Origin of the sequence: Vibrio sp. CCB-PB317 (assembly GCF_022808245.1) — a bacterium.
GTDB classification, from domain to species: domain Bacteria; phylum Pseudomonadota; class Gammaproteobacteria; order Enterobacterales; family Vibrionaceae; genus Vibrio; species Vibrio diabolicus.
The window spans coordinates 749,730-807,400 of record NZ_JALGNU010000003.1; the positions used below are offsets into that span (position 1 = coordinate 749,730).

A 57,671-nucleotide genomic window follows, 5' to 3' on the forward strand; every position below is an offset into this window, starting at 1 on the left:
GTCGAAGAAGAAGTGCTCAGAATCTTTCATTACTGGCGTCGCACCAGAAACCGCAGATTTAGGATTGATCAGTTCTGTTGGGCTGTAAGTCTCGCCACAGTTGTCACAGTTGTCACCGTACTGGTCTTCTGACTTACATTTTGGACACGTACCTTTTACGAAACGGTCCGGTAGGAACATCTCTTTTTCTGGGTCGAACAACTGAGAAATTGTGCGGCTAGAGATAAAGCCGTTTTTCTTCAGCTCAAGATAAATGTGTGACGCTAGCTCACGGTTCTCATCTGAGTGTGTGCTGTGGTAGTTATCAAAGCTGATATCAAAGCCAGCAAAGTCTTTCTGGTGCTCTTCGCTAACTGCGGCAATCATTTCTTCAGGAGTAATACCCATCTGTTGCGCTTTAAGCATGATTGGCGTGCCGTGAGCATCGTCAGCACAGATGAAGTTTACAGTGTTGCCGCGTAGGCGTTGGTAACGAACCCAAATGTCCGCTTGGATATGCTCAAGCATATGACCAAGGTGGATCGAACCGTTAGCGTACGGAAGGGCACAAGTTACCAGCATTTTCCTTGACGGAAAGTTTCTTGGATCGTTTGCCATACTTAATATTCGCTTTTCTTGATAGGTATAAATAAATTTTGATGGATAATACTACCCCATGAACTCACTAACTCCAAGGTGTCAAACTGCGGAATGCCTTAGTTTTTTTGGGGTTCTGGTTGAGGCAGGACGGTGTTAGCATGACATCTAAAAGGAGGACTTATGCATCAGTTCACTTCAAAACAAGATTTTTGTCACTGGTTTAACCAATTCCAGCATCCACAGTTGGTGGAAAATTGGGCAGATATTCATGGCGCAATTTCGATTACGGCACAAGGTTCTGTTGAGATAACGTTGCCATTCGCAAGTAATGAGCTTCAAACCATATTGCATGACTGGATTAAACAGCAACAAACCGCAAATAAAGTGGCTGAATTCCCATTCAATATTCGCCTTGGAGTTAAAGCATTAGAAACTCAAGTGGCCAATCCGGTTAAAGGTGTTAAGAACATCATTGCCGTTAGTTCTGCGAAAGGTGGGGTCGGTAAATCAACGACTGCGGTTAACTTAGCGTTGGCGATTGCTCAATCTGGGGCGAAAGTGGGATTGTTGGATGCGGATATTTATGGCCCGTCTGTACCTATGATGTTGGGGCAAGAAGATGCAAAACCAGAAGTTCGTGATGGCAAGTGGATGGAGCCCATTTTTGCTCACGGCATCTATACTCATTCTATCGGCTATCTAGTGGACAAATCAGAAGCGGCAATATGGCGCGGGCCAATGGCTTCAAAAGCGTTGTCGCAGTTATTAACGGAGACAGACTGGCCAGATTTAGATTATTTGGTGATTGATATGCCGCCAGGCACGGGTGATATACAGTTGACGTTGTCACAACAGATTCCGGTGACAGGTAGTGTGTTAGTCACTACACCGCAAGACCTAGCCCTTGCCGATGCAAGGAAGGGAGCGGCAATGTTTAACAAAGTCCATGTCCCGGTTATTGGTGTTGTGGAAAACATGAGTTATCACATTTGTAGCCAATGTGGCGCGAAAGAGCATATTTTTGGCATGGGTGGTGCAGAAAAAATGTCGCAAGAGTTTGGCTTAGCACTGCTAGGACAAATTCCGCTTCATATCTCTATGCGAGAAGATATTGACGCTGGCGTGCCAACAGTAGCAAGGCGCCCAGAAAGTGAGCATGCAGGGTATTACAAGCAGCTTGCCGATCGCGTATGTAGCACGATGTTTTGGCAAGGCAAAGCAAAACCAGATGCGATTAGCTTTACAATGGTGAACTAAGTTTACTATGCCTGTTGGTTGATAATTGCACATTTTAACGTTTGCTCGGAGGTTAATCCTCTGAGTAGGCAGAAACTTATGACTAAACCCTAATTCCAGCTAGTAACTATGGGGTGAACTCCCTATAATCAGGCAGTTTATCTTTTTATGTGACTAGAAATCATCATCGGGTGCAAACTAATGTCTGATAATAATCAATGCGTCATCGTAGGTATTGCTGGCGCTTCTGCTTCTGGAAAAAGTCTGATCGCGAGCACTATTTATAATGAGCTTCGCGCGAAAGTAGGCGATCATCAAATCGGTGTCATCACGGAAGATTGCTACTACAACGACCAAAGCCACCTAAGCATGGAAGAGCGAGTAAAGACGAACTACGATCACCCGAGTGCGTTGGACCACGACCTACTGTGTGAGCACCTTGAAAAATTGGTACGTGGTGAAGCAGTAGAAGTACCTGAGTACAGCTACACTGAGCACACAAGAACAAGTAACACGACCACAATGACGCCTAAAAAGGTGATCATTCTAGAAGGCATCCTTCTTCTTACTGACCCTCGTCTTCGTGATTTGATGCACGCGACAGTATTTATGGATACACCGTTAGATATTTGCTTGCTTCGTCGTGTTAAGCGTGACGTGGAAGAACGAGGCCGAACTATGGAATCTGTTCTCAAGCAGTATCAACAAACAGTACGTCCGATGTTCATGCAGTTTATCGAACCTTCTAAGCAATATGCGGACATTATTGTTCCTCGCGGTGGTAAAAACCGTATCGCAATCGATGTATTAAAAGCTCACATTGCAAGACTTTTGAAAGCTTAAGCCTTTAGACGGCTATATCGCTTTATTTTTAAGAGAAGAAGTGGCACCTTAAGTGCCACTTCTTTTTTTGTTTTTAAATTAGTCAGTTGCAGGTTAAAACCAGACATTTTTCACGCTTTTGTGGAACTGTCAGCGGTAAATGGAGTCTGCGCTTATAATTGTAAAAACACTCGAGCAAGGAAAAACAAATGAAGAAACTGCTCTTAATTCTAGCAATACCGATTGTGGTCATTTTGGTCGCAATTTTAGCGTTAACCATCTTCGTCAATCCTAACCAGTTTAAGCCCCTTATTGTTGAGCAAGCGCAAAAGCAAACCGGTTTAGAACTAGTGATTGAAGGAGATATCAGTTGGCAATTTTTCCCATCGATCGGCTTTGAGTTGGGACATACAGAATTGCGAAACCCACAAGGCTTTAGTAAACCCAATTTATTCAAAGTTGATACCGTTGGTGTAGATATCTCTGTCATGCCACTTTTTAGTCAACAGCTTGAAATTGGAAACGTCACGCTTGATGGGGCTGAGTTCTATATCGAAACCAAGAAAGATGGCAGCAAGAATATTGATGCATTGACGAAAGCCCAAACACAACAAGCAGAGCAAGCGAGCGATACTGCGCCTACGCAAAATGGTGAAACGCAGCCTTCTGGCTCTGATTGGAGCATTAATCTTGCTGGTGTTACGGTTTCTAATGGCTCATTAGAAATGCAGGATAAGCAAGCCGGTAGTTACACCAAACTTTATGATATCTCATTAAACCTTTCCGAATTCGCTTTTGACAACTGGACAACGGCTGATTTTGGCGTGAAGGGCGAAATGAATGACCAAAAGTTCACAGCGAAAGGTCAGGCCGACTTTAAGCTAGAAAAAGGTTTGGCAAACTACGCGCTAAAGAACATCAACTTTGATGCGACATACTCTGACCCTGCCAATAAGATTGAATCGGCAACGATCGGTTTAGATACTTTTGAATTCGATAAAGTAAATAACCTGACTTATGCCATGAAAGGCGACGCTGGTGGTATGAAGTTAGATATGCAGGGTGCTGGTCAACTTAGCGTGGACAAGGCTATCAGCAAAGTGCAGTTGGATAAGTTAACTCTTAAATCGACTTTTGAGGGGGATGCTTTACCTCAGTCACCGATGAAAGTCGACATGGTGTCTGATCTGTCTTTCGACCTAACGAAAAACCACCTGAGTTTTGTCCTAGAGAAGTTAACAGCGAATGCTATCGCCTTAGATGGTAAGGCAGATGTGACACTTGGCGATATTCCTAAAGTACGATTTGCTCTCCACAGCCCAAATATCGATCTTGATGAATTCTTAGGATTAGATCAGCAAGATTCCGAAGGTAATAAGCCTGCTTCTGGTGGCGAGAGTGCTCCAGCTGGGTCTGAGGTTGAGCCTGATTTGTCTGCGTTGAAAACGTTAGATGTAAAGGGTGACATTACCATCGACAAATTCAAAGCGGCAAATGCGAAGATGGAAGCGGTAAAAACGAGCTTCACTGTAAATCGTGGCGTATTTGAGCTTACTTCATTTAGTTCGAAGCTGTACCAAGGCACAATCTCAGCGACAGCGAAGTTAGATGCACGCAAGTCACCAGCGACTTACAGTGTGAAAAAGTCAATCAAAGGCGTGAAAGTTCAACCGTTACTTATTGATGTCGCTGATAACGACAAGCTTGAAGGGACGGGTAACATTGATGTGAATGTTACCGGTAAGAGTCTAACGCCTACCGGTATCAAGAAGAATCTTTCTGGTACGGTTGTTATCAATTTTGCTGACGGTGCGGTAAATGGCATCAACGTTGCTCAATTGATTCGTGAAAACTACGCGAAATTTAAAGGGCAAAAAGTCGAAGGCACCAATGAAGTTAAGAAAACAGATTTTAGTGCGATGACGGCGACATTGAAGCTCAATAAAGGTGTCGTATCAACGGATAATATGCAAGCTCAGTCTCCATTGCTCCGTGTTCGTGGTAAAGGCACCGCAAACTACATCAATGAAACTGTTAACTTTACTATCAGCACATCAGTCGTAGGTAGCCTAGAAGGCCAAGGCGGCAAAGATATAGATGAGCTGAAAGATATCACGATTCCAATCAATGTGTCTGGTAAGTGGGCGGATCCTAAATTCAAGCTCGTATTTGATGATGTTCTGAAGCAGAAAGCTCAGAAAGAAATCGATCGTGGCGTAGAGAAGCTAACGGACAAGATCAAAGACGAAAAAACCAAAGAAGCAGTCGATGGTTTGATAAAGAATCTATTCAATTAGATTCGAGCCAAAGCAAAAAGGGTTGGCATTAGCCAACCCTTTTTTAATTCTGCTGGTGAGCTTTACCAGTCGACACCTTTCAGCGCTTTGACGCCTGACTCAAATGCATGCTTTACATTCTTCACTTCAGAAACGGTATCAGCCATTTCAATCAGAGTGCGATGAGCGCCACGACCAGTAATGACAACCGACTGCATTTTAGGGCGGTTGTTCAGCGCTTCAACGACCTCGTCTAAATCAATGTAGCCGTAGCTCACCATGTACGTCAGCTCGTCAAAAAGAACCACATCGATAGATTCATCTTTGAGCATGCGCTTACATTCTTGCCATACGCCTTGCGCTGCTTCGGTATCAGCGGCTTTGTTTTGAGTTTCCCATGTAAAGCCGGTCGCCATTACTTGGAATTCAACGCCGAGTTTCTCAAGTAGGTTGCGCTCACCATTATCCCAAGTACCTTTAATAAACTGCGCGACAGCACAATTCAAACCATGACCTACTGCGCGTGCTATCGTACCGAACCCTGATGTCGATTTACCTTTACCATTTCCGGTAATGATCAGTAGCAGACCTTTTTCCTCTTGAGCAGCAGCAATTTTTGCGTCTACCTGTTCTTTGACTTTTTGTTGGCGAGCCTTATGGCGTGCTTCTTTATTTTCTTCGATAGACATAATACTTCCTCAATTCCTTTTCGTGCTGTGCCCAAGCTAATTTGGGTTCATTGATTTATCTCGCTATGATAGACCAACATATCGTGAAGAAAAACCACCGATAATTCAGGGAATAAAATGAAGAAAATACTTGTTGTTTGTATGGGAAACATTTGTCGGTCACCAACCGGAGAAGCAGTGTTAAGAGCGAAAGCTCAAGAGTTGGGTATTGCCGTGGAGGTTGATTCGGCAGGTACGATTGGCTACCACGCAGGAAACCCACCGGATTCAAGGGCAATGGCCGCAGGAAAGCAGCGAGGTTACTCTTTTAAAGGAATGCGTGCGCGTCAAGTTACCATTGATGACTTTGAAAAGTTTGACCTGATATTAGCCGCAGATAAAGCAAATTTAGCCGATTTATTGGATATTTGTCCGTTGAAGTATCGACACAAAGTATCGTTATTTTTAAGTCATTCTGGGTCAGATTACGATGAAGTCCCAGACCCATATTACGGTGGAAAAGATGGCTTTGAACTGGTGCTTGATTTAATCGAAGAGGCATCAGACGCGATTTTGAAGAAGCTATAATCGCCGGGCTTGAAGACAATAGAAAAAGGGATGAGCTGAGCTCATCCCTTTTTATTCGTGTTAACCCGCTAGTATGTCGGTTGCGACTTTGTAGCTTGGGTCTTCCTTCACATTGATTTCAACCAAGCTGCCAGCTTTGTCCAAAAGTTTACGACAATCTGGACTTAGGTGGCGAAGGTGTAGTGTTTTACCTTGAGAGTTGTAACGCTCTGCTAGTGTTTCAATCGCTTCAATTGCGGAGTGATCCGTCACGCGAGAGTCTGCAAAATCGACAATCACATCTTTTGGATCTTCAGGCGCGTTAAACAACTCCAAGAAGTTAGCGGCAGAACCAAAGAAAATAGGACCGTGAATCTTGTACTCTTTTGAACCTTCCTCGTTTAAGCATGTGTCGGCATAGATGTGCTTAGCGTGTTGCCATGCAAACATTAATGCAGAAACAATAACACCAACCGCTACGGCAACGGCTAGGTCAGTAAGAACAGTAACAACGGTCACAAGAACAATAACGAAGAAGTCTTGCTTCGGTACGCGACGCGCTAGTTTAAATGTTGCCCATTCGAATGTACCAATTACAACCATGAACATCACACCAACCAGAGCAGCGAGTGGGATCATTTCAATTAACGAAGAAGCGAATAAGATAAACATCAATAGAGCGATAGCAGCAACGATACCAGATAGACGACCGCGACCACCTGAGTTTACGTTGATCATCGACTGACCAATCATTGCACAACCACCCATAGCACCAAACACAGAACAGGTCATGTTTGCCATACCTTGACCGATACATTCGCGGTTAGATTGACCACGAGTGTTCGTCATCTCATCTAAAACTGTCAGCGTTAGCAGAGATTCAATTAGACCAATGGCCGCTAGAATGATCGCGTATGGAAGAATGATTTGTAGAGTTTCTAGCGTAAATGGCACCGCCGGAATAGAGAAGGTCGGCAGTGAACCTGCGAGAGTTGCCGCTTCATCACCAGACATTGTACGCAAGAAGTCAACAACAGTGCGAGTTTCCAGATCCAAACCAACCACTAAAGCGGTCACCGTTACGATTGCAACAAGTGAAGAGGGTACAGCTGTTGTGATTTTTGGTAGAAAGTGAATGATTGCCATAGTTAGCGCAACCAAACCAAGCATTAGCAGCATTTGGTCTTGTGGTAGCCAAGTAAGCATGCCGTTGATATCTGGCGCTTTAAACTGACCCAACTGAGCTAGGAAGATAACAATAGCCAGACCGTTCACAAAACCAATCATCACAGGGTGAGGCACGATACGGATGAACTTACCCAATTTAAACATACCAGCGGCAATTTGAAGTATACCAGCGAGCATGATGGCTGCGAATAGGTACTGGACACCGTGAGTCGCGACAAGCGAAACCATTACGACTGCCATGGCACCTGTTGCACCAGAGATCATGCCAGGACGACCACCGAAAATGGAAGTAATAAGACCAACGATGAATGCAGCGTAAAGACCGACCATTGGGTCTACGCCAGCAACGAACGCAAATGCGACAGCTTCAGGAACCAATGCAAGCGCAACGGTTAAGCCTGATAGCACATCATTTTTTACGGAGTGCTTAGAAAATTGGGGAAATTCGAACATGTTTGTTTTTAAGTTCTCTTTGCAATGAGTTAAACCCGACACATATTCGTATTTGCACAAGCCACTGAGTGATTGATTTCTAATCAAACATTGCAGTGTAAACCGTAGTATTAAAAGAGCAGCATCAGAATGGTGTCGAAAACTTGAGTCGGCGCATGCTACCGAAAAGTGTGATTAAGTTCAAGAATGATACGAATAATGGCGTACAAATGTGATCACGAATTGGTATTTATATGAACAATTTATTGGGGAAATATGAAGATAAAAAAGGCTACCAGATGGTAGCCTTTAATTTATTTATGCCGTTAAGCTGTTGAACGTAATGATTTAGCCTAGTTAAAGTTAGGCTTTGTCATCTCTGCCGATGCGCGGTTTTTAGCCACTTGGCTACCCGCACCTTTAGCTTGGTAACGTTCGGTTTTGAACGGTGCCGCTGCAACAGTGATTTCGCGTAGCTCTTGAGGGCCAGGTGCTTTCGTCATCGGTGCGCTAGCGTTTAGCTTAGCCGCAACTTTAATGGCTTCGACTTTAGGCTCTGGTTTAGCTACTGGCGCTTCGGCTGCAACCTCTTTTGCCGCTTCAACCACAGGCTCTTCAGCAGGTGCCGTTTCTACAATGGCATCAACCGGTTCAGTCGCAGGAGTTTCAACGATAGGCTCTACCGAAGCTGTTTCTACTACTGCCGATTCAGTTTTTTCTGCGATTACTGCTTCCACAACAGGTGCTTCTACTACTGGAGCTTCCACTTTCGCTTCAACTGTTTCTTGAATCTTTGATTCAACAACTGGCGCTTCTGTTACAACAGGTTGCTCGCGGCGAATAATCACTTTACCCATAGCCATCTCTGGACAAGCAAAACCACCTTGCATTGTAGGTACTGCTGCTACTGTTTCTTCCTTAACTTGCTCTTCTTTCTTAGGTGCTGGTTTCGGAATATAGCGTGGCATTACTTTACCCATAGCCATCTCAGGAGAAGCTACACCACCTTTACGCAGGCGGAACGGGTTAGGACGGCGATCGCGACCACGGCGACGGCGCTGGCCGCTTGCACGCAGGTGACGTGGCGAACGACGGTTACGACGTTGCTTAGACTCTGCTTGCTTGTTGTCTTGTTGTGCTTCTACCGCTGCTTCTGTTGGCTTCTCAACTTTGGTTTCAACCGTTTCTTGAGTCTTAACCGCCGTTTCTTCTGCTTTCTTCTCAACCGCTTCTTGGTCTTTAACGCGTACAGACTTGTTCAGTTTGCGACGTTGGCGACGCTCCTTCACTTTTTCTGCTTTCGCGTTTTGTTGCTTTGGTTTGCTCTCTTCTGGTTTTGTTTCAGTTCGAGCTTCCGCCGCTAGCTGCAGGCCTTTTTCCGCTACTTTTGCATTTGCTTTTTGCTCTTGGGCTTTGTCTGCTTGTTGAGCTTTAGGCTTACGCTTTTGGTTGCGGTTTTGCTGTTTATTGGTTTGTTGTTGAGCTTCGTTTTGTTCATTCGCTTGCTCATCACGAGGCTTACGACGACGTCGGTTATCACGGTTATCACGGTTATCACGATTGTCGCGGTTCTCACGATTATCGCGTTGGTTGTTATTGCGACGACGATCATTGCGATCACGTTTGTTGCGTCGATTATCGCGATTTGGCTTTTTCTCTTCCTGAGGTTTCGGTTCTTCTTTTACTTCTTCAGAACCGCCGAATAGGAAACTACCAAGTGCTTTAAACAAACGGCTGAACAGTCCAGGTTTTTCTTCTTGTTCAACTTTCTGTTCTTTCTTCTTCGCCTCAGGGGCAGGTTTAGCTGCTGGTGCAGGTGCCGTTTGAGAAGGAGCCGCAAAGCCTTTAAGAACAGGTTCTTCGATTCGTTTAGGTTTTACGTCAACTTCCGCTGGCTCTTTACCTTCCGCTTCTTTCATTGCTTCCAGTTTTTTAGGAAGTAGGTAAGAAATCAGATCGAACTCTTCACCTTCACGAACACGGATAACTTCGAAGTGCGGCGTTTCCATGTCAGAGTTTGGAACAACCGTAATCTTCACTTCTTGAATGCGTTCGATATGGTTAACTGAACGACGTTTTTCGTTCAACAAGTAAGAAGCGATTGGCACAGGTACAACTGCGAGAACTTGCGCTGTATTGTCTTTCAGTGCTTCCTCTTCGATTAAACGAAGTACAGAAAGTGCTAGAGATTCGTTGTCGCGAACGACTCCAGTACCGCTACAGCGAGGACAGATGTGGTGGCTTGCTTCTGCTAGAGAAGGGCTTAAACGTTGACGTGACATCTCCAACAAACCAAAGCGAGAAATACGACCGATTTGTACACGAGCGCGATCAAGACGAACGGCTTCACGTAGACGGTTTTCTACTTCTCGTTGGTGGCGAACAGGTGTCATATCGATAAAGTCGATAACCACTAAGCCACCCAAGTCACGTAGACGTAACTGGCGAGCAATTTCGTCGGCTGCTTCTAGGTTCGTGTTTAGAGCTGTTTCTTCAATATCGCCGCCCTTGGTTGCACGAGCAGAGTTGATATCGATAGACGTTAGTGCTTCGGTTGGGTCAATAACAATAGAACCACCAGATGGCAGACGCACTTCACGTTGGAAAGCTGATTCAATTTGGCTTTCGATTTGGTAGTGGCTGAATAGTGGAACTTCGCCTTCATATTTCTTAACGCGGTTAAGGAAATCAGGGCGCACCAATTGAATGTGCTCTTTTGCACGTTCGTAGATGGTGTTGCTGTCAATTAAGATTTCGCCAATATCACGACGTAAATAGTCACGGATTGCACGAACGATAACGTTACTTTCTTGGTGGATTAAGAATGGAGCAGGGTTCGAGTCCGCTGCACCTTTGATTGCACCCCAGTGGTTAAGTAGTACATTCAAATCCCACTCAAGTTCTTCAGCACTCTTGCCAACGCCAGCAGTACGTACGATTAGGCCCATGCCCTGAGGCAGTTCCAAAGTACTTAATGCGGCTTTTAGTTGAGTACGCTCGTCACCTTCGATTCGACGAGAAATACCGCCTGCGCGAGGGTTGTTAGGCATCAGAACAAGGTAACTACCAGCAAGAGAAATGAAAGTAGTAAGAGCTGCGCCCTTGCTTCCACGTTCTTCTTTTTCCACTTGAACGATAACTTCTTGGCCTTCCGTTAGCACTTCTTTGATGCTTGGACGACCTTGGTAGGTGTAACCTTCAGGGAAATATTCGCGGGCAATTTCTTTGAGAGGGAGGAAACCGTGACGCTCGGCGCCGTAATCAACAAATGCGGCTTCTAAGCTTGGTTCGATACGTGTGATACGTCCTTTGTAGATATTCGCTTTTTTAGATTCATGACCTGGACTCTCGATATCAAGATCGAAAAGTCGCTGGCCATCAACCAGAGCGACACGCAACTCTTCTTTTTGAGTTGCGTTAATTAACATTCTTTTCATTGAAAATTCTCGTTGTCTTTTCTTTTATATCTTTCTTGTCGACTTGCCACTGTTTTTTCGCTCTTTCACGGTGCCTGATCCCATGGCTTGTATTTTGCAGCCTCCCGGCTGGAAGGGGATGCTCTCGGGCACTTCAGTCATCACAAGCCTCTTGCGGTTTCTGTTGGAAACGTAGACTTGTGACCCGCTATTTGGGCGGTAGGTACTCAACGTGAATATGCGAGGAGTAGGGTGGCAAGAGTGTTGAATTCGATGTGTCTCACGCCAATGCTGCACTCGACCTTCAACGATCTACTCACATTGCTTGAGGATAAATGATTGGTAATGAATAAAATGTAACCAAACCTTCCTTAGCAGCTGTGAACTATAGCAGTGCGCGTGGCTATCAGCAATCTGCTTTCACGCAAACGATAGAAAATTTGCCGTTAAACTCAAAATTTCTATTTTATAACTGGCTGTTTCATAAGCAATTGAGATGTGCAAACTGTTCAAGACAGAAAACAAATTGAGAACTTGATTGAGAGTTTTAATAATTTAAACAAAAGCTTGGCGAAATTTAGACCATTATGTGCCACCAAGTGTTTCTTTTACGATAAGAATAATGTGAAGTCGCACGAAATTGAGTTTACAATACGGCCCATGAACGAAATAAGAACAAAAGTCCAGTTCGTCGACATTGACGAAGATATGGCGGGTCAGCGCATTGATAATTTTTTGCGCAACCAATTAAAAGACATCCCTAAAAGCATGATTTACCGAATCGTGCGTAAGGGTGAAGTACGTGTAAATAAAAAGCGTATAAAAGCAGAGTACAAGTTAAAAGCAGGCGATCTCGTTCGTATTCCACCGGTGACAGTCGAGAAAAAAGATGACGATGTCGCGCCAAGTACGAAACTAAACAAAGTCGCAGAGTTGGAAGATATGATCATCTTCGAAGATGATCATATGTTAATTCTAAACAAACCATCTGGCACCGCTGTGCATGGTGGCAGTGGCTTAAAGTTTGGCGCTATTGAAGCGCTTAGAGCTCTGCGTCCTCAAGCTCGCTTTCTTGAACTTGTGCATCGTATTGACCGTGATACTTCAGGTATCTTGCTGGTTGCTAAGAAGCGTTCTGCACTTCGTCACTTGCAAGCCCAGTTTCGTGAAAAGACTGTGAAGAAGTTTTACTTAGCTCTTGTCATGGGACAATGGAAAAGCAGTTGTAAGGTTGTGAACGCGCCACTGCTTAAAAACGAAGTGAACAGTATTGTTCGTGTTAACCCTAATGGTAAGCCGTCTGAAACGCGTTTTAAGATTTTGGAAAAGTTTGAACAAGCAACATTGATTCAAGCGAGTCCGATTACTGGTCGAACTCACCAAATCCGAGTTCATACACAATACACGGGCCACCCAATCGCTTGGGATGATCGCTACGGTGACCGTCGCTTTGATGCTTACACAGGTCAAGTTGGTTTAGACCGTTTGTTCCTACACGCGGCAAACATCAAGTTCCAACACCCATCAAATGATGAGTGGATGGAAATCAACGCACCGATGGAACCGAAGCTAGAAAAAGTGTTGGCGGGTTTAAGAAACGCGTAACCATGTTTTCCTCGTGGACACGAAAAGGGAGCCTGTGGTTCCCTTTTATAGTATTTGGATCAAAGGACATCGAGTCCTTGAACATGCAACATATCAATCAAATCAATCAATGGTAGTCCGACAAGTGTGTTCGGGTCTTTCCCCACCAATTTGTTAAACAAACAAATTCCCATTCCTTCGCTTTTAAAGCTGCCTGCGCAGTAAAAAGGTTCTTCCCTGTCGACGTAGCGTTCGATTTGTTCAAGCGTCAAATCTCTAAAGTGTACTTCGAAAGAATCAAAGCCGACTTCTGTATGGTTTGTGACGGTGTTATGTACCGCAAGACCGGTATAGAAAGTGATGACTTTTCCACTTTGAGACAAAAGTTGATTTATTGCGTTGTCTCTATTTAAAGGTTTGCCAACGATTTCACCATTAATGACACAAACCTGGTCACTGCCGATAACTAAACTTGCTTTATCCGTCTGGCAAGATGTTGCTTTCTCTTGGGCCAATCTTTGCACCAGTTCAAGAGGCGTTTCCTGGTCAAACGGTGTTTCATCGCAATCAGGTGATAAACAAATGAACGGTAGTGAAAGCTTTTCAAGCAGTTGTTTACGAAAAGGGGAGGTTGAGGCTAAAACCAGTTGGTAATTTTTCATTTTGAATTACAATTCGTGGGAGCATTTCCGATAGGATAATCGATCAAAAATGATTCTGGCTAATGCTCTGTATGTTAAGCGTAAAAAAGTACAACTTTTTTGCCTTTTTCTTTGACTAATTTTGATTTGGAAGATAATATTCGCGCCCTATGCAAAAGGTAAAAATACCGCGAACGGTTGACCCAGCAAAAGCTGCACAGAAACGATTAGATTACGATGGCATCATCCAAGCTAGTCTTTTCAAGCGCTTAGCGGAAACAACTGAAGGCGTAAAACGCGACGCAGAAGTCTCATTGTCATTTGGGATGGATGAACAGCGACTCGTTGTTATCTCTGGTAAAGCTAACATCGAAGTCGATTTAGAGTGTCAGCGTTGTAATGAGGTATTCGCACATGAGTGCGAAGTTGAATTCCTTTCTACTCCTTACTACGGTGAGAAAACGGAACAGGAAGCACCAGAAATTTATGATTTGGTAGATCTAAATGAATATGGTGAATTAGACCTTATACAACTGGTTGAAGACGAGTTCATCTTAGCATTACCTCAAATTGCGATGCACGATGAAGCGGATTGTAGCGTTGATTCAAATAACATGGTTTTTGGTGAGATTCCTGAAGAAATTGAGGAAGAAAAACCGAATCCATTCGACGTTTTGAAAAGTCTGAAAAAGTAATAGGTGTGGTAACCGATTCTTCTTCAGGTTTTTAACCCAATAGTATAGGAGTAGGGTCAATGGCCGTACAGAAAAACCGTAAAACTCGTTCTAAGCGCGGTATGCGTCGTTCACACGATGCGCTAACTACAGCTGCTCTATCTGTAGACGCGACTTCTGGTGAAACTCACCTACGCCACAACGTAACTGCTGAAGGTTACTACCGTGGTCAAAAGGTTATCAACAAGTAAGGTTGAACCTTTGCAAAGTATTACCGTTGCACTTGATGCAATGGGCGGGGATTTCGGTCCACGCGTAACAGTGCCTGCCGCCGTGCAGGCACTGTCTCATTTCCCAGAGCTAAAAGTGATTCTTATAGGTGATCAATCTCTGATCACGTCTCAATTATCTCAACTCGGTACCTCGACCAGTTCCCGCTTGACTATTCTTCATAGTGAGAAAGTTATCTCGAACTCAGAAAAACCTTCATTGGCACTACGTAATAGCCAAAATAGTTCCATGCGTATGGCTATCGATTTGGTTTCTGAGCAGAAGGCGGATGCTTGTGTTAGTGGTGGCAACACCGGTGCATTAATGGCACTATCGCGTTTCATTCTTAAGTTACTTCCTGGTATTGAACGTCCTGCTTTAGTTTCAGCTTTACCGACGATTACTGGAAAGCGTACTTGGATGCTAGATCTAGGTGCGAATGTATCGTGCGATGCTGATAGTTTGTTCCAATTTGCTGTAATGGGCAGTGCACTAGCAGAAGAACACTTAGGTTGTCCTCCTCGCGTTGCTGTACTCAATATTGGCGCAGAAGAGATTAAAGGTAACGATTTAGTCAAACGTTGCGCAGAAATGCTTTCTCAGACCGACGCGATTAACTTTGTTGGTTATATTGAAGGTAATCAAATTTTGCATGATGTTGCAGACGTCATTGTATGTGATGGGTTTGTCGGCAACGTATGCTTAAAAGCCAGTGAGGGAACAGCTCAACTTTTTATCGAAAAAATTAAAACCAGTATGATGGCGTCAACGATAAAGGGTTGGATTGCTAGAAAGTTGTTTTCTCGGCTATTTAATGAACTAAAAACACTGAACCCCGACCAGTATAACGGCGCAAGTTTGCTAGGATTGCGCGGCATTGTCATAAAAAGCCATGGAAGTGCGGATGTATCTGCGATTGTCAATGCACTTGGCGAGGCAGTACACGAGGTCAAACGACAAGTACCAAGCCGTATTAGCGATCGTTTGGAAGCGGTTTTACTCGAGAGGCATTATTAGTCTTCATGTATAGCAAAATTTTAGGTACTGGCAGCTACCTGCCATCTCAGGTGCGTACAAACGCAGATCTAGAGAAAATGGTAGATACAAGTGATGAGTGGATCGTTGCTCGCACGGGTATTAAAGAGCGTCGAATTGCTGCAGAAAATGAGACTGTAGCGGACATGGCATTCTACGCAGCTGAAAACGCTATCGATATGGCGGGTATTGATAAAAACGATATCGACCTGATTATCGTAGCCACAACGAGCAGTAGCCATACTTTCCCTTCATCTGCGTGTCAGGTGCAGGCAAAGCTTGGCATTAAAGGTTGTCCAGCTTTTGACTTAGCCGCTGCTTGTTCTGGTTTTGTGTACGCATTATCCGTTGCAGACCAACATATTAAATCGGGTATGTGTAAAAACGTACTTGTTATTGGTTCAGATGCTTTGTCTAAAACGTGTGATCCGACAGACCGTTCAACCATTATCCTATTTGGTGATGGTGCTGGAGCCGTTGTCGTAGGCGCTAGCCAAGAGCCAGGTATTATTTCTACCCACATATACTCGGATGGTCAATTCGGTGAGCTACTAAGCCTACCTGTACCTGAGCGTGGTCAAGATGCTGACAAATGGCTTCATATGGCAGGTAACGAAGTATTCAAAGTCGCTGTCACTCAGTTATCGAAACTAGTAAAAGATACGCTTGAAGCCAACAACATGCATAAGTCTGAACTAGACTGGCTAGTACCGCATCAAGCGAACTATCGAATTATTTCGGCAACAGCGAAAAAGCTTTCAATGTCTTTAGACCAAGTCGTAGTGACATTAGACCGACACGGGAACACTTCTGCGGCGACAGTACCGTCTGCGCTGGATGAAGCTGTGCGCGATGGTCGCATTAAACGCGGGCAGACTTTATTGCTAGAGGCGTTTGGTGGCGGTTTCACTTGGGGCTCTGCTCTGGTGAAGTTCTAAGTTTCACGAGAATTCAAAATTTAAGGTGCACTTGGTGCATCTTATTTCTTTTTACTTTGCTTAAAGGAAAACAACATGAGCAAGTTTGCTATCGTATTTCCAGGTCAAGGTTCTCAAGCTGTAGGTATGCTTGCAGAACTAGGCGAACAATATGACGTAGTAAAACAAACATTTGCAGAAGCATCTGACGCACTAGGTTACGATCTATGGGCGCTTGTTCAAAATGGACCTGCAGAAGATTTAAACGAGACTTTCCGCACTCAACCAGCTTTGCTAGCTTCATCTGTTGCAATCTGGCGTGTATGGCAGGAGCTCGGTTTAGAGCAACCAGCAAACCTAGCCGGTCACAGCCTAGGTGAGTATTCAGCACTTGTATGTGCGGGTGTGATTGACTTTAAAGAAGCAATCAAGCTGGTTGAATTACGCGGTAAGCTAATGCAAGAGGCGGTACCAGCAGGTACTGGCGCTATGTACGCGATTATCGGTTTGGTTGATGATGCGATTGCAAAAGCGTGTGAAGACGCAGCGCAAGGTGAAGTGGTCTCTCCAGTAAACTTTAACTCGCCTGGTCAGGTAGTTATCGCGGGTAGCAAAGATGCAGTAGAGCGTGCGGGAGCACTATGTAAAGAAGCTGGTGCGAAACGTGCGCTTCCTCTTCCTGTTTCAGTGCCATCACACTGTGCGCTTATGAAGCCAGCAGCGGAAAAACTTGCAGTAGCTCTTGAGTCTATCGAATTTAACTCACCACAGCTTCCAGTTATCAACAACGTTGATGTGGTCGCTGAGACAGATCCTGCAAAAATCAAAGATGCGCTTGTTCGTCAGCTACATAGCCCAGTTCGCTGGACTGAAACAGTCGAGCTTATGCACGAGCAAGGGGTAGAACAGCTTCTTGAGCTTGGTCCTGGTAAGGTTTTAACAGGTCTAACAAAACGTATCGTGAAAACGCTAACTGCAGCAGCAGTGAATGATGTTGCGTCGCTAGACGCGGCGAAGTAATCCATCAAGCGATAAAACTTGCGATAAGAAAAGGAAACACAACATGATGAATCTAGAAGGTAAGATCGCGCTAGTTACCGGCGCAAGCCGTGGTATTGGCCGCGCGATCGCGGAACTTCTTGTAGAGCGCGGTGCGACGGTTATCGGTACGGCTACTTCTGAAAATGGAGCGGCTGCTATCAGCGAGTATCTTGGTGATAACGGTAAAGGTCTAGCTCTTAACGTGACCGATGTCGAGTCTATCGAAGCGACACTAAAAACGATCAACGAAGAATTTGGTGTGATCGATATTCTGGTGAATAACGCTGGTATTACTCGTGACAACCTATTGATGCGTATGAAAGATGATGAGTGGAACGACATCATCGATACCAACCTAACGCCTATCTACCGCATGTCTAAAGCGGTTTTACGCGGCATGATGAAAAAACGTGCGGGTCGTATCATCAACGTAGGCTCGGTTGTTGGTACCATGGGTAACGCAGGTCAAACTAACTACGCAGCAGCGAAAGCGGGCGTGATTGGTTTTACTAAATCAATGGCTCGTGAAGTTGCGTCTCGTGGTGTAACAGTGAACACTGTTGCCCCTGGTTTCATCGAAACTGACATGACAAAGGCACTAAATGATGAGCAACGTGCGGCAACGTTGTCGAACGTGCCAGCTGGTCGTTTAGGTGACCCACGTGAAATTGCATCAGCAGTAGTTTTCCTTGCTTCTCCTGAAGCAGCGTACATTACTGGTGAAACTTTGCATGTAAATGGTGGCATGTACATGGTTTAATGAGACAGTTTGTGCAAAATAAGCTATTTTACATTGTGAAAAATAGCCTATAGTTGCAGTTAACTGTCATGAACTTGTCATGCTTATGCGCAAGATTTGTGCATGATTTAAGTCAAAAATGTATTGAAATTCGGTTAAATTCGCTAATTTTGTGGTTTGACCAGCAAGGACCCCCTTGCAACTTTCAATAGTTCGAATAAACTACGGAATCATCGCATTAGGCGAAATCTGTAAAGGAAAAGAAAAATGAGCAACATCGAAGAACGCGTAAAGAAAATCATTGTTGAACAGCTAGGTGTAGACGAAGCAGAAGTTAAAAACGAAGCTTCTTTCGTTGACGATCTAGGTGCTGATTCTCTAGACACTGTAGAACTAGTTATGGCTCTAGAAGAGGAATTCGACACTGAGATTCCTGACGAAGAAGCTGAGAAGATCACTACTGTTCAAGCTGCAATCGACTACGTAAACAGCGCTCAGTAATTAGCTCTCCCAGGCGGTCTCCTAGACCGCCTGTGTTCTTTCTAACTTCTTCTATCCTCTCATAGAAATATTCAATTCCCGGAGAATTATATCGTGTCCAAGCGTCGTGTAGTTGTCACTGGCATGGGTATGTTGTCACCGGTAGGCAACACAGTAGAATCATCTTGGAAAGCCCTGCTAGAAGGTCAAAGTGGTATCGTGAATATCGAGCACTTTGATGCTACGAACTTCTCAACTCGTTTTGCAGGTCTTGTTAAAGATTTCGATTGCACAGAGTACATGTCTAAAAAAGATGCTCGTAAGATGGATCTTTTCATCCAGTACGGCATTGCAGCGGGTATTCAAGCTCTTGATAACTCTGGCTTACAAATTACCGAAGAAAATGCGGCTCGAGTTGGTGTTGCTATCGGCTCAGGCATTGGCGGTCTAGATCTGATTGAAACAGGTCACACTGCATTAGTAGAAAAAGGCCCTCGCAAAGTTAGCCCATTTTTTGTTCCTTCGACCATCGTAAATATGGTTGCAGGTAACCTATCTATCATGCGTGGTCTTCGTGGTCCAAATATCGCGATTTCTACAGCATGTACTACTGGCCTACATAACATCGGTCATGCTGCACGAATGATTGCGTACGGCGATGCAGATGCGATGGTTGCTGGTGGCGCAGAAAAAGCGTCTACGCCTCTTGGCATGGCTGGCTTCGGTGCAGCTAAAGCGCTATCTACTCGTAATGACGAACCTCAAAAAGCGTCTCGTCCATGGGATAAAGGCCGTGATGGCTTCGTTCTAGGCGATGGTGCTGGCATGATGGTGCTTGAAGAGTACGAACACGCGAAAGCACGTGGCGCGAAGATTTACGCAGAACTGGTTGGTTTTGGTATGTCTGGTGATGCTTACCACATGACTTCTCCAAGCGAAGATGGCTCGGGTGGTGCACTTGCGATGGAAGCGGCAATGCGTGACGCCAACATCACAGGCACCCAAGTAGGTTATGTGAATGCTCACGGTACATCTACTCCTGCTGGCGACGTTGCAGAAATCAAGGGCGTGAAACGTGCTCTTGGTGAAGAAGGTGCGAAGCAAGTACTTGTATCATCAACTAAGTCTATGACTGGTCACCTATTAGGTGCAGCAGGCTCTGTTGAAGCAATTATCACGGTTATGTCTTTGGTTGACCAAATCGTTCCACCAACGATTAACCTTGATGATCCAGAAGAAGGTCTAGACATCGACCTTGTGCCGCACACTGCGCGCAAAGTTGAAGGTATGGAATACGCTATCTGTAACTCGTTTGGCTTTGGTGGTACAAACGGTTCTTTGATCTTCAAAAAGTTCGCTGAGTAACACTATCTAACCTTATTTAGATAAGCGAAACTTGTATTCTAACGGCTCGATGCTTAGCATTGAGCCGTTTTGTTTTATTTGTTGTCTGCTAATTTGAAGGTACGCGAATGTTTTGGGTAAATGGAGTTCCACAAACGCATGTAGAACTGGGTGATCGCTCATTCCAATACGGTGATGGAGGTTTTACCACCATCCTGACCCAAAACGGAGAGTTGGTTTACTGGCAAGAACACATTGAGCGTATGAAGTCCTGCCTTGACGTATTGAAGATCTCTTCCCCTGACTGGCAAGTTGTGCGTGATTGGGCAAGCAAAGCGGCTTTATCTGATGCACAAGCTGGGGTGAAAATTCACGTTAGCCGTGGTATTGGTGGGCGAGGGTATAGTCCTAATGGGATTGAAGGGCCTATCGTGACTATCTCCAATTTTGCGTTTCCTTCTCATTACTCTTCTTGGCAAGAAAAAGGCGTGGATTTGGGCGTTTGTGAGACTCGTCTCGGGATTCAACCTTTACTCGCTGGACACAAGCACAACAACCGTTTAGAGCAGATTCTCGCCAAGGCTGAAATCGACGATACCGAGTTTGCAGATGCAATAACGTTAAATGTGCAAAACCATGTCATTGAAACTACAATGGCCAACCTTTTTTGGGTTAAACGTAATAAAGTATTTACACCGGAGCTGACCTTATCTGGCGTTGCGGGTGTAATGCGTCGTAAGGTGCTCGAGCTACTAAAAGTAAGTCATATTGAAGTCATCGAGGGGCGTTTTATACTTTCAGATTTGCAGAGCGCAGACGAGGCTTTCATGTGTAACTCAATATTAGGTGTCGCACCAATTCGCAGCATAGTGGCATCTAACTCTAAGACTATATTTCCGATAGGAAAATTGACTCAACGACTGCAAGGGAATTTAACTACGTGATTAAAAAACTGTTGGCTTTTGTTGTGCTGATCGCAGTGATAGGCGCAGCAGCTGTTTTTTATATAATTTCACAGGCTAAACAATACGTTGAAAAGCCTATTCTATTGGAACAACCTCAGCTGTTTACTGTAGAAAGTGGTACAAGCTTTCATCATGTCATGCGTGCCTTAGTTGAAGATGAGGTAATTGAAACGTCGGAGTACATCCGTTTAATACCTCACTTATATCCAGAACTGTTGCAAGTGCGAGCGGGTACTTATCAACTAGAGCCTGGTATGTCGCTTTCGCAAGCATTGGAGCACCTGAATGCCGGAAAAGAATACCAGTTTGCGATCACTTTTGTTGAAGGCAGCCGCTTTTCTGAGTGGGTAGAGCAATTGAAAAGTGCTCCTTATTTAGAGCATGACTTATCCGATCTCTCAGAAAAAGACATGGCAGCAAAGTTGGGTATTGAGCGAGAAAAGCTGGAAGGACTGTTTTTAGCAGAAACCTACCATTACACGGCGGGTGCAAGTGAAAGCCAGTTATTAAAACGAGCGCATCGAAAACTCAATAAAATACTGGATGCTAACTGGGAAGCTCGTCAAGAAAAGCTGCCATTGCAAGACAAATATGAAGCCTTGATTCTGGCGTCTATCATCGAGAAAGAGACGGCCATTGACTCTGAGCGTGAGCGCGTCGCTTCTGTGTTTATCAACCGATTGAACAAACGCATGCGTTTACAAACGGATCCGACGGTTATTTATGGTATGGGTGATGCTTACGACGGAAATATTCGTAAGAAAGATTTGCGCACGCCGACACCATATAACACCTATACCATCAATGGCTTACCTCCAACCCCAATCGCGATGGCAGGTGAAGCCTCTATTGAAGCGGCTTTGAATCCAGAAAGCAGCAACTATTTATATTTCGTAGCAAGTGGAAAGGGCGGACACGTATTTTCGAAATCCCTTGCAGAGCACAATCGTGCTGTTCGAGCCTATTTAAGAGAACTAAGAAAGAACAAATGATGAAAGCAAACTTTATTGTCGTTGAAGGCCTAGAAGGCGCGGGTAAAAGCACTGCGATTAAAACCGTTTTAGATACGCTAAAAGCGGCAGGTATTGAAAATATCGTAAATACTCGTGAGCCAGGAGGCACGCCGCTAGCAGAAAAGATGCGCGCTCTGGTGAAAGAAGAGCATGAAGGCGAAGAACTTAAAGACATGACGGAGTTGCTTCTTCTATATGCTGCACGTGTCCAGTTGGTTGAGAACGTGATCAAACCAGCTTTGGCGAACGGTCAGTGGGTGGTGGGTGACCGCCACGATATGTCGTCGCAGGCTTATCAAGGTGGTGGCCGTCAGATTGACGCGTCGCTAATGAAAAACCTTCGAGACACAACGCTTGGTGATTTTAAACCTGCTTTCACTCTCTATATGGATATCGACCCTCGCGTTGGGCTTGAGCGTGCGCGTGGGCGTGGTGAGCTCGATCGTATCGAGAAGATGGATATCAGCTTCTTTGAACGTACACGAGAGCGTTATTTGGAGATTGCTCATGCTGATCCTTCTGTCATTATCATTAACGCTGAGCAGGCGATCGAAGACGTGTCGCGTGATATTCGGGACGCTCTTAACGAGTGGTTAGTTCGTCAATAATAAGTGAAACTTAAATTTAGGTGACTCATGTTAAATGATTATCCATGGTTGCAGCCAGTATGGGATAAGCTCAAAGTAGGGCTAGAGTCGGACAGAATACCAGGTGCGCTTTTATTGCAAAGCGAGCAAGGCTTAGGCATCGAAAAACTTATCGAGTTTTTTAGCCAAGCACTTCTTTGCCAAAATTACGCCAGTGAAGCGTGCGGTTTTTGTCATAGCTGTCAATTAAATCAATCACACAACCACCCAGATTTACACTGGATCAAACCAGAAAAAGAAGGAAAAGCGATAACGGTGGACCAAGTTCGAGCTTGCAACCGTCTTGCTCAGGAATCATCACAGCTTAATGGTTATCGCCTATTTGTTATAGAGCCAGCGGACTCTATGAATGAATCGGCATCGAATGCATTGTTAAAAACGCTAGAAGAGCCTGGGGCAAAGTGCTTGTTTTTGCTCGTTACCCACAATCAGGAGCGCCTGCTTCCAACGATTCGTAGCCGTTGCCAACACTGGGTTGTTGCGCCGCCGTCAACGGAACAAGCGATGCAATGGATGCGCGAACAAGGGGCGCAGCAAGTTCCTGCTTACGCCTTAAAACTGAATATGGGCTCTCCGATAAAAACATTGGATGCGTTAAATAATGGCGATCTCGATGCTTACGTGGCTTTTGAGCGCACTTTTATTAAGGCGATGTCTTCTCCTGCCTCAGACATTTCTGAGTGCGCTTCTTTAATGGCTAAACACTCGGAGCAATCACTAGACTGGGCGTGGTATTTACTGACAGACGCTCAGAAAGCGCAGTTTGGTGTATCAGAAGCACAAATGCTTCCTGGCGCTATAAAGTTTCAGCCTAACAACTACAACGGTTTGTACTCATCAGCGAAGGCGCTGATGGACCTCAAAGCTCAGGTGCAAGCCTTTCCTGGTCTAAACCTTGAGCTACTATCAATGAACTGGTTAATTGAATCACGAGAGGCATTATGTTCGTAGATTCTCATTGTCATTTAGACAAATTGAATTACGACGATCTCCACATCAATGTGGAAGACGTTATTAACAAAGCTAAACAAGCAAAGGTAACCGAGCTGCTTTCTGTGGGAGTTACGCTGGATTCTTTCCCTAAAATGATGGAAATGATTGAGCCTTATGAGAATGTTTATGCTTCGTGCGGTGTACACCCACTTGATGTTGAAAGCGACTTTTCGATGGACGTGCTACGTCACCACGCATCGAATGAAAAAGTCGTTGCCATTGGTGAAACAGGCTTGGATTATCATTATAAGCCAGAAACGGCAGCGTTACAGAAAGAGCGTTTTGAGCAACACGTTGATCTTGCGGTGGAGCTTAACAAACCTTTAATTATCCATACCAGAAACGCACGTGCGGATACTCTAGATATTTTGCGTAAGGGTGGGGCGGAGAAATGTGGTGGTGTTATCCACTGTTTTACAGAAGATCTTCCATTTGCTGAAGCTGCACTTGAGCTGGGGTTTTATATTTCTATCTCGGGGATTGTCACTTTCCGTCAAGCTACAGAGTTGAAAGAAGTGGTGAAGACTCTACCTCTAGAGAAGCTTCTCATTGAGACAGATTCTCCTTACTTGGCTCCAGTCCCTCACCGAGGTAAAGAGAATCAACCTGCTTATGCTGTCGAGGTGGCTTCTTATATTGCGCAACTCAAATCGTGCTCTCTTTCTGAAGTGGCACAAAAAACCACCGAAAATTTCCGAAATCTTTTTTTGCGATGAAAAATCAATAAGAGCATAAAAAAGGAGCGTATGCTCCTTTTTTGTTGATAAAAACAACAGATATACTCATGAGTTTAATGTTTACTAAAAATGTTGATTTAATAACATTCAAAAATCACAAATGTAATTTTGTTACTAAAAATAACATTGGAGCGTATTTTATTTACGCCTTAAAATTAATTATATAAATAATAAACTCTTTATAAAACAGTAATATAACTACAATGCAAACCTTTTCATCAGCTGTTTTTGGGTGTGATCCAAGACTTGTTTTGAAACTAAATTTCGTAACTGTGTGGAAAGTTTGAGGGTCATCAATATATATTTAGAGCCGGAAAATATAATGCAGTTGTGGTTACATTTTCATTGGGTGCTAACCTTTAGGCTACGGGGGTGTGCCGTTAGTGCCCAAATAATACTTATAAATTTATCAGGAGCATAAACATGTTTAAGAACCTTTTTGCTAACCTGCAAAAAGTTGGTAAGGCGCTGATGCTTCCAGTATCAGTTTTACCAGTTGCAGGTATTTTATTAGGTGTGGGTGCTGCCCATCTAAGCTTTATTCCAGAGATCGTTTCTAATCTTATGGAACAAGCTGGTGGTTCAGTATTCGGCCAAATGGCACTTCTATTTGCAGTAGGTGTAGCTCTAGGCTTCACTAATAACGACGGTGTTGCTGGTCTTGCAGCAATCGTTGGTTACGGCATCATGACGGCAACGCTAGGTGTAATGGCGGGTGTTATGGGTGTTGAGAAAATCGATACAGGTGTACTAGGTGGTATCCTTGTCGGTGGTGTGGCTGCTTGGGCATTCAACCGTTTCTTCAAAATTCAACTTCCAGAGTATCTTGGCTTCTTCGCTGGTAAGCGTGCAGTGCCTATCATCACTGGTTTTGCAGCGATCATCCTTGGTGTTATCCTTTCTGTAATTTGGCCACCAATTGGCGGTGCAATCTCTGCATTCTCTGATTGGGCTGCGCACCAAAACCCACAACTAGCATTCGGTATCTACGGTGTTGTAGAGCGTTCTCTAATCCCATTCGGCCTACACCACGTATGGAACGTACCGTTCTTCTTCGAAGCTGGTTCTTGTGTTAACGCTGCTGGTGAAGCTCAAAACGGCGTACTAACTTGTTACCTAGTTGCTGATGAAGCATCTCGTGCTGCTGGTAATGGCTTCGGTCAGCTAGCGGGTGGTTACATGTTCAAGATGTTTGGTCTACCAGCTGCAGCAATCGCAATTGCTCACTGTGCTAAACCAGAAAACCGCGCAAAAGTAATGGGTATCATGGCGTCAGCTGCACTGACTTCATTCCTAACTGGTATTACTGAGCCTATCGAATTCTCGTTCCTATTCGTTGCTCCACTACTATACGGTATCCACGCTCTACTAGCTGGTTCTGCATACATTGTTTCTAACACTCTAGGCTTTGTACACGGTACTTCTTTCTCTCACGGTCTGATCGACTTCCTAGTTCTATCTGGTAACGCTCAGAAGATGGGTCTAATGATTGCTGTTGGTCTAGTATACGCAGTGATTTACTACGTAGTGTTCCGTGGCGTAATCACAGCACTTGACCTAAAAACTCCTGGTCGTGAAGATGAAACAGAAAGTGCGGCAGCAACTTCTGGCTCTGACATGGGTGGTGAACTGGTTGCAGCGTTCGGTGGTAAAGCTAACATTACTGGTCTAGACGCATGTATCACTCGCCTACGTGTCGCGGTTGCAGATACAGCAGCTGTAGACCAAGACAAACTGAAACAACTTGGCGCTGCTGGTGTTGTAGTTGTTGCAGGTGGTGTACAGGCTATCTTCGGTACTAAGTCTGACAACCTAAAAACTGAAATGGATGAGTGGATCCGTAACCACGGCTAATCACCGTCATTCATAACAATGAATAAAAGGAGGCTTCGGCCTCCTTTTTTAGTTCCTCTCTCATTGCTAAAAGTGCTTTCTGAGTGTGATCCTAAACTCATCTTTACTTTTGCCAGTCTTTTCATACATCGCGCTTACTCATCGTTGACATATTGAAACACCACTATGTTTGAATAGCGCATGATGTTTTTTTAATAATTGATAACGTGTATGAAGAGCAAATTAATTTTATTAGCAGGACTAGTTTCTAGTACCGCAATTGCGGCAAATGAGCCAACGAACTTGTCTGTTGGTATGGCTGTCGATCAACAGTTGAGTGTTGTTGTTGAGTTAGATAATAAGTATCGCGGCATTATCGGTAACGATGGTATGGCGTTTGATTACATCGCTAAACGTGGAACATTCGATCAAAACATGCCTGTGACCTGGTATGTTGGCGTTGGTGGTTGGTATGAGTGGGATGATGAGTTTGGCGTGCGTGTGCCTCTCGGTGTGAACTGGGATTTATCACGCGGCTGGGATCTTTATGGTCAAATACACCCAGAGCTAGATCTTTACAAAGGTGCTGACTTACAACTTGGTGGTGCCGTTGGCATCAAATACAGTTTCTAGAATAAAAGAAACATAAAAAAACGCCGGTAAATACCGGCGTTTTTTGTTTGGAATGCAATACTGCTATTGTTTATCCATGGCTCGCTTGATACAAACGGCAGCGCCGCCCCAAGTGATACCTAAACCAATAACCATCATAATAATTGCGCTGATTGTCATTTCGCTGTCTCCTTGCGATTCACTGCGTTAATCACTAGACCAAAGATAAATAGTGCGGCGATAAGTGCCCAGCCTACAGTTAGATCATAACCACCGTAGCCTTCAGTAAATAAAGCATAAAGCTTAGTCGCTAAGATAATGGCGAGCATAATCGGTGTTACGAAGCGTAAACAGATCTCAAACCATTGACCAATAGAGAAATCAGAGCGCTCATTTACGTAATTACGTACTTCAGGCACGCGTTTCAATAGCCACGCCATCAATACAATCTCAACCAAGCCGCCTACCATAATGCCAACGTTGTTTGCAAAGTGGTCTACTAGGTCTAGCAGCAATAGACCGCCATTTGTTGCGAACGCCATAGAAACCACAAAACCAGTTCCAATTACAACGTTTGCAGCTTTTTTTCGGCTCCACTTTAGCTTATCGATGATGGCGGATGTTACGGCTTCCATGATAGAAATGTGCGAACTTAGACCAGCAACCACCAGTGCAAAGAAGAACAGAGGACCAAGAATATATGGTGCGGGTAATAAGTTAATTGCCGCAGGTAAAGTAACAAAAGCAAGGCCAACGCCTGCAGATACCACTTCTGTTAGCGGTTTACCTTGTTCTTGAGCCATGTAACCCAAGACAGAGAAGATCATAATACCAGCTAGGATGGAGAAGCCACAGTTGATCAACACGGTCATAAACGCGTTATTCGTGATGTCTGATTTTTCTGGCAGATAACTAGAGTAAGCCAGCATGATCGCGAAGCCGATGCTTAGGGTAAAGAAGATCTGACCGTACGCAGCTGCCCATACTTTCACATCCCAAATTTTGCTGAAATCGGGTTCAAACATGTAGTTAACGCCATCCAAAGCTCCTGGCAAGAAAACCATACGTCCGATTAAAAAAATCACCATCAAGAATAGTATTGGCATCATGATTTTAGATGCGCGCTCAATCCCTGATTTCACGCCTTTGGCAATGGCGGTATAAGTAATGGCCCAAGCAATCACCATAGATAAGGCTATCTTCCATTGAATACTGCCTAAGTCTGTTGGTGAGTTATCACCTAACTTTAGGTACTCGCTAAAGAAAAATGCGTTTGTATCGGTTCCCCAACCTTGAGTGAACGACAACCCAAAGTAAGAAATCGACCAACCGATAACTGCAACATAGTAAACGGCGATAACTGCTGCAACACCAACTTGGAACCAGCCAAGCCATTCAAATTTGGAGTGAATTTTCGCTAGCGTTTTGGGTGCCGAGCCTCGGTACTTTTGTCCCATGCTGAACTCAAGGATCATAAATGGAATACCGGCCGTGATCATGGCAAAAATGTAAGGAATAAAAAATGCGCCGCCACCGTTTTCATAGGCCATGTATGGAAAACGCCAAATGTTTCCCAAACCGATAGCAGAACCGACTGCTGCTAAGATGAATCCCGCTCGGGATCCCCATTGTTCTCGCTTCATATTTGACTCCTATACGACTCCCTGAGGAATGAAGCTCTCTCCGTAACATAGTAATATTTGCGCAAACCGTTGGAAGAAAGGACCGCTGTTATCTATCAGCTTTTCTATCCTTAATTCTAGCTTATTATAATTTTCTAGAGCTATATTCTGGTTACTGTGAGAGAAAGTAGATTATTAATCTTAAAGTTTTGATGTGTGTTTGATAAAACTGAAATATTTATCTGTTTTCACTGATCAGACTAACTTCTAATAATACTTAGCGCAATAGAATCTAAATGTTAACTCAGATGCGTTGTCTGGTTTTAATCTTGTTAAATTTGAGTTTGATTGTGGTTTTGTTTGGGGAATTGGTTGGTTGTATGGAATAAATGACTAGAATCCAATAATCTACTTGGTGTTTAAAACTATTTTGATGAACTAGGGCGTACGGCTATCTTTTGCGCACCCCGCTAGAGAATGCTTCGTTACTTTTCTAAGCGATGATGTTTAGATGATATTCTCTATCTGCTTTGTATAGGACTCGCCCAGCACTCTTTGTGGCGAGCCCTACGAAGTGAAGTGTACAAAAAATTAGAAACGGAAACTAAAACCAATATTTGATTGGAATTGGTTCATCCAATCGGTATCGAACTTAATGATGCAGTTTGAGCCGTCATTAGGTAGGGTACACGCTCCAGAGGTATCGTTATCAACGACCGTTCCCAACCATCTCAATTGGGCTGTCAACGCAAAGTTCTTTGAAAACTCATATTCCAGCCCTGCAAAAGCGCTAGCCGAAAATCCGTATTTTTTGTCTACCCAATCAACATCGGTGTAAGAGGCTCCCAAGCCAACACCAATATAGGTTTGCCAGTTTTCTGCAACAGGGTAGTACATGCTGCTTTGAAATTGCAGGTAATGGATGTCTGCCGAATTTGATAACTTTTCAAGTTCTGTTGATTGGTTGGAGTAAAATAATCCAATTCTTCCTTTCTCAAAAGGCGTCTCGATTGAAAGTGCGTAGTTCACTGCGGGATCGAGGTCGTATGTATTGCCACTTTCGTCTTCTACTTGACCGCCACCTGTATAGCCTATGAATGGAGTAACGATAATATTGGCTTGTGCACTTACCGCGGTGCTGAGCAGTATGCTTCCTATCAGCCAGCTGAGTTTTTGGTTCATGTCCTATCTCCTTATTATGACTAAGCTAATTGTGATGGGTTAGTCAAAATTGCGCGACTAAATTAAGCAAATCTTGAACATATTTCACACTGGTGTTATTAATTTGTTACATATTAAGGAGGTGTTTATGGAACACGATCTAAAATCCGCATTAATCATCGTGGTGACTGTTTTTGCAGTACTTTTGTCGTTTGGTATCATTGCGATTACAACGGCTTAAGATAACTACTTTTACCAAACGTTTTAACAAAATGGCGTGAGCCTATGATACGTAACAGCGGTATAATCACAGAAAGCCACACTGAGCTTGATGTCAAAGTTTATGAGCATTTCAGGCATGGAAAAACTGCTTTAGTCACGCAAGGTGGAGGGCAGAGAGGGATTTTTACCGCTGGCGTATTAGACGCATTTTTACTTTCCAACTTTGATCCTTTCGATGAATTCTACGGTACCTCTGCTGGGGCACTTAATTTATGCTCTTACTTATGTCGTCAACACGGTATGGGCAAAGCTTTTATTACCGAACTGACAACGTCTCCTGAGTTTTTTAATCTGTTTCGTTATATTCGAAAGCAGCAGTACTTGGGTTTAGAGTGGGCGTTAGAGCGGATTCAAGATTTCCCTTACAAGCTTGATCTTGATTTAGGCCGCAGTGCACTAGGAGGGCGAGGTGCGTTTGCAGCGGTAACAAATGTGGAGACGCTATCGGATCAATATTTACCAATCCTGGGTGAAACGTGGTTTAACACCATGTTAGCAACATGCGCGATTCCTAAGTTGTACCACGGACCTGTCGACGTTAATGGCAATAAGTTTGTTGATGGTGGTGTGTCGGCTTCTATCCCTGTTCAAGAAGCGTGGCGTCAGAATGCTCGCAACATTATTGTCATCCGAACAGAACCGTTCTCGGAGATTGAAGCGAGAGCGCAAAGTGAAGTAGGGGATGTGCCTGTCGAGTGGTATCGAGAGTCTATCAATTCGGTGCAGCAATCATGGCAGCAAAAAGTGAATCGATGGAAGTTGGATTGGGCTTCGTTCTTCCAACAAAAAATTAATGCCGCCCATCAGTCGAAGCTTGCCGGAAAAATGCTATTGAATGGAGGCCGTTGGTTGTTCGGTGCTGATAATTTGTATCGTTTAAGCCATTTAATCGGTGAGAATTTTGACTCAGGTTTAGCCGACATGCTGATGATTCACTATCAAACATTTGAGCTCACTCAGGCCTTTATATCTGCTCCACCTGACGACACTTTCATTTTACAAATCGCGCCTAAAGAGGGGCTTCGTTCTTCTTCTTTGTTAAGTGACCAAGAATCACTAGAGCATGATTATCAACTCGGACTTCAGGCGGGGTTTAATCTGGTTCAACTCTATGACCAACTGAATATTGAAATTGATGGCAGAGAGAGTGCATAACCTTTTGTATTGACGACATACGCTAAATACAAAGTGAAGTGTAAATAAATGAGGCTCAGTTTTCGGAGCCTCATTCGTGTGCGTACCTAATCTCTATGGTTAATAGGGTTAGGTATAAAGGTTATGCTTGCAGAATTCGCATGCAGTTGGTTGAACCAACGACATCCATTACATCGCCTTGAGTGATCATGACTAAATCACCCTTGTGCAAGAACCCTTGTTCTTTAAGGCTAGCAATCGCAGCTTGAGCTGTCGGTAAACCTGCATCACTTTTTGACTCGAAATATACCGGTGTCACGCCTCGGTATAATGCAGCTCGATTGAGCGTGGATTCATTGCGTGATAAGGCAAATATTGGTAAGCCAGAGCTTAAGCGAGACATCATCAACGCAGTCCTGCCGGACTCTGTTAACGAGATCATCGCTTTAATTCCTTCCATGTGATTCGCAGAGTACATGGTTGCCATTGCGATGGTTTCTTCAGCGGTTTCGAAGGTGCGATCTAAGCGATAAGTGGATAGGCTTGCCTCAGACATCTTTTCTGCGCCCACACATACCTCGGCCATGGATTTGACCGTTTCTACGGGGTATTTACCTGCTGCGGTCTCTCCAGACAGCATCACCGCGTCAGTGCCGTCAAGAACCGCATTGGCCACATCCATTACTTCGGCACGCGTTGGCATCGGGCTAGTAATCATGGACTCCATCATTTGTGTCGCAGTAATCACGATGCGGTTTAAGCTGCGTGCGCGGCGAATCAGTTTTTTCTGGACGCCAATAAGTTCAGGATCGCCGATTTCTACACCCAGATCGCCACGCGCAACCATCACCACATCGGATGCGAGAATAATATCGTCAATAGACTCATTAGTCGCGACGGTTTCTGCTCGTTCGACTTTAGCCACCAACATGGCTTCAAGGCCTGCATCTCTGGCTAGGCGTCGAGCGTAATGCATGTCTTCGCCGTTACGTGGGAACGAAATAGCAAGGTAGTCCACTTGAATTTCTGCGGCGGTAAGAATGTCGGCTTTATCTTTCTCTGTGAGCGCATCGGCTGACAATCCGCCGCCTTTTTTGTTGATCCCTTTATTATTAGATAGTGGGCCACCAACAATCACACGGGTATGAACTTTATTGCCTTCGACGCTGGTGACTTGCAGTTGAACGCGTCCATCATCGAGTAACAGAATGTCGTTTGGTGAAACATCTTGCGGCAGTTCTTTATAATCTAGCCCTACGGACTCTTGGTTGCCTTCACCTTTTGGTAAATCACTGTCTAATGTGAATTTATCGCCCACATTTAACATGACTTGGCCATCTTTAAAGGTCGATACGCGGATTTTAGGGCCTTGCAAGTCGCCGAGGATAGCAACTTGACGCCCAAGCTTTGCCGCAATGGTACGGACTTTTTTGGCGCGTTGAATGTGGTCTTCACTGGTTCCATGTGAGAAATTCATACGGACAACGTTTGCACCGGCTTTGATGATCTCCTCAAGTACATTGTCCTTATCCGTTGAAGGACCAAGCGTGGTGACAATTTTTGTTCGTCTTAGTTTGGAAGTCATAGATTCTCCGATGAATGTATGTGTAAAGGTAACTTGAACTCTATCCTTACTTTCCTCAATCGCTCTCAAGGTCTGCCTCGTTGCTGAGCCACACCTTAAAGCTGCTTGAGTATAAGTATATGCACAGAATGTTTACATTAAGAGTAATCCCGGTAAAACAGACAGATATTCCATAGGCTTCTGCCTCTATTGATGAGAATGCGCTGGTGTAACAGGAGTTACTTCATAATTTAGTGAATAAAAATAAGTTATTTTTCAAACAATTTAACAGGAGTAGATTCTTCGTTATTTGATTGAATACACAAACAAACAGGTTTATACGTGATGCTTGTCACGGGGATTTATTAATTCACTTCACAATTAGTTCGCAAAGTAAAAAAATTGTCTCGTTATAGAATTTCGGAGTGCAAGATGTACATGGCTCAACCGGGCCATATTGATCATATCAAACAGGTCAATGCTGGTCGTGTATATAAACTAATTGACCTAAAAGGTCCTATTTCTCGAATTGATTTGTCCAAGCAGAGTGAGCTTGCTCCTGCCAGTATCACCAAAATCACTCGAGAATTAATTGAAGCGCACTTGATTCATGAAACCACAGTACAAGAAGCGACGAGTCGTGGTCGACCTGCCGTCGGTTTGCAGGTCAACAACGAAGGGTGGCAATTTCTGTCAATGCGTTTGGGGCGAGGTTATTTAACTATTGCTCTGCATGAGCTAGGTGGCGATGTGTTGATCGATACTAAAATCGAGATACACGAACGTGACCAAGACGATGTGCTTGAGCGTCTGCTCTACGAAATTGATGAATTCTTCCAAACTTACGCGGATCAACTTGACCGTGTTACCAGTATTGCAATTACGCTGCCTGGCCTTGTGAATTCAGAGCAAGGTGTCGTGCTGCAAATGCCTCATTACAATGTCGAAAATCTTGCTCTTGGACCAGAGATATACAAAGCAACGGGCTTGCCAGTTTTCATTGCCAATGACACGCGAGCTTGGGCATTAGCAGAAAAGCTTTTCGGCCATTCTCAAGACAATGACAACTCCGTTCTTATCTCTATTCACCATGGTTTAGGTGCCGGCATCATTCTGGATGGGCGCGTTTTGCAAGGTCGTCACGGCAACATTGGTGAGCTTGGGCATATTCAAATCGATCCAAATGGAAAACGTTGTCATTGTGGCAACATTGGTTGTTTGGAAACCGTTGCCAGTTCTCAAGCCATTCGTGAAGAAGTCGTAAGACGAATTGCTGATGGCGAAGACTCTATTCTTGCTGAACAAGAAGAAATGAGTATTGAGAGCATTTGTGAAGCGGCAGCGAACGGTGATCCGTTGGCAGTTGATGTGATTGAAAAGCTTGGACGCTACTTAGGTTCCGCAATTGCTATTGTGATCAACTTATTTAACCCTGAGAAGATCTTGATCGGTGGTGTGATTAACCAAGCAAAAGATGTACTTTATCCTGCGGTGCGTCGCTGTATCGAAGAGCAGAGTTTACCGGTTTATCACCAAGATCTTGAGCTGGTGGAATCTCGTTTCTATAAGCAAGCCACAATGCCTGGTGCCGCGTTGATCAAGCAAGCGTTGTACGATGGTCAGTTATTGATGAAGGTTGTGGAAGGCTAATTGCTTCAAACATGATGAAGTGCTTAGGTGTCGAGCCTATACATTTTTAGATGATTTAGGGTGAGGCTTAACAGCTCACCCTTTTTGATCGCCTATTACTAGAAGGTGAATTTGAGTTGTGCTGCATTGCTATATCTGCGCCATTCATGTAATTTCCTAAAAAGCTCAAGTAAATAAACCCAAATGGCTTTCAATGTGTAGAGTGACTTTGTGTCTGATGCAAATAGAAGGGAAGTAATACGCTGAAACCGTTGTACTTTCAAGCCATGCTCGAAAAACAAATATCTTAAGGTTATTTGGGTTTAGAACCTTGATGTGTCTGTATTGATTTCGAGTAAAAATAAGAATTATCCATAATTTAGGTAGTAGTATGTCCGGAGTGTTAAATACGGTTGACCAGCGTACGAACTTGGTTGGTGAAAACCGACTAGAGCTTTTGCTGTTCACTTTAAATAGTCGCCAATTGTTTGCGATTAATGTGTTCAAAGTGAAAGAGGTCATCAAGCTGCCACCGTTAACCAAGCTCCCTGGCTCACACTACAACATTCGTGGGGTCGCTTCTTTACGAGGTGAAGCAGTGCCAGTGATTGATTTGCGTGGCGCGATAGGTTTCCCAGCTTTGCGTGGTGAAGCGGAAGAAGAAAATTTGATCGTGACAGAGTACAACCGCACGGTGCAGGGCTTCTTAGTCGGTCCGGTCAAGAATATTATTAATACGGCATGGACTGAAATTCAGCCGCCTCCTTCCACGTCTGGTCGCTCGAATTACCTCACGGCGATCACGCAAATCAAAGAGGGGGATGCCTCTCAAATTGTCGAAATTATTGACGTAGAAAAAGTTTTAGCAGAGATCGTGCATTACGATGTCACGATTTCAGCGGACATTCTTGATCAAGAACTTGCCCAAGCAATGGTCGGGCGTAATGTTCTGATTGTGGATGATTCCTCTACAGCTCGTAATCAAGTTCGCGATACGCTTTCTCAATTGGGTATGAATATCATCGAGTGTCGTGACGGACTAGAAGCGCTAACAGTTTTAAAGCGCTGGTGTGATGAAGGGAAAGACGTAGAAAAAGAGCTGTTGATGATGATTACGGATGCTGAAATGCCTGAAATGGACGGTTATAAACTGACTCATGAAGTGCGCCAAGATCCACGTATGTCTAAGTTGTTTATTACGTTGAACACTTCTCTGAGCGGCAGCTTTAATGAAGCCATGGTACAAAAAGTAGGTTGTGATCGTTTTATCTCTAAATTCCAACCAGATTTGTTGGTTGAAGTTGCTCAAGACCGATTACGCCAGATGCTTTCTAAAAGTGCATGATTAGATATAGTGAAATCAGAGGGGGAGCAGCTCTCCCTCTGATTTTTTAACGCCTCGCTTATTAATATCTCTGTACTAATGAAAGTCGCGAGATTTACTTTGTAGATTATTCAAATAGTGCGTGCAATCAATCAACTTGCCAGCAATAACGTGCGTGACTTCTCCCTCTCTTTCAAGAATGCCTTTCACCATTAATACTTTAGCGCCTAAATACGCTTGCTTTTGGGCTCGTGCTGTCGCTTGCCAAACAACCACATTAATGTTGCCTGTGTCATCTTCTAACGTAAAAAATGTCACGCCAGCGGCGGTGCCTGGAGATTGTCTTCCCGTTACCACGCCTACCACTGTGACCAATGACCTATGCGGTTTCTCTGCCAATTGCCTCATGCGGGTAAAATGAGGGAGTTTGCCCGTTTCTTCTAATAATTTAATCGGGTGGCGGCTAAGAGATAGTCCTGTGCTCGCGTAATCCTCAATTAAATTTTCATATTCAGAGGGCTGAGTTTGGTAGCTAACACCGGGTTCTTCGACCTTGTGAAACAATGGTAGGTCAGATAAGGAATCCATTGCTGCCCAGCGTGCGTTATAACGATTCCCCGATAAGGCCTGAAATGCATTGGCTGAAGCCAATAATTCAATGTCACTTCGGCTTCTTAATATCTGCTTTACTTCTTGAATCGATCGGTAACCATTAAGTGGTTTGCGCTCAATAAGCCTTTGTGCGCTTTCTGCGTTAAAGCCTTTCACCAAGCGAAAACCAAGTTGCACGCCGAGCCTGCCATTCGGACGTGAGACGAGATGATGTTGATATTTTGAATGATTGACGCACACCGGCAATACTTCGACGCCATGTCGGCGAGCATCTTGTACTAATTGCGATGGGCTATAAAATCCCATTGGTTGGCTGTTCAACAATGCAGTGTAAAATTCGGCTGGGTAATAATATTTTAACCATGCAGAACAATATGCCAGCACTGCGAAAGACGCTGAATGACTTTCAGGGAAGCCGTACTCACCAAAGCCGCAAATCTGATCGAAAATGCGCTCAGCAAACGCTAAGTCATAACCTCTCTCTTGCATACCATTGATCAGTTTTGGTCTGAATTTAGCGAGATCGCCATTCTTTTTCCATGATGCCATCGCTCGACGGAGTTGATCGGCCTCGCCGCCGCTAAACCCTGCGGCTACCATGGCTAGCTTGATGACTTGCTCTTGGAAAATAGGGACGCCCATAGTCCGCTCCAGAACGCTTTTTACTTCTTCCGATGGATAACTGACTGGCTCTTTTTGATCTCGTCGTTTTAAAAAAGGATGCACCATATCACCCTGAATAGGGCCTGGACGAACAATTGCAATTTGAATCACTAAGTCGTAATAACAAGCAGGCTTTAGGCGAGGGAGCATGCTCATTTGTGCACGAGATTCAATTTGGAATACGCCTATCGTGTCGGCTTTTTGGATCATGCGGTACACGTGTGGATCATCTTGTCGGCGAGTGATCTCAGAAATAGAGAGGGATCGCTGGTGGTGTTTCTCGACCAGTTGAAAGCACTTTCTGATGGCGTTTAACATGCCGAGTGCGAGCACATCGACTTTTAATAGCTTCAAGCTTTCTAAATCGTCTTTGTCCCATTGAATGATAGTGCGATCTTCCATCGAGGCATTTTCAACAGGTACTAACTCATATAAAGGGCCAGATGAAATTACAAAACCACCCACGTGCTGAGATAAGTGGCGTGGGAAGCCAATTATCTCGTTGACCAATTGGATAAACTGCTGCCCTTTGAGAGATTCTGGTTGTAAGCCAAGTTCAATAATTTGAGCTTGCCAGCCTTGGCTGCGATCTCGGCGATTAACGTTCTTAATGAAAAAATCTAATTGGGTCTCTTCAATCCCTAGCGCTTTACCGACTTCACGCACGGCACTTTTAAAGCGATAGCTGATCACTGTTGCAGAAAGTGCTGCACGCTCACGGCCATATTTTTTGTAAATATACTGGATAACTTCTTCACGGCGCTCGTGTTCAAAGTCCACATCAATATCCGGCGGTTCCTTACGTTCTTTACTGATGAATCGTTCGAATAAGACAGCGATTTGTCGAGGATCGACGGCGGTAATTTCCAGGCAATAACACACCACAGAGTTTGCAGCGGAACCTCGCCCTTGGTAAAGAATGCCTTGCTGTTTCGCGAACATTACGATGTCGTGGATGGTAAGGAAGTAGTAGTGGTATTTCAGCTCTTGAATAAGCGCAAGTTCATTCTCGATGGTTTGATTGACTTCTGCTGGCACGCCTTCAGGAAAACGCAGCTTTTTACCACGCTCGACTAACATACGTAAGTAAGAGTCGGGTGTATAACCATCTGGGATCAGCTCGGTAGGATATTCGTATTTTAAATCGGAGAGCTTAAACTCGCATAAATCGGCGATGTAGGTACTTTCTTCCAGCCATTCTGGTTTGTAAATCCGAACCAATTTTTTAAAAGGACGAAGCGCTCGTTCTGTATTCGAAATACGATCAAAACCGAGTTTATCGACGCTACACCGATGCTTTATAGCGGTAAGTACATGCTGTAATGGCAAGCGTTCAACATCATGCATGAGAACGCCTCCGCAGGCAGTTATAGGTAATTGAAATTCATGTGCTAACTGCTCGCAGTGCGCAATGTACTCAGTATCGTTGTTACTCAAATGGCGCTGAATCGCTACCCACAAACGATTAGCGTGGTGTTGATTGAGCCAGCGTCCCCAATAGTGGTCACTCTCTTGATGTGTGGGCAGCCACAATACCAAGCAATGTCGAATCGACATCAAATCCCATTCGAACAGTTGATAGTTGCCTTTTTCACTTCGTCTTCTTGCGTTTGTGATGATACGACACAACTCGGCATAAGCCTTGCGACAAGGGCAAAGCAGTACGATTTGGCATTCATCATTTAACCAAAACATACTTCCAACGATTTGTTTGATATCGAGTTTATGTTGTTCGATGGTCGCATGGGCTTTGACAACGCCCGCGACCGAACATTCATCAGTTATGGCTAGAGCTTGATAGCGATAGAAAGCAGCTTGGAGTACCAGCTCTTCTGCATGAGAAGCCCCAGTCAAAAAAGAGAAGTTAGACTGACAAAATAGTTCCGCGTAACTCATAATGACCCAACAAAAATAACTGTCGATTTAACAAAAATAGCCATGAAGAAACCAGTGCTTGTGCTGATCGCGAAATATCCATAACCAGCGGCCTTGCTTGGTGTGTGCAATGTAGTAATCACGCATGATCTCATCACCATCCCACCATCCAGAAACGATTCGCTCAGGTCCGTGGACCAAAGAGACTTGCTCTTGCAATGCAATGGGAGTGGGCAATTGCATTGCGGGGCGTAGTATGGATGGTATGGCGTGCTCCTTTTCATCTGGAGCATCAGCAGGGCGATACTGACTGGCCTTTTCTGGTCTAGGATCGCAAGCGATGTTGGGTTTTAACACGGCACTTTTCCCCAATTTAGCTTGCAGTAAAGAGAGCAGTTCTAAAGCATTCATGTTCCCTTTTTGCCCAGCAAAGAGATCGCGTGATGCACTAAGAGGCTCACCTTGACGGACGACTTTTAACGTTAGCCCTGTGACTGGGCCATTGAGCGAGAGTGACTCTAAGCTTAAACTCGCTAACTGCTGCCAACGCTGACATAGGTAATCACCTTGCGCAGAAGTGAGTTGAAGGTGTTGCTCTTGTTTCTCACGCTGGTGGAGTGTTAAACACAGCTCAAAAGCGACCTTATCTCTTAATTTAAGAAAGGTTTCGAGTTGACGAAGTAACTTGGCCAGCGGCTTTTCAATCCACTGGACGTTTTCGAGCTCAAATAACAGCTCTAAATAAACTTGGAAGGATTCGGTCGGGTGATAAAAGTCTACAGGATGCTTGAACTGCCCTGTCAGTCGACCAACGTAGTTCACCAAATCGATATCAAAGCGTCGTGCGATGTCTTGCAATGGCAGTTCAAGTAACCCTTTTAAGGAAGTAACGCCTACGCGGTGCAGCTTTTCAACCATAGAGATCGATAAATCGGTTAGAGGCAGAGGTAATGGGAATAACATTTGTTCGATAAGAGATTTGTCGTCACTAAGAACATTTGCTCCTGCCAATGCCATTAACTTGGCTGACAAAGGTGAAAAACCACAACCAAATTGAAAGCTTAACTGCAGTTTAGTTAAGTGAGCACTGACTTTATTCCAGTAATTGTCCAACCCTTCATATAGGGTGAGCATCGGTGTGGCACGCAGCAAAATGCCTTGGTTTGGCATCAACACAACGTCAGATGTGATCAAATACAACCACTGAGCTACCTCTTGTAATTTATTTAATTCGGTTTGTGGATGATAAGGATGCACTTGTAAATCTCGACACAAGGACGCAGCACTGCCTAAGCCCATACCAGGCTTAATGCCTTGTTGTTCGGCAATCTCGTTGTATTGAATGATCTGACAACGTTGGCTTTCGACAATCACCACGGGTTGATCTTGGTTATCACCAAAGAGTGCGTCTAGCTGTAGGCGAGGGAAGTGCAAGTAAATCCACAAAGCCATATCATTAACCTTGGTTCGCCAGTGGGAAATTGACCACAGTCGAGTGCAGAGTTTCAGATGATGGTTTCACCAGTTGCGGGTAATGGTGTTGGAAGCCGATACTAACACTACCTCTATTCCAGCCTCCTTTCCTTTTTAGTACTTCAACATTAATCCCTTGCTTGTCACCTTTCAGTTTTAAACTGAGTGACACAGGCAAAGACAAGCGGTTGATAGTCTCTTTTTTAAGCATAAAAAGAGGGCAAGTACCTTGTTCACTCGCTACCTGTAAGCGTTTCACTTGATGTATTTCAAGTTCTTCTTGCCATAATAAAACATTACTGCATACCCCACTTTTCAGACATTGCTCTGCAGCCCAAAGAGCATCTTTGGGGTGAGTTGGATTAACGACCCACACTTGGTTTATATCCAAACCGATGTAGTGTAAGAACAGAGAATTCACTAACGCGGGAGGTTGAATAAATGCAGTCACACCATTGGTCTGAGTGGCTTTTAAATAAGGAGCGAGCAAACGCAATTCACCAATACTACCAATAGATTCCATCTCCACTACGCCATGAGGTGGAAAGCCTCCGCCGAGCAAATCATCTAATTCAGAAAACCCGGAACTAGTCCGCAACTGCTGAGGATCTGTTTTCGTTAAATTTGCTTGCCAAACAAGGTGCTGGCTTTTTAAGTGCTGAATAATATCGTGCATAATAAATACCTGTATATATGTACAGTATATTTCTATGGCAGAAAGTCGCAAGATTTTTATGAAGAGAGAAATGAAAAAAGGCAGCGTTTGCTGCCTTTTCAATCGATTATGTGAGGTAACCTGAATTAGTTATTTACGCTTCGGTTGAGCGTCGATGCACTGACCATTCACATCGGTAATCGCTGGATCCATTAAGTGCAAATATAGCGGCATGATATCCAATGGCGTTTTGAGAGTATTTGCATCTTCACCCGGGTATGCTTTTTCACGCATGCGAGTACGAGTTGCTCCAGGGTTAATTGCGTTAACACGGATCGGCGTATCACTCAGCTCGTCAGCCAAAACTTGCATCATGCCTTCTACGGCAAATTTAGAGATAGCGTATGGCCCCCAGAAAGCGCGACCAGAGTGGCCGACGGTCGAAGAGGTAAAGATAATACGCCCAGCTTCTGATTTACGCATCACAGACAGTAGTGCTTGAGTCATTAACACTTCTGCTTTCACGTTGATCTGCATGATATCGTCGAAATCTTCCTCTTTGATTTGATCAAAGGGACACAGCGAACTTAAGACACCTGCGTTGTGTAATAGGCCATCCAAACGACCAAACTGTCCTTCGATTGTCTCTGCCATATCAATGTAATTTTGCTTAGTTGCGCCCTTGAGATCCAGAGGAATGATAGCAGCTTGTGGGTAGCCAGCTGCTTCAATCTCATCATAGATAGATTCAAGGTTTTGCACATTTCTACCCAAGAGAATAACAGTTGCACCGTGCTCGGCATAAGAAAGCGCGGCTTGACGGCCGATGCCATTACCAGCGCCAGTAACAAGAATGACTTTACCTTTTAGAGCATCAGCTGAAACGGAGTAGTTCACGGCGATAAATCCTTATTATTGTAAGAGGGTCCATGATAGTTAATTGACGCTAAAAAACGCCTGTTTCTCAATGGAAAATCTTGGTAATCGTGACAAGATGGTTACAATACACCAATTCATGTGTTATACCAATTCCAGAACTTTCGTTAGGTATGCTATCAATCAGAACAAGTGGTTACAAACCGCGCTGCCTTCTCGCTGATGTTTCTGCGTAACATACTAACGTCATCTGAAATGAGATAAAGGAGCTCTCGTTGGAATTTTTATTAGATTATGGTCTGTTTCTGGCCAAAATTATCACGGTGGTTGCTGCGATAATTGTTCTGCTCATTATTGCAAAATCGGCTGGTGGCAAATCGGGTGCGGCGAAAGGGGAGTTAGAGATTACCAACCTTTCAGAGCAACACAAACAATCTGTTGAGCAGTTAGAACATCATTTGCACGACGATGCTTTCATCAAGGCTCGAGATAAAGCGGTCAAGAAAGAAGAGAAAGAGAAAAACAAATCTCGTGAAAAAGAGATCAAACAAGCGAGCAAAGACGGTTCATTAGATAGCAAGCGTGAACCACACCTATTCGTTCTTGATTTCAACGGCAGCATAGACGCAAAAGAAGTCGCGTCTCTACGTGAAGAGATCACTGCTATTTTGGCTGTCGCACGTGAAGGTGATGAAGTATTACTTCGTTTAGAATCTGGCGGTGGTATGGTTCATGGCTACGGCCTTGCCTCTTCTCAACTGGACCGAATCAAAGCTGCGGGTCTTCCTCTGACTATCTCTGTAGACAAAGTTGCGGCAAGTGGCGGTTACATGATGGCATGTGTAGCAGATAAGATTGTTTCTGCACCATTTGCAATTGTGGGTTCTATTGGCGTTATCGCACAAATTCCTAACTTCAACAAACTGTTGAAGAAACATGACATTGAGTACGAACAACTAACCGCGGGTGAATATAAACGCACGCTAACGATGTTTGGTGAGAATACCGATAAAGCGCGCGATAAGTTTAAGCAAGAGCTTGAAGAAACGCATGTCTTGTTTAAAGACTTCATTCGCGAGCGTCGTCCTAGTTTGGACCTAGACAAAGTAGCCACTGGTGAGCACTGGTTCGGTACACAAGCGAAAGAGCTTGGTTTGGTGGATGATATTAGTACATCTGATGATATCGTTGTTGCGGCATGCAAAGATAAAACCGTACTTTCTGTGCATTATGTGCAGAAGAAAAAACTGGCAGACAAGCTAGCAGGTGTCGCGGGCAAAGTTGCTGACAGCGTGATCTTAAAGTTAGCTGAGCGTGGTCAAAAACCGATTGTTTAATCGAACCTAAGATCATGACATTTAAAACGGCGAGGGTGGAAGCTCTCGCCGTTTTTGTTGAACCTTATGTTTATTGATGAATCCAATTGCGCATTAGGTGTAATGCTTTACACGACATTTTTCCTCGCTCCAAAGGGCGATTACCCGTATAATGCGCGCCTCGAAAACCGAGCAAATTGCTGAAAAGAAACTATAGGTGGAGAAGAACATGTCCTCTCAAACTCCGGTTGTAACCGTAGATGGACCTAGTGGTGCAGGTAAAGGCACTTTATGTATGTTGCTGGCGAAAAAGTTGGGTTTCCAACTCTTAGATTCTGGCGCAATTTATCGTGTACTTGCACTCGCTGCGATTCACCACGGTGTCGACACAGAGTCAGAAGACGCACTTGTCCCACTGGCAACACACCTAGACGTTCAATTTATCGCAGAGGGTGACTTAGTTAAGGTCGTTCTAGAAGGCGAAGATGTGTCAGGGGAGCTTCGCAAAGAAGAAACGGGTATGGCAGCATCTAAAGTTGCGGCTCTGCCACGTGTTCGTGAAGCATTATTACGTCGTCAGCGTGCATTTGAAGCCGCTCCGGGCCTAGTGGCTGATGGTCGTGATATGGGCACAATTGTATTCCCAAGTGCACAAGCGAAAATCTTCCTTGATGCGAGCGCAGAAGAGCGTGCAAATCGACGCCTTAAACAGTTGCAAGAGAAAGGGTTAGATGTTAAATTTGCTGACCTTTTAAGCGAGATCCAAGAGCGTGACGACCGAGATCGTAACCGCCCAGTGGCGCCATTACGCCCTGCTGAGGATGCGCTTGTGCTAGATTCTACGTCGATGACTATCGACGAAGTAGTAGAAAAGGCACTACAATATATCGAATCGAAGCTAGCTGAGTAATGATACTCGGCTAGACTAAGAGCGTTGGTCGCAAGGATGATGACTGGCGAATTTAATAACCCCATGCGGTAGGATACCCGTGGAAGTTTAATTTATTGAAGATTAACTAAATGACTGAATCTTTTGCTCAACTCTTTGAAGAGTTTCTAAACGAAACAGAATTCCAACAAGGCAGCATCGTTAAAGGTACTGTAGTAGCTATCGAGAACGGTTTCGTTCTTGTTGACGCTGGTCTTAAGTCTGAATCTGCTATCCCTGCTGAACAGTTCAAGAACGCTGCTGGCGAACTTGAAGTTGAAGTTGGCGCTGAAGTAGACGTAGCTCTAGACGCTGTTGAAGATGGTTTCGGTGAAACTCAACTTTCTCGTGAGAAAGCTAAGCGTCACGAAGCTTGGATCGTACTTGAGAAAGCTTACGAAGAAGCTGAAACTGTTGTTGGTATCATCAACGGTAAAGTTAAAGGCGGTTTCACTGTTGAACTAAACGGTATCCGTGCTTTCCTTCCTGGCTCTCTAGTAGACGTACGTCCAATCCGCGACACTGCTCACCTAGAAAACAAAGAGCTAGAGTTCAAAGTTATCAAACTTGACCAAAAACGTAACAACGTAGTTGTTTCACGTCGTGCTGTTATCGAATCTGAAAACAGCGTTGAGCGTGACGAGCTTCTAGAAACTCTACAAGAAGGTTCTGAAGTTAAAGGTATCGTTAAGAACCTTACTGACTACGGTGCGTTCGTTGACCTAGGTGGCGTTGACGGTCTTCTACATATCACTGATATGGCTTGGAAGCGCGTTAAGCACCCATCTGAAATCGTTAACGTTGGTGACGAGATCCAAGTTAAAGTTCTTAAGTTCGACCGTGAGCGTACTCGCGTATCACTAGGTCTTAAGCAACTAGGCGAAGATCCATGGGTAGCAATCGCTAAGCGTTACCCAGAAGGTCACAAACTAACTGGTCGCGTAACTAACCTAACTGACTACGGCTGCTTCGTTGAAATCGAAGAAGGCGTTGAAGGTCTAGTTCACGTTTCAGAAATGGATTGGACTAACAAGAACATCCACCCTTCTAAAGTTGTTAATGTTGGCGACGAAGTTGAGGTTATGGTTCTTGAAATCGACGAAGAACGTCGTCGTATCTCTCTAGGTCTGAAACAGTGTAAAGCTAACCCATGGCAGTCATTCGCTGAAGCACAAGCTAAAGGCGACAAAGTTACTGGTAAGATCAAGTCTATCACTGACTTCGGTATCTTCATCGGTCTAGAAGGCGGCATCGACGGTCTAGTTCACCTATCTGACATTTCTTGGAATGTTGCTGGCGAAGAAGCTGTACGTGAGTACAAGAAAGGCGACGAGATCTCTGCAGTTGTTCTAGCAGTAGACGCTGAGCGTGAGCGCATCTCTCTAGGCATCAAGCAAATGGAAAACGACCCATTCAATGCTTACGTTGCTGACAACAAGAAAGGTGTTCTAGTTAACGCTACTGTAACTGCTGTTGACGCTAAAGGCGCTACTGTTGAAATCGCAGAAGGCGTTGAAGGTTACATCCGTGCTTCTGAAGTATCTCGCGATCGCGTAGAAGATGCTTCTCTAATCCTAAGCGCTGGTGATGTTGTTGAAGCGAAGTTCACAGGTGTAGACCGTAAGAACCGCGTAATCAACCTATCTATCAAAGCTAAAGACGAAGCTGACGAGCAAGAAGCAATGGCATCTATCAACAAGCAAGATGACAATGCATTCGGTAACGCAATGGCTGACGCTTTCAAAGCTGCTAAAGGCGAATAATATACTCGCTTAAGCAAAAAAGGAGCCGCAAGGCTCCTTTTTTATATTTGAGCATATTTAAGTAGTAATACTAATGACGGTAAACTATCTTAATAAAAGGCATTTCTTCATTGCGCATTTTGCATAAAATTTGTCTAGAATTGTCAGCAAGTGTTTGTTGGAATTAGTATTACTTACTATAATAAGTGATAAAGATACTCAAAGAGGGCAACTATGACTAAGTCTGAACTGATTGAAAGACTCTGCGCTGAGCAAACACACTTATCAGCGAAAGAGGTAGAGGATGCTGTAAAAGATATTTTAGAGCACATGGCCTCTACGCTAGAGAGCGGTGACCGTATCGAGATCCGTGGCTTTGGTAGTTTTTCTCTTCATTACCGCGAGCCTCGCGTAGGTCGTAACCCTAAAACGGGCGATAAAGTGGAATTGGAAGGTAAATACGTTCCACATTTCAAACCTGGTAAAGAGCTTCGTGAGCGTGTAAATATTGGCTAACGCACTCTTATTAGTTTGAAAAAAGCGGCATACGTTTGTGTATGCCGCTTTTTTGTAATGTATCCAAGCAGTTTACGAAGCGAGCTGTTGATTCTGGCTGTTTTCTTTGCAGCTTTCTACACCCAAGTAACTTTAACTTCTAGGCGTGTCTACAAACTAAGTATCTTGAGGTTACTTGGGTATAGATTATTGCTAATATACGTAGTCTGAAGAAGCATTTTCCTGCATAATCTTACCGACTTACTCCTAGAAGGGTGATGTAAATGAAAATTATAAAAATCGTTGCTGTTTTAGCTCTCTTTTTAATTGCATTGGCGTTAGGTTCACAAAACCAAGAGCTCGTGACTTTTAACTATCTTCTAGCCAAAGGAGAGTTCCACTTATCTACACTATTAGGTGTGGTATTTGTGGTTGGCTTTGCTTTAGCGTGGGTTATCTTTGGTAGTATCCAGCTGAAAACTCAGCTACAAGTTCGTCGTTTAAAGAAAAAACTGAAAAAGTACGAACCTACAGATGCAAACAAACCTGCTGATAAGCCAGCCATCGAAAAACAGGCATAAGGATAAGGCTTAACTTTAATGCTTGAACTACTCTTCTTGTTATTGCCTATAGCTGCTGCGTATGGCTGGTATATGGGGCATCGCAGCGCTCAGCAAGACAAGCAGAAGCAATCTCATCAAATCTCTCGTCAGTATATGACGGGTCTTAATCTGCTGCTCTCTGACCAATCAGATAAGGCTGTTGATCACTTTATTGAATTGCTCCAAGTTGATAACGAGACAATCGATACTCACCTTGCGTTGGGTAATTTGTTCCGGTCTCGTGGCGAAGTCGACCGCGCAATCCGAATTCACCAAAATCTCATTTCTCGCTCTGGCTTAACACTGGATCAAAAGAATCTTGCACTTCAACAGTTGGCGAAAGATTACATGGTCTCTGGTTTTCTCGATCGTGCAGAGAAAATCTTCGAACAGTTAGTCGAAGAGCCAGATTACAAAGAAGCGGCCCTTCAGCAATTGGTAACCATTTACCAACAAACACGTGAATGGGAAAAAGCAATTTATTACGCCAATCAATTGGCTAAGTTGGGTAATAAACGCTCCAGAATGCGTGCGAATATTGCTCATTTTTGGTGTGAAATTGCAATGCTCGACCAAGCCGATGGTAATACTAATAAGGCAATACAGCACTTTAAAAAAGCCCTAGCAGAAGACCCAAAGTGTGTTCGAGCGAGTATTGCTTTGGGACGAATTTATCTAGAGTCTGAAGATTATAAACACACGATAAAATACCTGACGGGTGTGCTTGAGCAAGACAAAGACTTTATCAGCGATGTCTTACCAACCATTGCAGAGTGCTACCATCATTTGGGCCAGGAAGATGAACTTGTAGAGTTTCTGCGAGCTTGTATTGATAAGAAAGCAGGCGTATCAGCCGAGTTAATGTTGGCTCAGTTGGTTGCTCACCACGAGAACGTCGGGGCTGCACAAGAGCTGCTGACCAAACAGCTGCTGAAAAATCCAACCATGAAGGGCTTTTATCGATTAATTGACTACCACATTGCTGAAGCAGAAGACGGTCGCGCGAAGGACAGTCTATCGACGCTACAAGCGATGGTGGGTGAACAGTTAAAAGTGAAACCACACTACCGATGCCGGAAGTGTGGGTTTTCTACTCATTCCCTTTATTGGCACTGCCCGTCCTGTAAAGGGTGGGGGACGATCAAGCCAATCCGCGGATTGGATGGTGAATAATTTTAATGCAGCTGACAGAGTTTCTGTCCGCTGCATTTTTTTAACTTTTTATTTAATAAGAACCAAAATAGTTAGGAGATGAAATGATCGACCAAAAAGTTATTGTCGCACTGGATTATGATAACCAAGCAGACGCACTTGCGTTTGTAGATAGAATTGATCCTGCGTCATGTCGCCTAAAAGTTGGCAAGGAAATGTTTACGCTATTTGGTCCTGATTTCGTACGTGAACTCCACAAACGTGGTTTCTCAGTCTTCTTGGATTTGAAATTTCACGATATTCCAAATACGTGTTCTAAGGCGGTCCGCGCAGCCGCGGAATTAGGGATTTGGATGGTGAATGTGCATGCGAGCGGTGGTGAGCGCATGATGACGGCATCACGTGAAATTCTTGAGCCATACGGTAAAGATCGCCCACTTCTGATTGGAGTAACGGTACTAACCAGTATGGAACAAAGTGATTTAGCGGGTATTGGTTTGAACATTGCGCCTCAGGATCAAGTTATTCGTCTGGCGACATTGACCAAAAACGCTGGTTTAGATGGTGTCGTATGTTCAGCTCAAGAGTCTTCATTACTTAAGAGCGAACTTGGTCAAGACTTTAAGTTAGTTACACCAGGAATCCGACCTGCTGGCTCTGAGCAAGGTGACCAGCGCCGTATCATGACACCAGTAGAGGCTATTCAGTCAGGCTCTGACTATCTTGTTATTGGGCGTCCAATTACTCAAGCTGTGGATCCTGCTGCAGTGTTAAAATCGATCAATGATAGCTTGTCTAGTATGTAAGCACAGTCTTGTATTGTATAAAGAAAGGTGAGGCTGTGATGCCTCACCTTTTTTGTATCTAATAAAAATACCAATCGTAGTAAGCAACTGCTCATTTTTACCAGTTATATCTGCTCGCTTACTTGCTTGCTTTAATTGGTGTAGGGGGGATCTTATTCGGATAAAGGTTCTACGGTTTATTATGAGTAAAGTAGGGCTTGGTACTATATCGATCACATTTTTGTAACATAACTCACTGTGATGCATAGAAAATGCGACCATGTATTATTGATGACTTGCGTTACAAAAGCCTAAAGAATACTATGGCGAAGATGCATTCACTGCGTTGTAAGGTCTAGGATGACCTAGTGAAACTCTTTGAAATTAATATAGAAGCTGGCAGGAAGTCACTTCATATTACGCTCCTATTATTTCCTATCTGCGTATTTTCTATTTGCAGCTTTCACACGCCGTCTTCCTTGCTACGACCTTAATCGCAAACACAACAAGGAAGAAACATGACTAAAAAACTGCCATTTTCAGTACTTGCAACACTGACCGCTGCCAGTTTTCAACTGAGTGCGGCAGAGCTACCTGCTGATATAGAATGGATTTCAAATAACAATGAACCTCTGTTCGCCTCTGAAGAAGCGGTACGAGGTGGTACTTATCGTACTTACATTCAGAGCTTTCCTCAGACATTACGAAGTGTTGGTCCAGATGCGAACTCCGGCTTGCGCCAATATTTAATGGATGGTTCACCAAAGCTTGCTCAGCGTCATCCAAATACTGGTAAATGGATCCCCCAACTTGCTAAGTCATGGGCATTTGGAGAGGACAACAAAACCGTATTCTTTAAGCTTGATGAAACGGCCGAGTGGTCAGATGGTGAAAAAATTACGGCAGATGATTACGTCTTTATGATGAAGTACTACACGTCAAAAGACATTATCGACCCGTGGTACAACGACTTCTTCACGAACAGCGTTGTCGGTGTTGAAAAAATTGACGACTACACGATCAAAGTCAATCTTGCTGTAGCTCAAAGTCATGACTCGCTCATGGTTATGATTAACATGCCGAGTAATGGTTTTCAGCCTCGTCCGGAACACTTCTTTGAAGGAGAAAAGGACGCAAATAACGATGGCATGCCTGATAACTTCGTCAGAAAGTTCAACTTTAAATCTGAGCCAACTGCGGCGCCTTACTACATTGATAAAGTGAAGAAAGGTAAGAGCGTGACATTCAAACACGTGGGCGAAGATTGGTGGGGGTATAACAACCGCTACTATAAAAACCGTTACAACGTAGAAAAAGTCCGCATTAAGGTGATTCGCGATCCTGATATTGCCATGAAGCACTTTGAGAAAGGCAACTTGGACTACTTTGAGATGGTGCTACCAAGCTTTTGGCATGACAAAACCGATAGTGATGTGTACAAAAAAGGCTATATCCAAAAGTACTGGGGCTTTAACGAAGCACCACAAGGCGCTGGTGGCCTTTGGATGAACACCGCGATGCCGATGTTGGATAACCTAGAAGTGCGCAAAGGCGTTATGGCAGCCACTGACTATGACGGCATGATTGAAAATATCATGCGTGGAGATTATTCACGTAAACCACATGGACTCGGCTTTGGTCATGGCGAATACGATGATCCTAACAATACACCGCCTAAGTTTGATGCCGATGCGGCGGTTAAACATTTCGAAAAAGCGGGCTTTGACAAAGTTGGCGCAGATGGTATTCGTGTCAATGACAAGGGCCAACGCTTGAGCTTTGCTATCACCTATGGATACAACTCTTGGACACCGCGTATTGCGTACTTGAAAGAGCAAGCGAAACTTGCTGGTCTTGAGTTCACGTTAAACTTGGTTGATGGTTCATCTGCGTTTAAATACATTCTTGAGAAAAAGCATCAGTTAGCGTTCTTGAATATGGGCTCTGGTGAGATTCCTGCGTATTGGGAATACCTGCACTCTGATAATGCGAATCGACCACAAACGAATGCTCACACCAACTACAGCAGCCCTGAGCTGGACAAGTTGATTGAAGCTTATGACTCTGAGTTTGATCAGGAGAAGCGTTACGATTTATCGCATCAAATCCAAAACTATGTCAGCAAAGCGAATATCATCGTTCCTGGATACATGGTGCCTTATTCTCGAGTTGCACATTGGCGCTGGGTTAAAATTCCTAAAGATGGCATGACAAAAGCGACAGAATGGGTGCTTCATCCAATGGATATTGGTAATTTCTGGATCGATAGCAAAGTAAAAGAAGAGACTGAGGAAGCGATGGACGAGGGTAAAACCTTCCCAGAGACAACGGTCATTGATGATCGCTACAAGTTGTAACTCCACAACTTAGCGGCGATAAAATGAAAGCCCCGGTAATTAAGTTACAGGGGCTTTTTTATTTTTACTTAACTAAGTAAGACGCTTCTAAAAGGTAGGTTTTCACATCACCAAGCAAAGAGAAGGCCTTGTCGATGGTTTTAAATCGCTCATCAAGTGAGTCACTAGATATAAGTTGGCTGAACGTTTTTACCGAGAAAGCTTCGTTTGCTTTAAAGAACTGATGCACATTTTCAAGCTGAACTTTATGAATATGCTCCACCTTATTTAGGGCGGTGGTTAAATCGGAAATGTTAATCGACATTGCTACTCAAGAACCTTATCAACAAGACCTCTACATAAGGTCATAGGATGGGGCTTTATATTTTGCCGTAGAGTAGCACCAAAGAACGGATTGCAGTCTGACTAAGATCAATTTGTCTCGCTTGATTATCTACATCTATTTCGATCGAAAAACTTCTCGCAGCACAAAAAAGGGAAGCAACTTGCTTCCCTGTAATTAACATCGATCTTAGATTTTTTTGGCAATGTCCGAAGTCAGTTCTTCCAACCCGACGGATAGTGCGTCGACAAGTGCTCCATAGCCTTCGTCCTGTAGAGGCTGAGAGATTTGTATTGGTGCACTCTTTTCTACCTTACCTTCAGCATTAATGAGTAACCATTCCCCCTCAATTTCGATATTGCCTTTGTAGCTACCATTAAATTTATTTAACGTAAGCTGTAGTTTGGCTTCACCATTTTGATCCAACAGGTTGATCATTTCAGTCGGCCAGTAATGAGTCTGTTTGTGGCGTAGTTCTGTGACGACTCTCTGAGTGATTTGCTCGGAAATACTATGCGCCCATTGATTGTTTCTTGCCTGGATAACTTGAGTCTCAGAGGTTCGGTAAACGATACCACTGTCGTTTAAATAACTTGCCAGTTTTACTGGACGAACAACTAAAGTAGGGCGCTGTGAGATATCAGAAGAGCTCAGCGTCACTGGTTCCGCCTTAGGTAGAAGGTACAAAGCCCCTTTAGTTTCTGGAGCGCTACTGCAACCCGTTAGACCGACAAATAGCGCGATAGACAAAAAGAATACTCGTTTCATTAGTTTTGGCCTTTAACTGGGATTGGGTCACTGATTTCATCTTCTCCAAACACGAGAGAGTTTGGCTTTTCGTTTAGCTGTTTAAGTACGGGTTTAAACTCTGTCATCACGCTTTCTAGTTCTTTGAGCGTGGCTTCCATTTCATTGTACATGGTTGAGTTTGGTCCATAACCATCGAGTGTTTTTTGCAACTGCTGCAAGCTTTGGCGAATATCTGTTGGGATCTCTTGCGTCTCTTTTTGATTTAAAAGTTTATCAATACTGTCCGCGACACGTTCTGCTGACGCCAACGTCTTTTCCGACGTTTTTAACGTTGAATTGAGAGAGTTAAGCGTTTCTTCCATTGGTAAGCTATTAATCTTATTTAGGAAGTCATTAACTTGGCGCTGAACTTGGGCAAAACCACCACGCATGGTTGGAAATACATCTAAACCTTCAAAGTCACTTGGAACGTACTGATCATCATTAGGATAAAAGTCTGCATCAATATAAAGCGCGCCAGTTAACAAGTTACCAGTCTTTAAGGTGCCACGGAGACCGCGAGCAAACTCTTCCTTCAACTTTTCTTTGAACATAGATAAAGATTGGGATTCTAAATCTCCGTACACTCGACCGAGCTCAACGCGCACCAAAACTGGAATTTTTTTCGCAGAGAAGTTTTCTTCTGGTGTTGGTAAACGCATCGGTACTCTCGTCACGGTACCGATACGAAGACCGCGGTACTCAACAGGCGCATTCGCTTTTAAGCCACGTACAGATTCATCAAATAACATGACGAACTCAATGTAGTCATCGTACATGCCTTCTCTCAGCTGCTTAATATCATCGTACAAGCGGAAGTTAACCATGTGTTCTGTGAGTGGTTCACCGGACTCAAGGCCTGGAACGGTATCGAAGGTAACGCCACCCGTTAGCATGCTCTCTAGCGAGCCAAACTTAACTTCAAACCCTTCGGCATTGAGCTGTAAATCAACACCAGAATTTAGCCAAAACTTAGTACGAGTGCGCACTAAGCTGTCATAAGGTTTGAAAATAAAGAGTTGATACAGCGCCTTGCGAGTATCAACATCAAAGCTGGTTTTCTCTACACGACCAACGGTAAAGCCTTTATAAATAACCGGGTCCCCAACACCTAGTTTGCCAGCTTCGCGGTGTGTTAACACAAGACGTAAACCTTCTGCATCAGGAGAAGCGACTGGTGGTACATCTAGTACTGTAAAGTGCTCCTTTTCTACTTTAGATTTACCCGGCTGAAGTTGGATATAAGCGCCAGAGAGCAAGGTCTCTAAACCTGAAACGCCATCACGGCCAATTCGAGGCTTCACCACCCAAAACATCGTGTCATCTCGCAGCATGCGCTCCGCGTCTTTATTCATCTGCGCCTTAGCGATGATGTGATCGTAGTTTTCACTGAGAGTGACTTCGGTAATCAGACCGACTTTAACATTCAATGCTCGGATCTCGGTTTTACCAACCTCAATCCCATCTGCGGTCGGCAGTTGGAGAGTAATTTGTGGGCCTGTACTGTTGATGTATTGGAACAGCATCCACGCTCCCATGGCTAGCGCAAGGATCGGGACAATCCAGATCGCAGAAATCTGCTTTTGCGGTTTTATTTGAGCGGTTACGTTGTTCTCATCACTCATATTTGGCTTTCTCGTTTAAGTTGTCAGAAATCGGCTCCTGCACTTCGTTTTGTGGCAACTGCCACAACAAACGTGAGTCAAATATCATTGCAGAAAGCATAGTGAAAATGACCACTGCCGCGAAAGAGAGCGCAGCAGGGCCTGGATAAATCGCCATTAAGTTTTGCAACTGAACCAGTGCAACTAAGATGGCAACGACAAAGATATCGATCATGGACCAACGACCAATAAACTCAGTTAAGCGGTATATCTTTAAGCGTGAAATACTTTCTTCAGGAGGAAGATATCGCGCTTTTTGCGCATTGTAATACAGCCACGCGAGTGCCAGCATTTTCGCCATTGGAATGAATACGCTAGCAAAGAAAATTACCATCGCAATAGGGTAAGAACCTAAATGCCAAAGCAGTATTACCCCTTCCATGATAGTCGAGCCTTCTGAATGTCCAAGGCTTACGGTATACATCATTGGATAAAGGTTCGCGGGGATATAGAAAATGACTGACGCAAACAAAAGCGCCCAAGCTTTTTGTAAATTATCTGCTGGGTTGTATTTATGAATAGGGCTTTTACAACGAATGCAGTATTGGTGCTTTTTCGCTTCAATTGGGTTGAGTTGGTGACACGTATGGCAACCAATATGGTTGTGGTTATGGTGCGTATCGCCCTCATTTACATCGGGCAGCACGATGGCTGGAATGAAGTGTCCCCAGAGCCAGCTTTTGTCAACCATAGAAATACATTTGACTACCAGTACGGTATAAACGCAGAACGCCCAGAATGAAGTCCCCATTCCAATGTCTGCCAGAGAAGCGATTTTAATTAAGCTGACTAATACGCCAATCAAGAATACATCTACCATCAGCCAGGGTTCGACTCGAAACAGAAGGCGACATAAAACTTTCGCCATTCGTTGCTGTTTTTTGGATGGCGTATGCTTACGCGCTTTTAATGCTTCGAGATGAAGAAAGAGAATGAGACCGACATAGATAGCAGGCAATACGACGACCGTTGCGAGAAGTAACACACCTAAAAGTACATTTTGAAATTCAGCCAGCATTTTGGCTGCATGCAATAAGGTGATTTCTTGCGATAGCCCTTGCACACTGAACGACATAAAAGGGAAAGAAATGCTTAACACCAACATGATCAAACATGCCGATGAAATGGCGATCACGCTTTGATAGGGTTTAGCATTCACTTTTGTCAGAGAATGCGCGCATCGAGGACATTGAGCTTTTTGCCCTTGATCGATATCGGGAATGCGGACGACAAGGCCGCATTCTTCGCATGAAATTAACTGACGGGAATTAGGTTGAATACTCATCGGGTAGGTTTTGGATTCATTTGTCCTAAGAATACTCTTTTTTCATTAGGCACGCTTGTTTTGATTCAGGAGTTTACGAGTTTCTTACTTTTGGCATCATAGTATATGGAAGCTCTAAGATATAAATAAAGTTGCGTTTGGCGCACTATTTTACTGAGAAGATGGGTATGTTGGAAGCCGAAAACCACTTAACGTTGCTGGTTTGGAGAGGGTAAGTGAATTGCTTCAGGAGAGTAAATCAACCCTGCCCAGAGAACCTGGGCAGGGAGGTGGGAGCACTGGTATTTAAGATGAACGGTTGTTTTTTACTCGACGGTTCCGCTCTTGAAAGCATTAGAGCCGACTTGCTTCCCACTAAGTGTTTTTCCGTAATAGCCTTGATGTTGGTGATATCTCTCTGCGTTTGCGCCTACGTTGCCTTTAAATCGAGGATCTTGTGGACGCTCGTGGCTATTGACATATGCCGCGACATCCCACGCTTCTTGTTTGCTTAACTGGACACTTTTCCCAAGCGGCATGTTTTCGTAAATAAAATAGGCCGCGGTGTTAATCCGGTGCATACCTGCACCCCAGTTATACGCATATTCACCCCAAAGTGGTGGAATGTATGAATGACCGTCGGTGCTTTTGATGCCTGAACCGTCGGCGCGATGACAAGCCTCACAGTTCTTTTTGTAGACCAGTGCGCCTCGCTCTGGTGATGGTTCTTGCTCAGGGGCGGCGATTTTTGGGTAGCCACGTCCAGAGAGATTACCTCGCTTTTCAATTGGTAATGCTTGTGCGATGGCTTCTGGCAACGGGAAGTCTTTTACTTTTCCACCTACTTGCAACGCTTTTGCGTCTAGCTCTGGAATGGGTTCATCCGCCATACCATGTTTGTCAAGCAAGCCGCCCATTGTTAACCAATAAGCGTAAGCGCTGAGGGCAACAATTTCGGGTGAGTCGTAAGCGGGGGCTTTGCCGTTCATGGAGTATTCGAAGCAACCTTGAATACGGTCTGCGTAGCTGTTTACGCGATCGTTTTTCTTACGATAAGCCGGGTAGGCCATGTACGCCGCCCACAGCGGTGCTGCATTGGCTTTTCGTCCTGCTTCCATATGGCAGTTCACACAGTTTTGCTCATTGCCAACGTATTTGCCGCGCATCTGTTGCGAGTTAACAAAGAGCGAGTAACCACGTTTTACTTGCTCACCAAATGCGGTGTTTGGAATTTTACTCAGATCGCGAGGCTGCAAATATTCACCGTGATTTTCTTTTTTCACAGCTGGCAGTTCAGTTTGACGATCCGGCAGTGGCTCGTTGGCCAAAGTAGCAGCAGAGATGAGAGGTAATGCGAACAAAGAATAGAAACGTTTCATGTCTGCTCCTAGTAACGTAATGAGGCAAAGTAGTAGGAAAGGTTTTCAATCTCTTCGTCAGTGAGATTTTTCGCGATAGTACCCATCATATTGAGCGGGTCACCACTGCGAGTGCCGTTTTTCCATGCCATCAATTGCGTTTTTAAGTAATCAGCATGTTGGCTTGCGAGGCGAGGGAATTTGTCGACGCCCATTCCGCTGGCTCCATGACAAGTCGCGCAAGCTGGAATGTTTCTATCCCAATCACCTTGGAAGATCAATTTACGATACGGGTTACGAATGTTGGCTTGGTCGCCGCGTTGCTCTGGGTTAGTGAACTCGTAGCTTGGAAGGTTAGCAAAGTAATCCATGACTTCTTTACGAACGGCAGGATCGCTAAGCTCTTTCGCCATGCCTTGCATGACTACGTTTTGTCGTTCGCCACTAAGGAAGAGTTCTATTTGGGTGTTGAGATAATTCGCGTTCAGACCGGCAATCATAGGCGCAATGTTTGGTTGACCCATACCATCTTGGCCGTGACAACCGCTGCATACGCTGGCTTTTTCAGGAATAGACGAGGCGCTTGCGCCCATTGTGGTTGCCAGCAAACAGGCCGTCACCACAGGTAGTATTTTTGACATGCTGACTCACTTTAATTGTTATTAATATCTCCAAGTGTCTACTGTGATAGTGACTTGGGTGCTGTATTGTCGGCTTTGTCAATAACTAAAGGTATTGTGGATTTCCACATATTTAGAGGATGTGAAGAGCCGCTAAATGGCAGCTCTTCAGGTTTGGTTGTCTACTAAGCTTTGCGGATTTTGGCTGGTAATGATTGGCGAGCCGCTGCGCCCACAACCCAATCCAACAACACGCCTTTGCCTTCTCGGGTTGGGTCGATTAAGCCAATGTCGTTAATGTTGACGCCATCTTGGCTGTGCGTTTTGACAGGTTGCTGTTTATCGCCAATCCAGTGCGAGCGTTGTCCTAGCTCGGTATGACCAAACCCATGTTCAAATCCGAGTGTGCCAGGGCGAATTCCGCTGACTATCATCGCAAGTGCTTTGGTGCTTGCAGATGGAGTCTCGATAACAAACTCATCACCCGTTTTAATGCCTGCGCGTTCGGCATCGATTGGATGGATGTACACTGGGTTTACGCCTTTAATCGAGTTCAACCTTGGCGATAGGTTGGACACCGCACTGTGAATGTTGGATTTAAAGTTAGTCAGGCTGAAAGGCCATTCTGAGCTTGGGAACTGGTCTTCCATTGGTGTGCCGTCGGCCAGCTTTTGTGGATGCCATGTTGGGCAACCGGT

At 44.3% G+C, this 57,671-nt stretch carries 52 protein-coding genes (2 of these 52 cut by a window edge); 32 read left to right on the plus strand and 20 right to left on the minus strand.

Annotation, left to right across the window (positions count from 1 at the left end; genetic code table 11):
- On the minus strand, nt 1-597 hold the start of the coding sequence (gene metG / locus MTR11_RS20695) for a methionine--tRNA ligase (protein WP_237284125.1). 1,479 nt of this gene lie to the left of the window's left edge; 597 of the gene's 2,076 nt are visible here — the first part of the coding sequence; it begins with the start codon at nt 595-597; the stop codon falls past the left edge of the window.
- A 162-nt stretch (nt 598-759) separates the two neighbouring features.
- Between metG and apbC the strand changes: the two genes are divergently transcribed.
- The 3 genes from apbC (at nt 760) to MTR11_RS20710 (ending at nt 4,934) form a co-directional block, all read left to right on the plus strand.
- The gene (gene apbC / locus MTR11_RS20700; protein ID WP_237284126.1) at nt 760-1,836 is read left to right on the plus strand and encodes an iron-sulfur cluster carrier protein ApbC; all 1,077 of its coding nucleotides are present in this window, start codon (nt 760-762) and stop codon (nt 1,834-1,836) included.
- A gap of 180 nt (nt 1,837-2,016) precedes the next feature.
- Nucleotides 2,017-2,658: a uridine kinase gene (udk, locus tag MTR11_RS20705; protein ID WP_005396962.1), complete on the plus strand. Its 642-nt coding sequence runs from the start codon at nt 2,017-2,019 to the stop codon at nt 2,656-2,658.
- A gap of 188 nt (nt 2,659-2,846) precedes the next feature.
- The gene (locus MTR11_RS20710) at nt 2,847-4,934 is read left to right on the plus strand and encodes an AsmA family protein (protein WP_161446070.1); all 2,088 of its coding nucleotides are present in this window, start codon (nt 2,847-2,849) and stop codon (nt 4,932-4,934) included.
- 62 nt (nt 4,935-4,996) lie between these two features.
- On the opposite strand, the gene cobO is transcribed toward MTR11_RS20710, so the two are convergent.
- Nucleotides 4,997-5,602, minus strand: coding sequence for a cob(I)yrinic acid a,c-diamide adenosyltransferase (gene cobO, locus MTR11_RS20715; RefSeq protein ID WP_005396966.1), 606 nt, complete (start codon nt 5,600-5,602; stop codon nt 4,997-4,999).
- Between the two features lie 117 nt (nt 5,603-5,719).
- Between cobO and MTR11_RS20720 the strand changes: the two genes are divergently transcribed.
- The gene (locus tag MTR11_RS20720) at nt 5,720-6,169 is read left to right on the plus strand and encodes a low molecular weight protein-tyrosine-phosphatase (protein ID WP_152811891.1); all 450 of its coding nucleotides are present in this window, start codon (nt 5,720-5,722) and stop codon (nt 6,167-6,169) included.
- 60 nt (nt 6,170-6,229) lie between these two features.
- Here MTR11_RS20720 and MTR11_RS20725 read toward each other — a convergent pair whose 3' ends face one another.
- Complete coding sequence (locus tag MTR11_RS20725) at nt 6,230-7,789, minus strand: SulP family inorganic anion transporter (protein WP_005396973.1); 1,560 nt, start codon at nt 7,787-7,789, stop codon at nt 6,230-6,232.
- Between the two features lie 332 nt (nt 7,790-8,121).
- Nucleotides 8,122-11,205 carry a ribonuclease E gene (gene rne / locus MTR11_RS20730; protein ID WP_243328305.1) on the minus strand — a complete coding sequence of 1,028 codons (3,084 nt, stop codon included), beginning with the start codon at nt 11,203-11,205 and terminating at the stop codon, nt 8,122-8,124.
- Nucleotides 11,206-11,844: 639 nt separating this feature from the next.
- Between rne and rluC the strand changes: the two genes are divergently transcribed.
- A complete protein-coding gene (gene rluC, locus MTR11_RS20735) occupies nt 11,845-12,789 on the plus strand; it encodes a 23S rRNA pseudouridine(955/2504/2580) synthase RluC (protein ID WP_053808939.1) in 945 nt (314 codons plus the stop codon).
- Between the two features lie 59 nt (nt 12,790-12,848).
- Here the strand turns inward: rluC and MTR11_RS20740 are convergent, their stop codons facing one another.
- Entirely contained in the window at nt 12,849-13,430 is a 582-nt protein-coding gene (locus tag MTR11_RS20740) for a Maf family protein (RefSeq protein ID WP_005396976.1), read from the minus strand.
- Nucleotides 13,431-13,579: 149 nt separating this feature from the next.
- On the opposite strand from MTR11_RS20740, the gene yceD reads away from it, so the two are divergent.
- From yceD to MTR11_RS20815, 15 genes are all read left to right on the plus strand, one after another.
- Nucleotides 13,580-14,104 carry a 23S rRNA accumulation protein YceD gene (gene yceD, locus MTR11_RS20745; protein WP_005396977.1) on the plus strand — a complete coding sequence of 175 codons (525 nt, stop codon included), beginning with the start codon at nt 13,580-13,582 and terminating at the stop codon, nt 14,102-14,104.
- A 59-nt stretch (nt 14,105-14,163) separates the two neighbouring features.
- Nucleotides 14,164-14,334 (plus strand): 50S ribosomal protein L32, encoded by a 171-nt coding sequence (gene rpmF / locus MTR11_RS20750; protein ID WP_005396978.1) that lies wholly within the window; start codon nt 14,164-14,166, stop codon nt 14,332-14,334.
- 10 nt (nt 14,335-14,344) lie between these two features.
- The gene (gene plsX / locus MTR11_RS20755) at nt 14,345-15,370 is read left to right on the plus strand and encodes a phosphate acyltransferase PlsX (protein ID WP_012841590.1); all 1,026 of its coding nucleotides are present in this window, start codon (nt 14,345-14,347) and stop codon (nt 15,368-15,370) included.
- Between the two features lie 5 nt (nt 15,371-15,375).
- Entirely contained in the window at nt 15,376-16,326 is a 951-nt protein-coding gene (locus MTR11_RS20760) for a beta-ketoacyl-ACP synthase III (RefSeq protein WP_005396980.1), read from the plus strand.
- Nucleotides 16,327-16,401: 75 nt separating this feature from the next.
- A complete protein-coding gene (gene fabD, locus MTR11_RS20765; RefSeq protein WP_243328306.1) occupies nt 16,402-17,325 on the plus strand; it encodes an ACP S-malonyltransferase in 924 nt (307 codons plus the stop codon).
- Nucleotides 17,326-17,371: 46 nt separating this feature from the next.
- On the plus strand, nt 17,372-18,106 hold the full coding sequence (gene fabG / locus MTR11_RS20770; protein ID WP_046874492.1) for a 3-oxoacyl-ACP reductase FabG: 735 nt from the start codon (nt 17,372-17,374) through the stop codon (nt 18,104-18,106).
- Between the two features lie 246 nt (nt 18,107-18,352).
- On the plus strand, nt 18,353-18,586 hold the full coding sequence (gene acpP, locus MTR11_RS20775) for an acyl carrier protein (RefSeq protein ID WP_004406112.1): 234 nt from the start codon (nt 18,353-18,355) through the stop codon (nt 18,584-18,586).
- 93 nt (nt 18,587-18,679) lie between these two features.
- Nucleotides 18,680-19,930 carry a beta-ketoacyl-ACP synthase II gene (fabF, locus tag MTR11_RS20780; RefSeq protein WP_005396984.1) on the plus strand — a complete coding sequence of 417 codons (1,251 nt, stop codon included), beginning with the start codon at nt 18,680-18,682 and terminating at the stop codon, nt 19,928-19,930.
- A gap of 107 nt (nt 19,931-20,037) precedes the next feature.
- Nucleotides 20,038-20,853, plus strand: coding sequence for an aminodeoxychorismate lyase (gene pabC / locus MTR11_RS20785; RefSeq protein WP_243328307.1), 816 nt, complete (start codon nt 20,038-20,040; stop codon nt 20,851-20,853).
- Entirely contained in the window at nt 20,850-21,866 is a 1,017-nt protein-coding gene (gene mltG / locus MTR11_RS20790; RefSeq protein WP_243328308.1) for an endolytic transglycosylase MltG, read from the plus strand. Before pabC ends, mltG begins: the two co-directional genes overlap by 4 nt.
- Nucleotides 21,863-22,495 carry a dTMP kinase gene (gene tmk / locus MTR11_RS20795; protein WP_243328309.1) on the plus strand — a complete coding sequence of 211 codons (633 nt, stop codon included), beginning with the start codon at nt 21,863-21,865 and terminating at the stop codon, nt 22,493-22,495. Before mltG ends, tmk begins: the two co-directional genes overlap by 4 nt.
- A 27-nt stretch (nt 22,496-22,522) precedes the next feature.
- Nucleotides 22,523-23,485, plus strand: coding sequence for a DNA polymerase III subunit delta' (locus MTR11_RS20800; RefSeq protein ID WP_243328310.1), 963 nt, complete (start codon nt 22,523-22,525; stop codon nt 23,483-23,485).
- Nucleotides 23,476-24,243 carry a TatD family hydrolase gene (locus MTR11_RS20805; RefSeq protein WP_243328311.1) on the plus strand — a complete coding sequence of 256 codons (768 nt, stop codon included), beginning with the start codon at nt 23,476-23,478 and terminating at the stop codon, nt 24,241-24,243. Before MTR11_RS20800 ends, MTR11_RS20805 begins: the two co-directional genes overlap by 10 nt.
- A gap of 444 nt (nt 24,244-24,687) precedes the next feature.
- Entirely contained in the window at nt 24,688-26,118 is a 1,431-nt protein-coding gene (ptsG, locus tag MTR11_RS20810; RefSeq protein ID WP_006743155.1) for a PTS glucose transporter subunit IIBC, read from the plus strand.
- A 210-nt stretch (nt 26,119-26,328) separates the two neighbouring features.
- Entirely contained in the window at nt 26,329-26,730 is a 402-nt protein-coding gene (locus MTR11_RS20815) for a hypothetical protein (RefSeq protein ID WP_012841593.1), read from the plus strand.
- A gap of 63 nt (nt 26,731-26,793) precedes the next feature.
- Here the strand turns inward: MTR11_RS20815 and MTR11_RS20820 are convergent, their stop codons facing one another.
- From MTR11_RS20820 to MTR11_RS20830, 3 genes are all read right to left on the minus strand, one after another.
- Complete coding sequence (locus tag MTR11_RS20820; protein WP_005372963.1) at nt 26,794-26,889, minus strand: MetS family NSS transporter small subunit; 96 nt, start codon at nt 26,887-26,889, stop codon at nt 26,794-26,796.
- Entirely contained in the window at nt 26,886-28,352 is a 1,467-nt protein-coding gene (locus MTR11_RS20825; protein WP_005398219.1) for a sodium-dependent transporter, read from the minus strand. The genes MTR11_RS20820 and MTR11_RS20825 overlap by 4 nt, the downstream gene beginning before the upstream one ends.
- Before the next feature lie 570 nt (nt 28,353-28,922).
- A complete protein-coding gene (locus MTR11_RS20830) occupies nt 28,923-29,513 on the minus strand; it encodes an outer membrane beta-barrel protein (RefSeq protein ID WP_243328312.1) in 591 nt (196 codons plus the stop codon).
- A 127-nt stretch (nt 29,514-29,640) separates the two neighbouring features.
- Here MTR11_RS20830 and MTR11_RS20835 point away from each other — a divergent pair, with 127 nt between their 5' ends.
- Both MTR11_RS20835 and MTR11_RS20840 read left to right on the plus strand, forming a co-directional pair.
- Nucleotides 29,641-29,733 carry a YnhF family membrane protein gene (locus MTR11_RS20835; protein ID WP_005372970.1) on the plus strand — a complete coding sequence of 31 codons (93 nt, stop codon included), beginning with the start codon at nt 29,641-29,643 and terminating at the stop codon, nt 29,731-29,733.
- Nucleotides 29,734-29,777: 44 nt separating this feature from the next.
- The gene (locus MTR11_RS20840) at nt 29,778-30,929 is read left to right on the plus strand and encodes a patatin family protein (protein WP_048625754.1); all 1,152 of its coding nucleotides are present in this window, start codon (nt 29,778-29,780) and stop codon (nt 30,927-30,929) included.
- A gap of 121 nt (nt 30,930-31,050) precedes the next feature.
- On the opposite strand, the gene pyk is transcribed toward MTR11_RS20840, so the two are convergent.
- Nucleotides 31,051-32,493, minus strand: a complete 1,443-nt coding sequence (gene pyk / locus MTR11_RS20845) for a pyruvate kinase (RefSeq protein ID WP_005398214.1) — start codon at nt 32,491-32,493, stop codon at nt 31,051-31,053.
- Between the two features lie 411 nt (nt 32,494-32,904).
- Here pyk and MTR11_RS20850 point away from each other — a divergent pair, with 411 nt between their 5' ends.
- Both MTR11_RS20850 and MTR11_RS20855 read left to right on the plus strand, forming a co-directional pair.
- The gene (locus MTR11_RS20850; RefSeq protein ID WP_005398213.1) at nt 32,905-34,122 is read left to right on the plus strand and encodes an ROK family protein; all 1,218 of its coding nucleotides are present in this window, start codon (nt 32,905-32,907) and stop codon (nt 34,120-34,122) included.
- A gap of 370 nt (nt 34,123-34,492) precedes the next feature.
- Complete coding sequence (locus tag MTR11_RS20855) at nt 34,493-35,446, plus strand: chemotaxis protein CheV (protein ID WP_005398212.1); 954 nt, start codon at nt 34,493-34,495, stop codon at nt 35,444-35,446.
- 75 nt (nt 35,447-35,521) lie between these two features.
- Here the strand turns inward: MTR11_RS20855 and MTR11_RS20860 are convergent, their stop codons facing one another.
- From MTR11_RS20860 to MTR11_RS20875, 4 genes are all read right to left on the minus strand, one after another.
- Nucleotides 35,522-38,596, minus strand: coding sequence for an error-prone DNA polymerase (locus tag MTR11_RS20860; protein ID WP_243328313.1), 3,075 nt, complete (start codon nt 38,594-38,596; stop codon nt 35,522-35,524).
- 27 nt (nt 38,597-38,623) lie between these two features.
- Nucleotides 38,624-40,027: a Y-family DNA polymerase gene (locus MTR11_RS20865; RefSeq protein ID WP_243328314.1), complete on the minus strand. Its 1,404-nt coding sequence runs from the start codon at nt 40,025-40,027 to the stop codon at nt 38,624-38,626.
- Between the two features lie 4 nt (nt 40,028-40,031).
- Nucleotides 40,032-40,724 carry a translesion DNA synthesis-associated protein ImuA gene (gene imuA, locus MTR11_RS20870; protein ID WP_243328315.1) on the minus strand — a complete coding sequence of 231 codons (693 nt, stop codon included), beginning with the start codon at nt 40,722-40,724 and terminating at the stop codon, nt 40,032-40,034.
- Nucleotides 40,725-40,853: 129 nt separating this feature from the next.
- Nucleotides 40,854-41,600 (minus strand): YciK family oxidoreductase, encoded by a 747-nt coding sequence (locus MTR11_RS20875; protein WP_243328316.1) that lies wholly within the window; start codon nt 41,598-41,600, stop codon nt 40,854-40,856.
- A gap of 254 nt (nt 41,601-41,854) precedes the next feature.
- On the opposite strand from MTR11_RS20875, the gene sohB reads away from it, so the two are divergent.
- The 8 genes from sohB to MTR11_RS20915 all read left to right on the plus strand — a co-directional run bounded on the left by sohB (nt 41,855) and on the right by MTR11_RS20915 (nt 50,956).
- Complete coding sequence (gene sohB, locus MTR11_RS20880) at nt 41,855-42,916, plus strand: protease SohB (protein ID WP_005385819.1); 1,062 nt, start codon at nt 41,855-41,857, stop codon at nt 42,914-42,916.
- 208 nt (nt 42,917-43,124) lie between these two features.
- On the plus strand, nt 43,125-43,805 hold the full coding sequence (cmk, locus tag MTR11_RS20885) for a (d)CMP kinase (RefSeq protein WP_005397113.1): 681 nt from the start codon (nt 43,125-43,127) through the stop codon (nt 43,803-43,805).
- Between the two features lie 110 nt (nt 43,806-43,915).
- Nucleotides 43,916-45,586, plus strand: a complete 1,671-nt coding sequence (rpsA, locus tag MTR11_RS20890) for a 30S ribosomal protein S1 (protein WP_005385817.1) — start codon at nt 43,916-43,918, stop codon at nt 45,584-45,586.
- A gap of 213 nt (nt 45,587-45,799) precedes the next feature.
- Complete coding sequence (ihfB, locus tag MTR11_RS20895) at nt 45,800-46,081, plus strand: integration host factor subunit beta (RefSeq protein WP_005385816.1); 282 nt, start codon at nt 45,800-45,802, stop codon at nt 46,079-46,081.
- 263 nt (nt 46,082-46,344) lie between these two features.
- Nucleotides 46,345-46,641 carry a LapA family protein gene (locus tag MTR11_RS20900; protein ID WP_005397112.1) on the plus strand — a complete coding sequence of 99 codons (297 nt, stop codon included), beginning with the start codon at nt 46,345-46,347 and terminating at the stop codon, nt 46,639-46,641.
- An 18-nt stretch (nt 46,642-46,659) separates the two neighbouring features.
- Nucleotides 46,660-47,835: a lipopolysaccharide assembly protein LapB gene (lapB, locus tag MTR11_RS20905; RefSeq protein WP_005376665.1), complete on the plus strand. Its 1,176-nt coding sequence runs from the start codon at nt 46,660-46,662 to the stop codon at nt 47,833-47,835.
- Nucleotides 47,836-47,918: 83 nt separating this feature from the next.
- Nucleotides 47,919-48,620, plus strand: coding sequence for an orotidine-5'-phosphate decarboxylase (pyrF, locus tag MTR11_RS20910; protein ID WP_237284134.1), 702 nt, complete (start codon nt 47,919-47,921; stop codon nt 48,618-48,620).
- Between the two features lie 497 nt (nt 48,621-49,117).
- Nucleotides 49,118-50,956 carry an extracellular solute-binding protein gene (locus MTR11_RS20915; RefSeq protein WP_005397104.1) on the plus strand — a complete coding sequence of 613 codons (1,839 nt, stop codon included), beginning with the start codon at nt 49,118-49,120 and terminating at the stop codon, nt 50,954-50,956.
- A gap of 64 nt (nt 50,957-51,020) precedes the next feature.
- Here the strand turns inward: MTR11_RS20915 and MTR11_RS20920 are convergent, their stop codons facing one another.
- The 7 genes from MTR11_RS20920 to MTR11_RS20950 all read right to left on the minus strand — a co-directional run.
- On the minus strand, nt 51,021-51,260 hold the full coding sequence (locus tag MTR11_RS20920; RefSeq protein WP_005397103.1) for a hypothetical protein: 240 nt from the start codon (nt 51,258-51,260) through the stop codon (nt 51,021-51,023).
- 207 nt (nt 51,261-51,467) lie between these two features.
- The gene (locus MTR11_RS20925) at nt 51,468-52,046 is read right to left on the minus strand and encodes a membrane integrity-associated transporter subunit PqiC (protein WP_243328317.1); all 579 of its coding nucleotides are present in this window, start codon (nt 52,044-52,046) and stop codon (nt 51,468-51,470) included.
- A complete protein-coding gene (gene pqiB, locus MTR11_RS20930; RefSeq protein WP_150919123.1) occupies nt 52,046-53,692 on the minus strand; it encodes an intermembrane transport protein PqiB in 1,647 nt (548 codons plus the stop codon). Before pqiB ends, MTR11_RS20925 begins: the two co-directional genes overlap by 1 nt.
- Nucleotides 53,685-55,016, minus strand: a complete 1,332-nt coding sequence (locus tag MTR11_RS20935; RefSeq protein ID WP_006742665.1) for a paraquat-inducible protein A — start codon at nt 55,014-55,016, stop codon at nt 53,685-53,687. Before MTR11_RS20935 ends, pqiB begins: the two co-directional genes overlap by 8 nt.
- A gap of 305 nt (nt 55,017-55,321) precedes the next feature.
- Complete coding sequence (locus MTR11_RS20940; protein ID WP_243328318.1) at nt 55,322-56,374, minus strand: c-type cytochrome; 1,053 nt, start codon at nt 56,372-56,374, stop codon at nt 55,322-55,324.
- An 8-nt stretch (nt 56,375-56,382) separates the two neighbouring features.
- Nucleotides 56,383-56,946, minus strand: coding sequence for a c-type cytochrome (locus tag MTR11_RS20945; protein ID WP_371845262.1), 564 nt, complete (start codon nt 56,944-56,946; stop codon nt 56,383-56,385).
- A 212-nt stretch (nt 56,947-57,158) separates the two neighbouring features.
- A protein-coding gene (locus tag MTR11_RS20950) for a tetrathionate reductase subunit A (RefSeq protein ID WP_243328319.1) crosses the window boundary here: on the minus strand, nt 57,159-57,671 show its final stretch. Its footprint extends 2,580 nt past the window's final position; only the last 513 of its 3,093 coding nucleotides appear in the window; the start codon falls outside the window, past its right edge — the gene reads right to left on this strand; the stop codon is at nt 57,159-57,161.

What these genes read in the sequence shown, in the direction of transcription:
- fabD (WP_243328306.1), top strand. Translation starts at nt 16,402, where the DNA reads ATGAGCAAGTTTGCTATCGTATTTCCAGGTCAAGGTTCTCAAGCTGTA.
- MTR11_RS20900 (WP_005397112.1), top strand. Translation starts at nt 46,345, where the DNA reads ATGAAAATTATAAAAATCGTTGCTGTTTTAGCTCTCTTTTTAATTGCA.
- MTR11_RS20825 (WP_005398219.1), bottom strand. Translation starts at nt 28,352, where the DNA reads ATGAAGCGAGAACAATGGGGATCCCGAGCGGGATTCATCTTAGCAGCA.
- fabG (WP_046874492.1), top strand. Translation starts at nt 17,372, where the DNA reads ATGAATCTAGAAGGTAAGATCGCGCTAGTTACCGGCGCAAGCCGTGGT.
- MTR11_RS20830 (WP_243328312.1), bottom strand. Translation starts at nt 29,513, where the DNA reads ATGAACCAAAAACTCAGCTGGCTGATAGGAAGCATACTGCTCAGCACC.
- MTR11_RS20940 (WP_243328318.1), bottom strand. Translation starts at nt 56,374, where the DNA reads ATGAAACGTTTCTATTCTTTGTTCGCATTACCTCTCATCTCTGCTGCT.
- rpsA (WP_005385817.1), top strand. Translation starts at nt 43,916, where the DNA reads ATGACTGAATCTTTTGCTCAACTCTTTGAAGAGTTTCTAAACGAAACA.
- MTR11_RS20815 (WP_012841593.1), top strand. Translation starts at nt 26,329, where the DNA reads ATGAAGAGCAAATTAATTTTATTAGCAGGACTAGTTTCTAGTACCGCA.
- pyk (WP_005398214.1), bottom strand. Translation starts at nt 32,493, where the DNA reads ATGACTTCCAAACTAAGACGAACAAAAATTGTCACCACGCTTGGTCCT.
- MTR11_RS20800 (WP_243328310.1), top strand. Translation starts at nt 22,523, where the DNA reads ATGTTAAATGATTATCCATGGTTGCAGCCAGTATGGGATAAGCTCAAA.
- MTR11_RS20840 (WP_048625754.1), top strand. Translation starts at nt 29,778, where the DNA reads ATGATACGTAACAGCGGTATAATCACAGAAAGCCACACTGAGCTTGAT.
- MTR11_RS20915 (WP_005397104.1), top strand. Translation starts at nt 49,118, where the DNA reads ATGACTAAAAAACTGCCATTTTCAGTACTTGCAACACTGACCGCTGCC.
- acpP (WP_004406112.1), top strand. Translation starts at nt 18,353, where the DNA reads ATGAGCAACATCGAAGAACGCGTAAAGAAAATCATTGTTGAACAGCTA.
- ihfB (WP_005385816.1), top strand. Translation starts at nt 45,800, where the DNA reads ATGACTAAGTCTGAACTGATTGAAAGACTCTGCGCTGAGCAAACACAC.
- lapB (WP_005376665.1), top strand. Translation starts at nt 46,660, where the DNA reads ATGCTTGAACTACTCTTCTTGTTATTGCCTATAGCTGCTGCGTATGGC.
- cobO (WP_005396966.1), bottom strand. Translation starts at nt 5,602, where the DNA reads ATGTCTATCGAAGAAAATAAAGAAGCACGCCATAAGGCTCGCCAACAA.
- imuA (WP_243328315.1), bottom strand. Translation starts at nt 40,724, where the DNA reads ATGCACGATATTATTCAGCACTTAAAAAGCCAGCACCTTGTTTGGCAA.
- MTR11_RS20740 (WP_005396976.1), bottom strand. Translation starts at nt 13,430, where the DNA reads ATGAAAAATTACCAACTGGTTTTAGCCTCAACCTCCCCTTTTCGTAAA.
- cmk (WP_005397113.1), top strand. Translation starts at nt 43,125, where the DNA reads ATGTCCTCTCAAACTCCGGTTGTAACCGTAGATGGACCTAGTGGTGCA.
- udk (WP_005396962.1), top strand. Translation starts at nt 2,017, where the DNA reads ATGTCTGATAATAATCAATGCGTCATCGTAGGTATTGCTGGCGCTTCT.
- MTR11_RS20945 (WP_371845262.1), bottom strand. Translation starts at nt 56,946, where the DNA reads ATGGGCGCAAGCGCCTCGTCTATTCCTGAAAAAGCCAGCGTATGCAGC.
- MTR11_RS20820 (WP_005372963.1), bottom strand. Translation starts at nt 26,889, where the DNA reads ATGACAATCAGCGCAATTATTATGATGGTTATTGGTTTAGGTATCACT.
- rpmF (WP_005396978.1), top strand. Translation starts at nt 14,164, where the DNA reads ATGGCCGTACAGAAAAACCGTAAAACTCGTTCTAAGCGCGGTATGCGT.
- MTR11_RS20850 (WP_005398213.1), top strand. Translation starts at nt 32,905, where the DNA reads ATGTACATGGCTCAACCGGGCCATATTGATCATATCAAACAGGTCAAT.
- MTR11_RS20805 (WP_243328311.1), top strand. Translation starts at nt 23,476, where the DNA reads ATGTTCGTAGATTCTCATTGTCATTTAGACAAATTGAATTACGACGAT.
- pabC (WP_243328307.1), top strand. Translation starts at nt 20,038, where the DNA reads ATGTTTTGGGTAAATGGAGTTCCACAAACGCATGTAGAACTGGGTGAT.
- yceD (WP_005396977.1), top strand. Translation starts at nt 13,580, where the DNA reads ATGCAAAAGGTAAAAATACCGCGAACGGTTGACCCAGCAAAAGCTGCA.
- MTR11_RS20835 (WP_005372970.1), top strand. Translation starts at nt 29,641, where the DNA reads ATGGAACACGATCTAAAATCCGCATTAATCATCGTGGTGACTGTTTTT.
- MTR11_RS20860 (WP_243328313.1), bottom strand. Translation starts at nt 38,596, where the DNA reads ATGAGTTACGCGGAACTATTTTGTCAGTCTAACTTCTCTTTTTTGACT.
- MTR11_RS20725 (WP_005396973.1), bottom strand. Translation starts at nt 7,789, where the DNA reads ATGTTCGAATTTCCCCAATTTTCTAAGCACTCCGTAAAAAATGATGTG.
- rne (WP_243328305.1), bottom strand. Translation starts at nt 11,205, where the DNA reads ATGAAAAGAATGTTAATTAACGCAACTCAAAAAGAAGAGTTGCGTGTC.
- apbC (WP_237284126.1), top strand. Translation starts at nt 760, where the DNA reads ATGCATCAGTTCACTTCAAAACAAGATTTTTGTCACTGGTTTAACCAA.
- pyrF (WP_237284134.1), top strand. Translation starts at nt 47,919, where the DNA reads ATGATCGACCAAAAAGTTATTGTCGCACTGGATTATGATAACCAAGCA.
- MTR11_RS20855 (WP_005398212.1), top strand. Translation starts at nt 34,493, where the DNA reads ATGTCCGGAGTGTTAAATACGGTTGACCAGCGTACGAACTTGGTTGGT.
- MTR11_RS20710 (WP_161446070.1), top strand. Translation starts at nt 2,847, where the DNA reads ATGAAGAAACTGCTCTTAATTCTAGCAATACCGATTGTGGTCATTTTG.
- pqiB (WP_150919123.1), bottom strand. Translation starts at nt 53,692, where the DNA reads ATGAGTGATGAGAACAACGTAACCGCTCAAATAAAACCGCAAAAGCAG.
- ptsG (WP_006743155.1), top strand. Translation starts at nt 24,688, where the DNA reads ATGTTTAAGAACCTTTTTGCTAACCTGCAAAAAGTTGGTAAGGCGCTG.
- MTR11_RS20925 (WP_243328317.1), bottom strand. Translation starts at nt 52,046, where the DNA reads ATGAAACGAGTATTCTTTTTGTCTATCGCGCTATTTGTCGGTCTAACG.
- tmk (WP_243328309.1), top strand. Translation starts at nt 21,863, where the DNA reads ATGATGAAAGCAAACTTTATTGTCGTTGAAGGCCTAGAAGGCGCGGGT.
- rluC (WP_053808939.1), top strand. Translation starts at nt 11,845, where the DNA reads ATGAACGAAATAAGAACAAAAGTCCAGTTCGTCGACATTGACGAAGAT.
- MTR11_RS20865 (WP_243328314.1), bottom strand. Translation starts at nt 40,027, where the DNA reads ATGGCTTTGTGGATTTACTTGCACTTCCCTCGCCTACAGCTAGACGCA.
- MTR11_RS20720 (WP_152811891.1), top strand. Translation starts at nt 5,720, where the DNA reads ATGAAGAAAATACTTGTTGTTTGTATGGGAAACATTTGTCGGTCACCA.
- MTR11_RS20760 (WP_005396980.1), top strand. Translation starts at nt 15,376, where the DNA reads ATGTATAGCAAAATTTTAGGTACTGGCAGCTACCTGCCATCTCAGGTG.
- MTR11_RS20935 (WP_006742665.1), bottom strand. Translation starts at nt 55,016, where the DNA reads ATGAGTATTCAACCTAATTCCCGTCAGTTAATTTCATGCGAAGAATGC.
- MTR11_RS20920 (WP_005397103.1), bottom strand. Translation starts at nt 51,260, where the DNA reads ATGTCGATTAACATTTCCGATTTAACCACCGCCCTAAATAAGGTGGAG.